Source organism: Agrobacterium sp. NPDC090273 (assembly GCF_044772305.1).
In the GTDB taxonomy this organism is placed as follows: domain Bacteria; phylum Pseudomonadota; class Alphaproteobacteria; order Rhizobiales; family Rhizobiaceae; genus Agrobacterium.
Genome location: NZ_JBIVYN010000006.1, coordinates 230,687 through 288,357, shown reverse-complemented (window position 1 = coordinate 288,357; position 57,671 = coordinate 230,687). Strand labels below are relative to the sequence as shown.

Genomic DNA, 57,671 nt, shown 5'->3' with positions numbered 1-57,671 from the left:
TTTCGGTGTCACGTACGACCATGTGGACACGAAGCCCGTAGTCCAAAGTACGCCCGTGCGCGGCAGCGTGCGCATTGGCAGCGCGCATGCGATCGGCTAGCTGGTCCATCGTTTCCGGCCACATCAGATACACATCACATTGCGCGCCGCAAAGCTCCAGAGCATCAGGCGAATAACCGCCGAAATAGAGAAGCGGACCACCATTCTGCTGATAGGGTCGCGCCGGATCAGTCGATATCCCCTTGAACTGGTAGATCTCGCCATCGTGATCAATCGTATCGCGCGTCCAGGCCTGTCGCAGGATTTGTACAACCTCGTGGCTGCGTTTGTAGCGATAGGCGCTATCGGCCACTTCACCAGGGAAATCTGAGCTGATTACGTTGAGCGTCAGCCGGCCCTTCAGCATGTGATCGAGTGTCGCGACAGTACGCGCCAGCATGATAGGCTGCATCTCACCGCAACGGATCGCGGCAAGAAAATTGATACGATCACTGATCGGGGCACAGCCCGCGACAAAACTCAAAGTGTCCTGCCCAACCTGATAGGATGAAGGGCAAAGGATATTGCGAAATCCGAGTTCCTCCGCCTTTTTGACGATGTCCGAGCAATGCTCCCAGCTCGACCGCAGGCTGCCATCCGGTACGCCGAGATAGGCATAGTCATCGGAGCACAGCGCCGAGAACCAGGAGACCTCGGCAGCGTCGATGTCAGCGGATGTTACGGGTACGACGGTCATTCATTTCCTCCTCAATGCCGCTCTCGTTTTTCTTGCATAACATCAAGAAATATGTAAATCAATGATGTATCAATTTTTGTTTGGCGGGAGGCTTAGCGAACATGAAGAACACGGGTGGAAGTCTGCCGATGTATCTGCAGATTGCAGAAATGCTGGTGAGAGAGGTCGCGGCGGGCCGGTTGATTGATGGCGAAAAGCTTGCTCCGGAACGGGACATGGCGGCCGATTTGGGTATTGCGGTTGGCACGTTGCGTAAATCACTCGCCGAACTCCAGGAACGCGGTTTGCTGGAGCGCATTCAAGGTTCCGGCAATTACATCCGCGCTGTCAGCGATCCCCAGAGCGTCTATGCGTTTTTCCGACTGGAACTGATCAATGGCGGCGGCTTGCCTACGGCTGAAGTTCTGGACGTGCAGAGACTTGCAAAACCCGCTGATCTTCCGGATTTCGGCACCTCAAGCGAAGGTCATCGGATCAGGCGCCTGCGCCGCATTTCTGGAAAACCGGCAGCAATCGAGGAAATCTGGCTGGACGGCTCATATGTTGACCAGATCACTCTCGATAACCTTTCGGAGTCACTCTACCTCTATTACCGCACACGGCTGAACCTCTGGATCTCGAAGGCCGAGGATCGGATCGATCTCGGCAAGACGCCGGACTGGACACCGGGAATTTTCGGCCAAAACGCCGGCTCTCTCGTGCCACGTGTCCTGCGCCTCAGCCAGGCACAGAACGGAACAGTCGCCGAAGTTTCATGGACATGGTTTGACCATAGCGTTGCGCGTTACGTGTCCCGTATGCGCTGAATTCAGCAGCACAGAGCAATATAGAAATTTGACTGGCGGCAAGGGAAGGAGCGCCCCCAATGCGACATAATTTCGGGATATATTTCTATAATTCAACTACTTGTAGGCTTTTGATTTCTGTCAGAAATAAAATTGATACACTATTGATTTCCTATTAACGAACGGTAATATCACTAGCCAAGGGAGATTGGCGTTTCGCCGCCCCACGGCATCATCCCGGCGACGGGTCAGATTCCGACCGGGAACGATGCGCCGTTATTGGAGGCTTGAATTGACCGCAGCGTCGTCGTGACGTCGGACATTCAGGTCATGAGGAGGAAAGCATGGCTTCGGTCAGCCTGCGAAAGCTGGACAAGAGTTACGGCGCGCTGCGCATCGTAAAAGGTATCGACCTCGAAATTGCCGACGGCGAATTTGTGGTATTCGTCGGCCCGTCCGGCTGTGGGAAATCAACGACATTGCGCATGGTCGCTGGCCTCGAGGGCATCACCGGCGGTGACGTTCTGATCGGCGACCGGGTCGTGAACAAACTGCCGCCACGTGAGCGAGACATCGCCATGGTATTTCAGGACTATGCGCTCTACCCGCACAAAACAGTCCGCGAGAACATGGGTTTCAGCCTCAAAGTACGTGGCGTAAACGCATCGCAGGCCAATGCCAGCATTGACGAGGCTGCAAAGATGCTCGGGATCGAGCACCTTCTCGATCGTCGACCAGGGCAACTTTCCGGCGGCCAGCGTCAACGTGTGGCCATGGGTCGCGCGATCGTAAGGCGCCCACAGGTGTTCCTGTTTGACGAGCCGCTATCCAACCTTGATGCCAAGCTTCGCGGACAGGTCCGAACCGAAATCAAGCGACTGCACCAGCAACTCGGCACGACGATCATCTATGTCACCCACGACCAGGTTGAGGCGATGACATTGGCCGATCGCATCGTCATTTTGCGGGGCGGCGATATCGAGCAGGTTGGCACGCCGGACGAAGTTTACAACAATCCGCAAAGTGTGTTTGTCGGCGGTTTCGTCGGCGCCCCTGCAATGAACTTTGCAAGAGCCAAGGTTACCGGTGACACCCTGTCCTTCAGTGACGGAAATCGGCTACCCTTGGCAGCTGTCCGCAAGACGCGTGAAACAGCACTTGAGGGTCGCGATGTCATCGTGGGCATCCGTCCTGAGCACTTTGGGCCGGCGGAGGCATTTCCCAGCCAGCTTTCAGTCATCGTACAGGTGGTTGAACCGCTCGGTTCAGACACACTGGTCCATTTCACCCTCGGCGATGCCGCACTGACGGCAAGAATGCCGCCACAGGAGCGGCCCGTACCCGGGCAAATCATGAATATAGGTGTAGACCCCTCCAAGGTGCATCTCTTCGACGCGCAGACGGAACGGTCGATCCATTAATACTGATACGGCTGTGTCCGTAGTCGCAAGAATATCAAAACGGGAGGAAAACATGAAATTCAAAGCTTTGACGGGAGCAGCACTTTGCGCTGGCCTATTTGCCTTCACAGGGCAGGCCCTGGCGGATACGCAGCTCAAGATTTTCGTCTCCAGCCAGCACCAGCCCGACGTGTGGCGCAAGGCGCTTGACCAATACGAGGCAAAAACGCCAGGCGTTAAGGTAACCATCGAGACGGGTGGCAACACCTCTGAAGCGCAGGCACAGTACCTGAACACCATCATGTCGGCGAAGGACACAAGCCTTGACGTCTTGATGTTGGACGTCATCCGTCCGGCGCAATTTGCAGCTGCGGGCTGGACCAGCGATTTTTCCGGCAAGGATATGTCATCCTATCTGCCGACCTACGCGGAAGCCAATACGGTTGACGGCAAGATCGTCGCCCTTCCTGCTTTTGCAGACGCGATGTTCCTTTATTACCGCAAGGATCTTCTCGACAAATACGGCATTCAGCCGCCCACCACATGGGACGAACTGAAAGATGCTGCCAAGAAGGTGATGGAGGGCGAAAAGAACCCCGACCTGCAGGGTCTGTCCTTCCAGGGAAAAGCGATCGAAGGCGCAGTCTGCACTTTCCTCCTTCCCTACTGGAGCGAAGGAAAGTCTCTTGTTGAAAACGGCAAGCTGAACTTCGACAGCAATGCGGCAACCGCTTCGCTCAAGCTCTGGAAGAGCTTCGTGGATGAAGGAGTTGCCAAGAAAAACATTTCCGAAGTTGCAACCGATGATACCCGCAAGGAATTCCAGGCCGGAAAAGCGCTCTTCGCAGTAAACTGGTCTTACGCCTGGAACCATTTCCAGGGCAAGGAATCAGCTGTTACCGGCAATGTTGGTGTTGCGCGCCTTCCCGCCGTCAAGGGCGGCGAGCAGGCGACATGCCTCGGCGGCTGGGAATTCGGCGTTTCGGCGTATTCCGAACATCAGGACGAAGCCAAGAAACTGGTCGAATACCTGTCAGGCGAGGACGTCTCCAAATTCATGGCAATCAATGCAGCACTTTTGCCGACCTATGCCTCGCTCTACAAGGATGGTGAAGTAACCAAGACCATTCCTTGGTTCGCCGATGCGCTGCCGGTTGTCGAAACAGCGAAGGCCCGTCCCGTAACACCGCGTTACAATGAAGTCAGTGAAACGATCCGCACCACTGTCAACGGCGTGCTCGCGGGCGTCATGACGCCGGAAGATGGCGCCAAACAGATGGAAAGCCGTCTCAGACGCGTTCTTCGCTGATAAAAACCCGGCCGGAAAGCGCGCGATGACAAACCGCATCTTTCCGGCCCACTTTCTCAATCAGACAACCGCCCGACAGACGCGGTAAAACGGACCAGACGTCATGTCGGTCCGATCGGGAGACGACTGACGTGAATCCAGTTGCAGGAGTGGCAGACGTGACGATGCCGGAAAGAACCATGGTCAGGATCGACGAGAAAAAGCCACCCCGCTGGGTCCGATTGCTCGATCTCGGCGATGGTCCTCTCGCGGTGATGCTTCTGGCTCCAGCAGCAATCCTTTTGACGCTCATCATTGTCTATCCTGTAGGGCGACTGGTCTACACGAGCTTCTTCAGCCTTTCTCTGACCTCAGGTTTGCCTGCGGAATTCATCGGCTTTGAAAACTATGTGGCGATGTTCGATGATCCGGTATTTTGGGAAACCACCTGGAACACGGTCTTGATCACGCTGATTACCGTGCCGGGGGCGCTTTTCGTTGGTCTCGGGTTGGCGCTGCTTGCCAACCTGCCCTTCACGATGCAGTGGCCCATGCGGCTGTCGCTGCTCATTCCATGGGCGCTGCCACTATCATTCGCCGGTCTGATTTTTGCGTGGTTCTTCCATTATGAATATGGCGTCGTCAACGATGTCCTGAACCGGCTGGGTTTTGAAGGCGTTATCTGGTTCAATTCGCCTAACTGGGCGTTTGCTGCAATTTGCCTGACGATCATCTGGAAAACATCATCCTTCATGGCACTGATGATCCTGGCCGGCCTGCAAACCATCCCCAAGTCGCTCTATGAGGCAGCAGATGTTGATGGCGCGGGTAAAGTCAGACAATTCTTCGAAATCACCCTGCCCCTTCTGAAGCCTTCCATCGTCGTGGCTCTTATCTTCCGTACCATCACGGCGCTTCAGACATTCGATATTCCGTTCATGATGACGGGTGGCGGTCCAGGGACCTCAACCACGACATTGGCCATGTACATCCACCAGAACACGGTATCGTTCCTTGATCTCGGTTACGGTTCGGCGCTTGCGGTGATGATGTTCGCGCTGTCGATGTGTGTGACGGCCGTCTATCTGCGCATTATCCGGGCCAAGGAGTAATTATCATGAGCACAGTCGCCGCCTCCAGCCTCACCTCGTTCTTTTCCGGCAAGCCGCTACGTTTTATTGCCGCCTCCATCCTTCTGGTAAACGGCCTGTTTCCTGCGATATGGATTCTGTTCACATCGCTCAAGACAGAGGCAGAACTCACGGCAAAACCGATCACCTGGCTCCCCCATGTGCCGACGCTTGCCAACTACATGCAGGCATTCTCCGACCAACCGCTGCACCTGTTTCTCTTCAACAGTTTCATGGTAGCGTTGCTTTCAACTGCATTGACTATCCTGATTTCGGTATTGGCGGCCTATGCCTTGGCGCGCCTCAACCTGAAATACCGGGCATTGATCCTTTCGCTTATCATCGCAGTATCGACATTCCCTCTGGTCACACTGCTTGTGCCACTGTTTGAAATCATGCGCACGCTCAACCTGCTTAACAGCTGGACGGCACTCATATTGCCTTACACGGTGCTTTCGCTTCCAGTGTGTACACTGATGCTGGTTTCATTCTTCGAGAGTATTCCGCGCGACCTCGAAAATGCCGCCATGATCGACGGGTGCACCCGCATCGGCGCATTGTTCAAGGTGGTCGTACCGCTCTGTGCACCTGGCGTTTTCACGGCCGGCATTCTTGCCTTCGTCAACGCCTGGGATGAATTTCTCCTGGCACTTTCATTCAACTCGAACCCGGCTCTTCGCACCCTTCCGGTGGGCATTCAGCTCTACCAGGGCGAGTTCGCTTTCCCCTGGCCTGTCATTTCGGCAGCACTGGTGGTCGGCATTGTGCCTGTCGCAATTCTGATCGTCATTTTCCAGGAGCGGGTTGTTTCCGGGCTCACTGCAGGCGGTCTAAAAGGTTAAGTCATGTTACTTGAAAAGACTGATGAAGGCTTCACGCTGTCGATCGACGGACGCGTGGTCCTGACCCATACCCCAAAAGAACCAGCCTTCTTTGCCGGTTTCGGTCAGGAGCGGATGGATATGTATCGCGGCAACTTCGATATCGAAGACTATGTCGTCGAACGTTCGCCGCTTCATCACGCTAATGTCGATCGCAATACGATCTCGCTGGCGTCGGCGGAGGGACAGCCGCCGCGATTGCAATTGACGCTGGATGGCAACACCCTTCGCTTTACGGCACTTGACGAAAGCATCAATCGCCTCTGGCTGCGGACCGTTGCAGAGACTGACGAGCATGTGTGGGGTGGTGGCGAGCAAATGTCCTACTTCGACATGCGTGGCCGGCGTTTTCCGCTCTGGACCTCCGAACCGGGCGTCGGTCGCGACAAGACGACAGAGATCACATTCAAGTCTGACGTCAGTGGCAAGGCAGGGGGTGACTATTACAACACCAATTACCCCCAACCGACCTACCTCTCGTCTCGCAGATACGCCCTCCACATAGAGACCAGCGCATATTCCGCCTTCGATTTCCGGAGCGATGATTTTCACGAGCTGGAGATCTGGGCAATTCCGGAAAAGATCGAGTTTTTCTCAGCCGATAGCTTTGCCGATATCGTCTCGATGCTCTCTTCGCGTTTCGGTCGCCAGCCCGAACTGCCGGAATGGGTTTATAACGGCGCGATCATTGGCTTGAAGGACGGCGTGAATTCCCTTGCGCGGCTGGAAAAAATCATGGCTGCCGGCACCAAGGTTTCCGGCCTATGGTGCGAGGATTGGGTTGGCCTTCGTCAGACGTCGTTCGGTGCGCGCCTGTTCTGGGACTGGCAGGCCAATGAGACACGCTATCCGCATCTGCGCCAGAAGATCGCCGAACTTGCCGATCAAGGCATTCGTTTCCTCGGCTACGTCAACCCCTACCTTTGCGTTGATGGCCCACTGTTTCCGATTGCTGAAAAAGCCGGTTACTTCGCAACCGACAAGGACGGAAAGACTGCACTGGTCGATTTTGGTGAGTTCGACTGCGGCGTTGTCGATTTCACCAATGCGGATGCAGCAATCTGGTTTGCCGAAGAAATCATCGGCAAGAATATGCTCGACTTCGGTCTGTCCGGCTGGATGGCGGATTTCGGCGAATACCTGCCGATCGACATTCACCTGGCCAACGGCGTGGATGCAAAACTGATGCATAATGCCTGGCCAACTCTCTGGGCCGAGGTTAATGCCAGAGCTGTTGAAAGTCGCGGCAAGACCGGTGAGACACTGTTTTTTATGCGAGCAGGCTTCACCGGGGTTCAGGCACACTGCCCGCTTCTGTGGGGCGGAGATCAATCGGTCGATTTTTCTCGACACGATGGCCTTGTCACGGTCATGTCAGGGGCGCTTTCCTCCGGCCTGCTTGGCAACGCCTATCACCATTCCGACATTGGTGGCTACACCAGTCTGTTCGGCAATGTGAGGACACCGGAGCTGATCATGCGCTGGGCGGAAATGGCTGCTTTTACGTCCGTCATGAGAACCCATGAAGGCAACAGACCCCGTGACAACATTCAAATTGACCAGGACGATGAGGTCCTGGAGCACTTTGCAAGGATGACGGCGATCTACGTTGCACTTGCACCGTATTTGAAATCCCTTTCGTCGGAGGCAGCACAGACCGGCCTGCCAGTTCAGCGTCCGCTTTTCCTGCACTTTGAGAGCGATCGACAAACCTATGCCATCCAGGACAGCTATCTCTATGGTGCAGACCTGCTCGTCGCTCCGGTATGGAAAGCAGGTGAAAATGTCCGATCTCTATACCTGCCAGGCAATATTGACTGGGTGCACCTTTGGAGCGGTGAGCGTTATGCGGGCGGCCAGAATGTCACAGTAGATGCCCCACTCGGCACGCCAGCAGTTTTCTATCGCGCCGGAAGTGCATTCAGCTCGATTTTCAAAGCCGTACAAACGATCTGAGCCGTTGACAGAAAGCTAAAAAAGCGACAGTTTCCGACCCATTCCGAGGGGAGCACCGAACGGTGCTGAGATGGCGATGAGCCGGACCCTTGAACCTGATCCGGGTCATACCGGCGTAGGAACGGAAACTGTCGCCTTACAATGGGACACTCTTTCTCTTCTCCGCTCTGCCTGGGTCTCCGTGATTGTCATGTCTGGAGATCGATTGATGATGTTGCATTACCGTTTGCTTGTCACGCGACACCTTAGATCCGTTTGCCGCTAGTCACATGCGAGCCGCTCATGCGTTGCACGGCGTGCTGATCCTGCTGATTGTATGGCAGGCAGGCACATGGCTGTTTTCGCCTCCCCGCTACATATTGCCGACGCCATTCGACGTCTTGAGCGTTTTCATTCGCCAGTCCGGCTTCCTATTCAGTCAGGCCGGGGTGACCTTGGCGGAGATGGCTATTGGCCTTGCATTGGGCATTGCCAGCGGGATTGCCGTGGCATTCTTCATCGCCGCCATGCCACGTTTGGGACGCCTTGTGTGGCCAATGGTGATTGTCCTTCAAGCGTTTCCGGTATTCGTCCTTGCTCCGATCCTTGTCCTCTGGTTCGGCTTCGGCATGGCCTCGAAGGTTGCCATGACCGCAATGATCATCTTCTTTCCTGTCGCATCCGCATTCAGCGATGGTCTCAGCAGAACCGATCGCGACATCCTGGATGCTGCCTCCCTGACCCAGGCAAGCGATTGGCAGATCCTCACCATGTTGAGGGTACCCTTGGCTTTTCCATCGCTCGTTTCCGGGTTGGGCGTTGCTGCGCCACTTGCTCCGCTTGGCGCGATCATCGGCGAGTGGGTCGGAGCGTCGTCTGGCCTTGGCTTCGTTATGATCCAGTCAAACGCCCGGATGCAAACAGACGTCATGTTTGCCGCGATGGCAATTCTGGCAGTGATTGCGGTGCTGCTTCGTCTGATTGTCGACCAAGCCACCAAGGGCTTCGCTCCCTGGGCGCACGAAGTCAAAAAACCTATTTATTCTAGAAACTTGCGGAGGAAATCCGAACCATGAAAAGAATTTTTTTGCCCCTCCTTTTTGCCGCAGCAAGTTTGCTTGTGCCGGCCCAGTCGCAAGCGGCTGACAAGCTGACGGTTCTCCTTGAGTGGTTCGTAAATCCCGATCACGCTCCAATGGTAATCGCGACGGAACGCGGACTATTTGCAGATGCAGGGCTTGAGGTTGAGCTGATCCCGCCTGCCGACCCGTCTGCCGTACCGCGTCTCGTTTCGGCAAAACAAGCCGATATCGGTGTTCATTACCAACCGAACCTTTATCTCGATCATGACGCAGGGCTGCCCATTGTCCGCTTTGGAACGCTCGTCGAAACACCGCTGAACACGATCACGGTGCTGGCCGATGGGCCGATCAAGAGCCTGAAGGATCTGAAGGGCAAAAAGGTCGGCTTCTCGGTCTCTGGCTTCGAAGATGCTATGCTGAAGCGCATGCTAGAGAAAGACGGACTGAAAAAAGACGACGTTGAACTCATTAATGTGAATTTCTCGCTCTCCCCGTCCCTGATTGCTGGCAAGGTCGACGCCACGCTCGGCGGTTTCCGCAACTTCGAGCTGACCCAGATGAAGCTTGAGGGCCATGAGGGCCGTTCGTTTTTCCCGGAGGAACACGGTGTTCCAGCTTACGACGAACTGATCTTCGTCGCACACCGTGACACCGCCTCAGATGGCCGCCTGCCACGTTTCCTCGACGCAGTTGAGCAGGCTTCCATCTTCATCACCAACCACCCGCAAGAATCGTGGCAACTTTTCATCAAGGCCTATCCGAACCTTGATGACGAACTGAACAAGTCCGCATTTTTCGATACATTGCCGCGTTTTGCCAAACGCCCGGCCGCGCTCGACACCAAACGTTACGCCAAATTTGGCGCATTCATGCAGGAGATGCAGCTGATCAAAAAGGCACCTGCAGTCAGTGACATCGCAGTGGAACTGGAATGATGACGACATCCGTGGCAGAAACAATACCGACAGCCGCGAAAGCGGCCGAGGTTCTCGAAACCGTCAGGCGGATGCGCCCCCGTGTGCATTGCCTGATGAATACGGTGGTTCAGAAATTCACGGCGGATGGCATCACAGTCGTCGGCGGAATTCCATCGATGACCACGTCGCTCGAGGAGATCGAGAGCTTCGTTATCAAGGCGGATGCCTTAACGATCAATCTCGGTACTCTCGATGCGGAGCGCCGTAAAGTTATCAGACTGGCCGTCGATATAGCCAATGCTGAAGGAAAGCCGTGGATCATCGATCCCGTTCATTGCGACTACTCCCCCTCCAGATTGGCCTTCGCCCACGAACTGATTGCACTCGGGCCGACCATCGTGCGTGGCAATCACGCCGAAATGAGCCTTATCGGCGATCTACCTGGCGTAGTCAGCATCGAAACTGGGCCAGTCGACCGCCTGAGAACCAAAGATCGGGCCGTAAAGATCGTAAACGGCCACCCATGGATGGCAAAGGTGACCGGAACCGGCTGCCTTTCCGGTGGCGTCATCGCTGCATTCATGGCGGTTGAAAAAGATCCGCTCGCCGCAGCCACCGCAGCCCTTAGCGTGACGGGCGTTTCCGCTGAGCTTGCAGCACAATATTCCAATGGGCCGGGCAGTTTTGAGCCGGCATTTCTGGACGCGCTTTCAGCTCTTTCCGGCAACGACATTCTAACGCACGCGAGGATCGAACATGACCCAAGTTGATTACCGCCTTAACGCGCTGGTCGACGCCAGTCTTTCTGACATTGCCCCGCTATCGGAACTTGCCCTTTGTGCAGCGCTCAACGGCGCAACCATCCTGCAATATCGCGATAAAACCAGTTCCACCCGTGCCATGATCGAAAATGCACAGGCGATCCGCCAAGCGATTATTGGCACGGGTGTTCCCCTGGTTATCAACGATCGCGTGGATGTAGCGCTCGCCTCGGGAGCAGACGGTGTACACCTTGGTGTTGACGACATGGGCGCAAAGACTGCACGACAAATTCTAGGTCGTAGCGCCATCATCGGTCTCACGGTCAAGAACATGGCGGATGCGGTTCGGGCTGCTGCTATGCCGGCCGACTACGCTTGCATTGGAGGCGTTTTTGAAACCGTCTCGAAGGTCAATCCCGATGTGCCCGTCGGCATTGAGGGGCTCTCGACACTCCGAGCCTATTTGCGCGAGCAAAGGCCGGACATGCCTGTAGGCGCAATTGCGGGCATTGATCTTGGACGCGTTCCAGCCGTAATTGCCGCAGGCGCCGACGGCGTCGCGGTCATATCGGCGATATTCCGCGCCACCGACATCTCCAAGGCTGCCGGTGACTTCCGTGCCCTGATCGACAAGTCGCTGAAAGAGAGGGCGTCATGACAGCCATTGCCTTGACAATTGCAGGCTCAGACAGCGGTGGCGGCGCTGGTATTCAGGCTGATATCAAAACCTTCTCGGCGCTCGGTGTCTATGCCGCCAGTGTCATCACTGCAATCACAGCCCAGAATACGAAGGGCGTAACGGCCGTCGAGGATATATCCGTCAGCACCATCAGCGCGCAAATGGATGCGGTCTTTTCGGATCTGAAGGTCAATGCGGTCAAGATCGGCATGGTATCGCGCACTGAAACCATCGAAGCGATCGCCGCACGGCTTCGCGTCCAGCACCAGCCCGTGGTGCTCGATCCTGTGATGGTGGCAACCTCAGGTGACAGGCTGCTGCACCAGGATGCAATTCAAAAGCTTCGCCAGCAACTGTTGCCAATCGCCACCATTGTCACACCGAACCTGCCAGAAGCCGCCCTTTTGACAGGAAGGCCGCTCGCCGCGTCAAAACATGAGATCATCGAGCAGGCTGAAGCCATATTGAAGGTTGGTGCAAAAGCCGTCCTCATCAAGGGAGGACACAGCACCGGCGAGGAAAGCACGGACTATCTTTTCACCGATGGAGCGATGCACGCCCTCTCAGCAGCACGTCTTGAAACGAAAAACGACCACGGCACCGGTTGCACACTCGCTGCTGCAATCACCGCGTATCTGGCGCTAGGTCATCAGTTGCACGACGCAGTCGGCCTGGCGAAAGACTATCTGCACGGCGCGCTTGAAGCCGGACGAGATCTTGCTGTTGGGCAAGGACGAGGTCCGGTGCATCACTTCTATCGCATGTGGAGGTGAAACGGGATCGTCGAGCCGCTCCGGCCTCCGATGATCGTCATCTTGGCTTCGGTGTTGCGAGCACGTTGCGAATGGCAAAGCTTGAATGAATGCGCGAAACGCCCGGCAACTTCGAGAGGATTTCCTTGTGAATCCGTTCGAAGTCACCGGCGCTTTCCGCCTCGCAGCGCAAAAAATAGTCAGATCCGCCGGTCATCAGATAACATTCACGTATTTCCGGATAGCGGCGCACGGCATGTTCAAAACGGTTGAGATAGTCCTCGGTCTGACGATCGAGGGTAATCTGAACGATAACCGAGATGACCTCGCCTCCCGCAAGCCCGCTCGTCAGTGCGGTATAGCCACGAATGATACCTTCGCGTTCGAGAATATCGACGCGACGCAGGCAGGCTGAAGCGGAGAGCCCAACCTCTGATGCGAGCTTGGCGTTGCTGATACGGGCATTCAGCCGAAGCAGACGAATGATGTGGCGATCGGTAGCATCGAGTACGGACATAGATCGTTCCAATTTTTCGACTAAAATTGCGCGTATCCATCATCATTCGCATTTTATTCCGTTAATTACCAAGAAATTCGACAATCGTTGCAATACCCTCTTCCTATAATAATGAGGGTGAACAACCATGGACATGCAGATCAGCCGCCAACAGGCCGCCGGTGGAGCGAGTGGGTATCTGACGATCGACCTCGGCGCCCTACAGGATAACTATCTGGCACTTTGCGCGATGGCGCCTGAGGCACTTACTGCAGCCGTTGTGAAGGCCGATGCTTATGGGCTCGGGGCCGAAACCGTTTCAAGCGTGCTCTACGATGCCGGATGCCGGAACTTCTTCACCGCCCACATTGATGAGGCACTTTCCCTTCGATTGCGCATTGCTTCGGACGCTCGAATATTCGTCCTGAATGGCCTTCAGCCCGGAAACGAGGTGTCCTGTGTCGAAATGGATGTCATCCCTGTGCTCAATTCGCTTGAGCAAGTCACGCAATGGTCGACGCTTGCAGAAAGGCAGGGCGTCCCCCTTCCCGCAGCATTGCAGATCGATACGGGCATGAGCCGGCTTGGCCTGTCGGCCAATGAACTCGCACTCCTCCTGTCAAATCCAAAGCTGCTGGAGAACATCGAAATCCAGTTTGTGATGAGCCATCTCGCCTGTGCCGACGAGCCGGAACATCAGGCAAACGTCGCACAGCTTGCCGTGATGCACGAAGCCTCAGCCTCGTTCCCGCACGCACCCATCTGCTTTTCTAACTCGGGTGGCATCTTTCTGGGCGCCGGTTACCACCATCAACTTATGCGGCCTGGTATCGCCCTATATGGCGGAGCCCCATCCTCGGCCCGACCCAACCCGATGAAACCAGTCGTAAAACTGGACATCGCAGTCATCCAAACCCGAACAGTTTCCACAGGCTCGCTGGTGGGCTATGGCGGCTCATACCGCGTCGAGACGCAAAAGCGCCTCGCGACGATTGCGGCCGGCTATGCCGATGGTCTTCCCCGTTCGCTCAGCAACAGCGGCGCGGTATGGTTCAACGGCGTCCGCCTGCCCATTATCGGCCGTGTATCGATGGACAGCATCATTGTCGACATTTCTGCTCTGCCAGAAGGGACATTGACGCAAGGCAGTCTGGTGCAGATGATTGGCCCTGACCAGACGCTTGAAGACATTGCCGCGGCTGCGGGCACCATCGCCTACGAAATCCTGACCGGCCTCGGACGCCGCTACCGCCGACATTATATTCAGCCGCGCTCGAGCGCAGCCTCTGCTTCAACGACAACAAAAGACAAGTGAGACGATCATGAACGTCACAATTCTGGGAGCCGGCGTTGTCGGCGTGACCTCCGCCTGGTACCTGGCAAAGGCGGGCCACAAGGTAACGGTAATCGATCGCCAGCCGGCGGCAGCACTGGAGACAAGCTTCGCAAATGCAGGCGAGGTTTCCCCGGGCTATTCTTCTCCCTGGGCAGCACCTGGCATTCCGGTCAAGGCGATGAAGTGGCTGTTCATGAAACATGCCCCCCTTATCATTCGCCCGACAACAGACCCTGCCGCATGGCGCTGGATGACCCAGATGCTGCGGAACTGCACATCAGCACGATATGCAATCAACAAGAGCCGGATGGTCCGCATTGCGGAATATAGCCGCGATTGCCTGATGGCATTGCGTGACGAGACGGGCATCCAGTACGACCAGCGCATGCAGGGAACACTGGAGGTTTTCCGCACCCAGAAGCAATTCGATGCTATCGGAAAGGATGTCGATGTTCTGACAGCTGGCGGCGTGCCTTTCGAAATTCTCGACCGGGATGGCTGCGCTGCGATCGAGCCCGGACTTTCGCCTGCGAAGGACAAGATTGTCGGTGGATTGCGCTTGCCCGGCGATGAAACCGGCGACTGCTTCATGTTCACGACAGAACTTGCCCGGATGGCCGAAGAGGCGGGCGTCACCTTCATCTACGATACGGGTGTCATGCGCCCCATCGTTGAAGCAAACCGTATAAAGGCAGTGGAGACCACAAAAGGGCTGATCGAGGCCGATGTCTTCGTCGCAGCACTTGGCAGCTATTCACCTCAGTTCGTTCGCCAGCTTGGGCTCGACCTGCCAGTCTATCCGGTGAAAGGCTATTCCATCACCGTGCCGGTCGTGAAAGAGGAACGGGCCCCGGTTTCGACCGTCATGGATGAAACATTCAAGGTTGCCATTACACGCCTCGGCTCACGCATCCGTGTCGGCGGGATGGCGGAGATTGCCGGGTTCAGCAAGGATCTGCCGGCCGTCCGGAAAGAAACGCTAACTCATTCGGTTGAGGACCTTTTTGGTGGCGCAGGCGATCAGGCACAAGCAAAATTCTGGTGTGGACTTCGCCCGATGACACCTGATGGTACGCCCGTTATCGGAGCGACGCGCTACGACAACCTCTATCTCAACACCGGTCACGGCACGCTCGGCTGGACAATGTCGTGCGGTTCCGCCCGGGTATTGTCCGACCTCATCAGCGGCGAGAAGCCGGAAATCGACACGCACGATCTTGCGATCAGTCGCTATGCGGCATGATTGAGCGTTAAGCCAGAGCTTGTGGCATCCTCGGGTTCATTCCGAGGATGACATCAGTCTAGAGCGCCAGCGCATCCTTGAGTGCGAGACCCTCCTTCATGCGGAGGTCAAGATCTGCCTCGATGTGGTCGATATGATGCAGCATCAATGAGCGGGCTTTTTCCACATCGCCTGTTTCAAGTGCGTCAAGTAGATCAGCATGGTCATTGTGTCCGCAGCTCGAAACGCCTGATCGGCCGTAAAGCGCAATGACAAGAGACGAGCGTGCAACCAGCTCGTCCATGAATTTCGCAAGGATCGCGTTGCCGGAAATTTCAGCCAGCATCAGATGAAAATCGCCGGACGCCTTGATTTCCGCTCGTCTGGCGCTTGGCCCGCGCTCGTGCTGATGCCGCGTTTCTTCCATCAGGTGATCTTTGAGCCGCTTGACCGCGACAGGCGTCAACCGCTCGATGGCAGCATCGACAATTCCCGGCTCGATTAGTCTGCGCGCCGCAAAAACCTGCCTTGCCTCGTCGGGTGTTGGATTGGATACGAATGCACCACGGTTGCGCTCAGCGCGAACCAGGCCCTCGAAGGCGAGCATTTGGAGGGCTGCACGCACCACTGTTCGACTGACGTCGAACAGCGTTCCAACTTCTGACTCAGACAATTTTGTTCCAGGCGCGAGCCGCCGATCAACGATGGCATCACGCAAAGTGTCGCGGATGGCCTGTGCACGGTCTTCCTGTGTCGGATCTGATGGTGGGGCAATCTGGGCGAGGCTCATTGGTTCGTCCTGTTTCCCCTCTGTTCTAACGCGAAGCGTGCGCGGCGCAAACAGGAATCGTCCAGTCATCGTGGAATTTATTGTATACAATTTTGTGCACTCGTGAAAACGAAAGCGCGTTTTTTGTGCATGCAACCCTCCATGAGAATGCGCCCTCTGTTTCCGCAAAAAATTAAGTCTTGGAATTCCATGGCCTTAGCGCGCGGAAAGCGAACTGGCACGACTTATGCAACGCATGAGCCGATCAAAAGAGGGAAATGCATGAGCAAGGCCGCTGAAATCGACATCGCTTCCGTTTCCAAGATCTATGGCACAACGACTGCGGTCCATGCCATCAGCCTTAAGATACCGGCGGGTAGTTATTGCTGCCTGCTTGGTCCGTCGGGGTGTGGCAAGACCTCCACGTTACGGATGATTGCCGGCCATGAAAGCATATCCAGTGGCGATGTCAGGCTCGGCAATACGGTGGTTACGGACCTGCCTCCTGCCAAACGCGGCACCGCGATGATGTTCCAGTCCTATGCGCTCTTCCCGCACCTTGATCTCGTCGACAACGTCGCCTTCAGCCTCAAGATGAAGGGGATGGATAAGGAAACGCGTCGCAGCAAGGCACTCGACATGCTCAAACTGATGCAGTTGGAGCCCTATGCAAGCCGCCGCCCCGCCCAACTGTCAGGCGGGCAGCAGCAGCGTGTGGCATTGGCACGTGCTTTGATCACTGATCCGGAAGCGCTGTTGCTGGACGAGCCACTCTCGGCACTCGATCCGTTTCTGAAAATCCGCATGCGGGCCGAACTCAAGAAGCTGCAAACGTCTCTCGGCATCACCTTCGTTCACGTCACCCACAGCCAGGAAGAAGCCATGGCGTTGGCCGATATCATCGTTGTCATGAACGACGGTCGTATTGAACAGGCTGCTACACCACGCGAGGTTTTCGAGCGACCGGCGACAGCGTTTGTTGCCCGTTTCATGGGCGACCACAACGTCATTTCCGGCCGTCTTAAGGACAACGACGGCGAGCTCGTGACGATGGAGGTTGCGGGCGGAGGAACCTTCGTCGGTAATGGCCTTGTCCCGAATGGTGACCGCATGGATATCGCCGTCAGGACTGACCGTGTGCGTGTCGGCGAACCTGAAAAACCCGGTCTTGGCTTCACCGGCATCGTGTCCAACGTCGAGTATCGCGGCGGTAGCGTCAAGATTGCGGTGACCGGCGCAGGTATTGAAGACTTCAACGTCATTTTGAGCGATGTCGCTTTTTTCGAGGCGCCGGTGAAGGTCGGCGACGCGATCCCGCTCTCATGGAATACGACCGATGCCATTGTGCTCGGTCGCGTAGAGAAGTGACCCGAAAAATAACCAGAGGAGAACTTTGAAATGACCGACACTTCCAAAACCAAGGGCGGACTTTCCCGCCGCGGATTGCTTAAAGCGGGTGCTGCCGCAACCGGTGCAGCGATCGGTTCCGGCCTGATCACCGGCTTCCCGACCATCTGGGCGCAAAACCCGATCACGCTTCGCCAGTTCGGTACCGGCGTATCGAACCTCAATGCCATTGCCGAAAAGTGCAAGGCCGACCTTGGCATTACGCTTGAAATGACCGCGACAGATTCGGACGCAGCCGCTCAGCGCGCTGTCACTCAGCCAAATTCCTATGACATCGCCGATATCGAATACTGGATTTTGAAGAAGGTCTATCCGGCAGGCGTTATCCAGCCGATGGAAATCAAGAAGCTGAAATACTACGACAAGATCGTGCCGCTGTTTAAAACCGGCAAGCTGAAGCCCGACAGCGTCGTCGCGCAGGGCACAGCGCCGCACACGGTCGGGTTTGTCGAAAAGCCTGGCGACAAGTCTTTCGCGAAGGGCGAGACAGACTACTTCACCATGGTCCCAACTATCTATAATGCCGACACTCTCGGCATCCGCCCGGATCTTGTCGGCCGCGACATCACGAGCTGGGCCGATATCATGGACCCGAAGTTCAAGGGCAAGACGTCCATTCTGAACATCCCATCGATCGGCATCATGGACGCGGCGATGATCATGGAAGCCATGGGCAACATCAAATATGCCGACAAGGGCAACATGACGAAGGAAGAGATCGACAAGACGATCGATTTCCTCATCAAGGCCAAGAAGGACGGACAGTTCCGCGCCTTCTGGAAGAGCTTCGACGAAAGCGTCAATCTCATGTCGTCGGGCGAAGTCATCATCCAGTCCATGTGGTCGCCGGCTGTTGCAGCCGTTCGCTCCAAGGGCATCGCCTGCAAATACCAGCCACTGAAGGAGGGATATCGGTCCTGGGGTGGTGGCCTCGGTCTTGCCAAGCACCTCTCAGGCGCAAAGCTCGATGCAGCCTATGAATACATCAACTGGTATACATCCGGTTGGGTCGGTGCCTACCTCAACCGCCAAGGCTATTATTCCGCAGCCATGGAGACCGCTAAGGAGCACATGTCTGCTGACGAATGGGGCTACTGGGTCGAAGGAAAGCCCGCTCAGGGCGACATCGTTGCGCCCGACGGCAAGGTCATGGAAAAGGCCGGTGCGGTTCGCGATGGCGGCTCCTTCGAGGAGCGCATGGGCAAGGTGGCATGCTGGAACTCAGTCATGGACGAAGACCGCTACATGGTCCGCCGCTGGAATGAGTTCATCGCAGCCTGATCATAAAGGTTAGCAAGAAAACGGATGCGCGGCGAACTTACGCCGCGTATCTGGCCCAACCGGCCCTATTGCGGGAGATAAACCTTGGTGACAGTCAGATTCATCGGTGTGAGTGAAAAGAAGGATAGACCGGAGCGCGCTTTCGTGCTGCCGCAAAAACTGGTCTCCTATATTCAGGCGACACCGCTCTTCCTGATCCTCGGCTTTTTCCTGCTTCTGCCGATCATCATGATCGCTGTCGTCAGCTTCTGGGATTATGACTTCGCCCAGATGTATCCTGATTTCGTAACGTTCAATTACACGGAAACCATAGGGTCGTGGGTCACCTGGCAGACCTACATCAACACGCTCAAATTCGCGGCCATCGTTTGGGCAATCACGCTTTTTTGCGGTTTCTGGGTTGCCTATTTCCTTGCCTTCCATATTCGAACCACCACCATGCAGATGGTCCTGTTCCTGATCTGCACCGTCCCCTTTTTGACATCCAACATCATCCGGATGATCTCATGGATACCCGTGCTTGGCCGAAACGGGCTCGTAAACAGCGCGCTCGTCGGCACCGGCATCCTGCCAGCACCAATCGAATGGTTGCTCTATTCGGATTTCGCCGTCGTACTTGCGATGGTGCACCTTTATACGTTGTTCATGGTGACCCCGATTTTCAATACGCTGATGCGTATCGACAAATCGTTGATAGAGGCCGCACGGGACGCAGGCGCAAGCAGTTGGCAGATTCTGTCCAACGTCATCATTCCACTTGCCAAACCCGGAATGGCGATTGGGACCATTTTCGTGGTGACGCTCGTCATGGCGGATTTCTCAACCGTTCAGGTGATGTCCGGGGGACAAAGTGCGTCTGTAGCACTGATGATGAAGAACCAGATGTCTCTCCTTCAGTATCCTGCTGCCGCAGCTAACGCTGTCATTTTGCTCATCCTTGTCCTCCTGATGGTCGCGGGCATCCTGCGTATCGTCGACATCCGCAAGGAGCTCTGATCGATGCATTCCGAAAAACGTGGCCGCGAATTCTATATCCTGTCCTTCTTCTTCATTCTCTTTGTGCTGTTTCTCTACGGTCCACTCTCCGCGATCTTGATCCTCGCGTTTCAGGGACCGAACGGGGGCCTCACTTTCCCGCTCAACGGTGTTTCACTGCATTGGTTCGGCAACCTGTTTGAGCAGCAGGCCGTCGGTGATTTCGGCGGCTCCTTCCGTCGCTCGTTCGGGCTGGGCTTGATGGTTATGGTCGTAACTGTGCTTGTCTCGCTTCTCGCGGGCCTTGCCTTTCGTCGCAAGTTCATAGGCGCAACACCGCTCTTTTACCTCTCGGTCGCCAGCCTTGTCGTCCCGTCAATCATCATCTCTCTCGGCATTGGCGTGCTTTTCCAGCAACTTGGACTGGAACCGTCCTGGTATACATCAGCATTCGGCGCTCATCTCACCTGGACGTTGCCTTTCGGGGTCCTGATCATGCTTGCCGTATTCAACCGCTTTTCGCCCTCTTATGAAGAAGCTGCGCGCGACCTTGGAGCATCCTCCTGGCAGACATTCGCGCATGTTGTCTTGCCAATGATTGCGCCCAGCTTGATCGGTGTGGGACTATTCGGCTTTACCCTCTCCTACGACGAGTTTGCCCGAACATTGATGACATCTGGCACTTACAACACCCTTCCGCTCGAGATCTATGGCATGACGACAAACGTCACCACGCCAGTGCTTTATGCCCTTGGCGCGGTCACCACACTGTTTTCCTTCATCGTGATTGCCGCTACGCTCGGCCTTATCGTCTACATGAACCGCCGCCATTCACGCGGCTAAAGAAACGAAACATGCGCATTCTCGTCATCAATCCCAATACCACGCAATCCATGACGGCAACGATTGCCGATGCTGCGACGCGCGCGGCAAGCAACGACACCGAAATCCTGGCAGTAACCTCCACCATGGGGCCGGTCTCCATTGAGGGTTATTACGACGAGGTTTTCGCCATACCAGGCATGCTCATCGAAGTTGCAAAAGCCGAAAAGCTCGGGGCGAAAGCAGCTGTCATCGCGTGTTTCGACGACACAGGGCTCGATGCCGCACGCGCGCTAGCCACCATCCCGGTGATCGGGATCTGTGAAGCGGCCGTTGCAACAGCAGCGTTCATTGCCCAACGTTTTACCGTCGTTACAACCATGGAACGCTCAAGGCTTCCCGTTGAGCATCTCGTTCATCGCTACGGCATGGGAACGCGCGCCAAGGTCCGTGCAGCCGATATCCCGGTCCTTTCGCTCGAAGACCCCTCCTCCGACGCGATGCCTCGCCTGCGGGCCGAGATCGCAGCAGCGCTGTTGGAAGACAAGGCCGAAGCGATCGTGCTGGGTTGTGCTGGCATGGCCGATCTTGCTGCGAACCTTTCCAGAGAGTTTGGCGTGCCTGTGATCGATGGCGTTTCTGCAGCCGTCAGGCATGCAGAAACGCTTGTTTCGCTCGGCCTCTCCACCGCCAAACGCGGTGCATACGCCACCCCGATAGACAAGCCCTATAGAGGTTCGATGGAAGACTTCTCTCCATCACGGCTTTTGACCTCATGACTACAGAAATCCGTCGATTGACAGAGGAAGAAGCAAAGACGCTGATCGGCTGGGCAAAAAATGAAGGCTGGAACCCCGGTCTTTTCGACGCGGAACGCTTTTTCGCCTTCGACCCTGAGGGATTTATCGGCTGCATTGTCGATGGCGAACTTGCAGCCGCCATCTCTGCAATTTCCTATACCGATACTTTCGGCTTTATCGGCCTCTACATCTGCAGGCCCGACATGCGCGGCAAGGGCCTTGGGAAGCGGGTATGGGATGCCGGAATGGCGCGTCTCGCCGGCCATGTGATTGGCCTGGACGGCGTACCCGAACAGCAGGCGAACTATGCCACGATGGGGTTTATGCCAACCTACCGCACCTGGCGCTGGAGCGGCAGACTAAAGTCGGCACCGCAAATGAACACCATGGATCTCAGTGCCGATATGATCCCTGAGTTGATCGCTTTCGACCGCCATTTCTTTCCTGCTGATCGCAAGGGCTTCCTCCTCGAATGGATAAAGGCGCAGCACGTCACGGCTGTTGTTCGGAGCGAAGGTCAGATAAGCGCATACGGTGTTTTGCGAAGGTGCGTTGAAGGTTTCAAGATCGGGCCACTTTTTGCCGATCGGCTGGAGGATGCCATAACAATCCTCCATAGACTGGCGACGGAGGCTGGTGATGCGGTCATTCATATCGACGTGCCGGAGCCAGCCACCGACTTTACAGCCTTTCTGGAAAGTTGCGGCATGAGCCGTGGTTTTGTGACCGCCCGCATGTACAAAGGGACGCCACCAACTATTTCTACAGAGGGTCTATACGGCGTAACGTCCCTCGAACTGGGCTGAAACCCGTCAAAAACAACGCCTCAGCAGCGCCACAATTCGTTCAGCGAACATTCAGCCGGCAGACATTATTTCTTAACCATCGAATTGAAACAGGCAGCGATCTGCCATCTGGATGGAAAACAAAATGTCGTCCTTCGCAGCAAAAACCGTTCTCGCCATTGCGGTCGCCGCAGCAACCATCGTCCCTTTCAGCAGCGCCTCTGCCAATGACTGGGATCGCCGTGATCGTCGCGATGCAGCCGTTCTGGGCGGCGTTCTCGGGCTTGCCGCAGGCGTTGCGGTCGGTTCTGCCCTTTCTAACCGTGGTCCGGTCTACGACGAACCGGTTTATGTCGATCCTCCGGTTCGCCGCTACGCAGCACCTCAGCCGGTCTATGACAGCTACGAGGAACCCGACTATCGTTATTACCGCCCCCAGCCCCAGCCGGCCTATCGCGCCCAACCTGTTTACGACAACCGTCCCGTCTATGACCAGCGTCCGGTCTACCGCACGATCGAACCCTGGACGAACGCCTGGTATGACTACTGCTCGCAGCGTTATAGGAGCTTCAACTCCCGCACCGGCACCTATGTCGGTTATGACGGCCAGAGCCACTTCTGTGTCGCGGGCTGATTAGCGACCACGACCACACCGAATTCAAAAGAGCTGTCAGCAGCAATGTTGACGGCTCTTTTCATGCGGTGGTATTTTTCACGTAGTCTGTCCGACTGATGCCGTGCCGTTGGAGCTTGTCGTAAAACGTCTTGCGGGCGATACCAAGCGCAGCGATCGTCTCGGCAACATCGCCATTCGCCTGTTCCAGAGTTTCGCGGATCAGACGAGCCTCGAGCTCATCCATCCGCTCCGGCAACGTTGCTGAGGACTTTTCCGTAAGCGGCACATCAACCTGGCTTGTCGTGCCCGTCTCCAGGCCGAGCACCACCCTTTCCGCAAAATGGCCGAGTTCGCGCACGTTTCCGGGCCAGTCATGTTCGTTGAGATAACGCGATACAGCCGATCCGATCTGTGGAACGGCGACGTTGAAACGATTGGCGGCCTTTGCGACGAAATGGGAAAAAAGTAGCGGGATATCCGGTCTTCGTTCGCGCAAAGGCGGGATCGAGAGTGTGACGACATTCAGACGATAATAGAGGTCCTCGCGAAAGGTACCACGCTGTTCCGGATCGCCAAGATCAATCTTCGCTGCAGCCACAACGCGGATATCAATCGGCCTTTCGTCATTGGATCCAAGTGGCGAAACCTCCCGCATTTCCAGCACGCGCAGCATTTTCACCTGCACGGCGGGGGGCATGCTCTCGATCTCGTCGAGGAAGAGAGTACCTCCGCTGGAATGTTCGATACGCCCTACACGCTTTTTCTGGGCACCGGTGAAAGCACCCGCCTCATGGCCGAAAAGCTCGCTTTCAATAACAGTTTCGGGGAGCGCGCCGCAGTTGAGCGCGACGAAATTGCCCTTGGAGCGCCTTTTACTCCAGCGATGAAGCGCTGTTGCCACCACTTCCTTGCCACTGCCAGTTTCGCCCGCAACCAGCACATCGACATCGGTGTCGGCAATGTGTCGAAGTGTCAGACGCAACCGCTCCATGGCGGGTGTCTGCCCGATGAGCGGCAAATCGTCCTCCGCCTGAGCGGCTGCACGACGCAATGAGCGGTTTTCCAGGACAAGCCGTCGTTTTTCCAGCGCGCGACGGGCACTCTCAACCATACGCTCTGCCGGAAATGGCTTTGCAATGAAATCATAGGCACCGTTATGGAGCGCATCGACAGCCATGGGCACGTCGCCATGTCCTGTTATCAGAATGACCGGGAGATCGGCATCAATCCTGCGAACCTTTTCGAAAAATTCGAGCCCTGTCATGCCAGGCATGCGGACATCGGTAATGATGATCCCGTCGAAATCCTCCCGCAAAGCGTCAAGTGCCTGTTCGGCTCGCGGAAATGCGTTGACCGCAAGGCCGTCAAGCTCCAACGTCTGCACCATCGCTTTGCGCAATTGGGAATCGTCGTCCACGAGAAAGATGGTTCCACTGGCCATGATGTCACGCTCGCTTCAGAAAAACGGAAAAACAGGTGCCGCTAAGGCTGCTTTCAACACTGATATGTCCTCCATAGTCGGAGGCTATATCGTTGGAAATAACCAGTCCAAGACCAAGGCCACTTTCCTTCGACGTGTTGAAGGGTGAAAAAAGTTGCTTGCGGATGTCCTCGGGGATGCCGGTGCCATTGTCAGCAATGCTCAGGACAACCATGTCCCCTTGCTCGGCGACACGTACGTCAACTCGAGCATTATCAATGCTTTCAGTCGCTTCCAGAGCATTCTGCAGAAGATTGATGAGGATCTGCTCCAGGCGGATACGACTGCCAAGGACCGTCAGGGCCCGATCGGGCAGGACGATATCAAGGGCGTCCATCCGGCCGGAAAAGCGACTGCGCAGCAACATCACTGCGCCTTCGATCACGAGCCTCAAGATGACCGGTTCGGCGGCTGTCCGGCCCTTGCGCGCAAGGATTTTGAGGTCTCCGGTTATGGTCCCGATACGCTCCGTCAATGACGCAATGTTTTCGAGATTTTCGGTGGCTTCAGCCATGCGATCCCGTTTCAGGAGAGTGCGGGCATTGTCTGCGAAGGCACGGATTGTCGCGACCGGCTGGTTGATTTCATGTGCCACCCCCGCAGCCACCTGCCCAAGAATAGACAGCCGGTTTGCCTGCACCAATTCGTGCTGTACACTTCGCAATTCACCGGTTGTCTTCTCGTGCAGGGCGATTTCAGCTTGCAGGTGGTCGCGTGTCTTCGTCAGATCGCGCGTGCGCTCCTGAACCTTCAGCTCGAGATCAGCGCGAGCGTGCTGCTCCTCTTCTTTTTCCCTCAACGATTTCTGCCGGCGCCACAACCACAATGCGGAGAGCGCCATAAGCGGCATCAGTGTTGCGACGGCAATGACCCTCCCTTCACGAACCGCTGCTGCAATTGCGGGGGCTACCGGTTGGAGATAGTGAAGCGTCCATGCCGTCGTAGGCACCGGCATTTCCAGCCTCAGATAGGCACCCCGTTCCTTGACGGGATCGTCAACATGAAACAGTGGCAAGTTGTCGAATGCGGTTCTGATTTTACGCAGTGGCATCAGCGACAGCGTTTCGCTACCGAACTGCAAGCTTTCAGAAATCTCCCTTCGACGGCTCTCGCTTATCGACGCGATGGTTTTGAAACGCCAGTTCGGTACACTTGTCATCAGCACCACACCGTCCCTGTCGACGACGTAAACCGGTTTACCGCCGATGTTCCAGTCCGTTTCAAGCCGATTGAATTCAACCTTGGCAATGACAACGCCCAGAGCCCGCCCGTCCGCCGCGTCGATGCGTCGGGAAATGTAAAGGCCCGGCCTGCGGCTGACATTGCCAAGCGCGTAGTGTTCGGACATGCCATTTTTCATGGCACCCTGGAAATATTCGCGGAACGCGTAAACGGAGCCAACGAAACTTTCCGGCAAACGCCAGTTGCTGGATGCGATGGTAAGGCCATCCGGGCCGGTCACATAGATCACGGACGATTGCGTTCCCTCAATCAGCCCTTCAAGCTTGCGGTTCAGGCGATCGACCGCTGCAGCTCCGCCGCCGTCCAGGGCGCTGGCAAGATCCGGATCACCCGACAAAACCAACGGAATGGCACGCGGTCGCTCCAGCGCCACATTCAGGAGAGCTATTTTGAGCTCCGCATCCGTCGATGCTTCGGATGCGGCCGTCTTCATGGCCCGCGATCGCGCCAATTCATCGGCTGCCAACAATATCCCGAGACTAGCAAGCAACCACAAACCCGCCAGCGCCAACCATTGTGCGCGCCGCCTTGATTGCGATCCCTGTGTTTGCGTCTTGTTCATCCCAACATTGTGTGGATTTCCGCACAAAATACAAGTCGCCATGTCCGGAATTCTATACTGAATAGTACCTACCTAAATACGCGTCCAAAAAAATAATATTTTAAATCAGGCCGTTATGGCGATTTCGCAGATCTGGCATGCATATTGCTCATGACTCCTCAATCGGCTTCGAGCCGTCAACGTCGCGGCAAACCCGGGAGGCCAATCAGGGCAGGGTTAGGCCGAGGAGGAACAGACATGATCGATACGACAGCCGTGGCCGCAGGCCACGCCAAGCAGCCTTTTTACAAGCACCTGTATTTCCAGGTTCTGGTTGCCATCATAGCCGGCATTGCACTTGGCCATTTCTACCCAGCTTTCGGCGAAGAGCTGAAGCCACTCGGGGATGGCTTCATCCGCCTGGTCAAGATGATTATTGCGCCGGTCATCTTCCTGACCGTGGCGACCGGCATCGCCGGCATGAATGACATGAAGAAAGTTGGTCGCGTCGCCGGCAAGGCGATGATCTACTTCCTTGTCTTCTCCACGCTCGCGCTGATCGTCGGCCTCATCGTGGCCAATACGGTCCAACCTGGCGCCGGCATGAACATTGATCCGGCAACGCTGGATGCCAAGGCCGTTGCAACCTATGCCGACAAGGCACATGAACAGACGATCACGGGCTTCCTCATGAACATCATCCCGACCACCATCGTTGGTGCGTTCGCAAGTGGTGACATTCTTCAGGTTCTGTTCTTCTCGGTTCTGTTCGGCATCGCACTCGGTATCGTCGGCGAGAAAGGTCAGCCGGTCGTCGACTTCATGCACGCCCTGATGTATCCGATCTTCAAGCTTGTCGCGATCCTGATGAAGGCTGCCCCGATCGGTGCATTCGGCGCCATGGCGTTCACCATCGGCAAATACGGCATTTCGTCCGTTACCAATCTGGCGATGCTGATCGGAACATTCTACGTCACCTCCTTCCTGTTCGTGTTCGTGGTCCTCGGTGCCGTTTGCCGCTACAATGGTTTCTCGATCCTGGCGCTTATCCGCTACATCAAGGAAGAATTGCTTCTCGTTCTCGGCACATCGTCGTCCGAGGCCGCCCTTCCGGGCCTTATGAGCAAAATGGAAAAGGCAGGCTGCAAACGTTCTGTCGTCGGCCTTGTCATCCCGACCGGTTACTCCTTCAACCTTGATGGCACCAATATCTACATGACCCTCGCAGCACTCTTTATCGCGCAAGCGACGGGCATCGACCTGTCCTTTGGCGAACAGATCCTGCTGCTTCTCGTAGCGATGCTCAGCTCCAAGGGTGCCGCGGGCATTACCGGCGCGGGCTTCATCACCCTCGCCGCTACGCTGTCCGTGGTTCCTTCCGTTCCGGTTGCCGGCATGGCACTCATTCTCGGCATCGACCGCTTCATGTCTGAATGCCGCGCGCTCACCAACTTTGTTGGCAACGCAGTCGCCACCATCGTCGTTGCCCGCTGGGAAGGCGAACTCGATCAGGCGCAGCTCGCCCGCGTTCTGAGCGGCGAGGAAAACGTATCCGGGATCGCGGATGTGGATGCCGTTCCGGCATCGGCACAGCCCGCGGAATAAAAAGAACAAGACCTCCCAGGGTCCCGCCTGTTTCGGATTTCCGTGCAGGCAAACTAGAAAGCCGGAGCATCGATTTGATGCTCCGGCTTTTTTATTTCAGACGTCTATGGATCACGCCAATACCATGTGTCCGGGCGAAACTTCACGGTACTGTCGCGCCGGAGGCACGTAACCGACAGGGCGCACAGGACTTTTAAGTTCGTCAATCGCGGTATTGCGACGAATGCCACGGCGGGCAGGATCGGGCACAGGCACCGCCGCCATCAGCTTTTTCGTGTAGGAATGCTGCGGATTGGCGAAGATTGCTGCGCGCGGACCGATCTCGACGATTTCGCCGAGGTACATGACCGCAACGCGATGACTTACCCGTTCGACGACGGCCATGTCATGGCTGATGAACAGGAAGGCGATCTTGAACTGTTCCTGGAGATCCATCAGCAGATTACAGACCTGCGCCTTGATCGAGACGTCGAGCGCCGAAACGCTCTCATCGGCAACAATCACCTTCGGGTTCAACGCCAGAGCACGCGCGATGGCAACGCGCTGACGTTGGCCACCCGAGAATTCATGTGGGTATCGGTCCATCATCGTGCACGAAAGACCCACCCGCTCAAGAAGATCCTCGGTCTTCTTGCGTGCCTCAGAAGACGACGCGATGCGGTGTTTCACCATCGGTTCGGCAACGGCGGCACCGATCGTCATGCGTGGATTGAGGCTCGAAAACGGGTCTTGAAAGATCATTTGCACGCTACGGCGCATTGCCCTCAAACTTGCCTGATCGAGCTTGAGCACGTCGTAGCCGTCCAGGGAAATATCACCGGAACGCGGTTCGACGAGCCGCGTGATCGACCTGCCTGTGGTAGATTTACCGCAACCGGATTCACCCACCAGAGACAGCGTTTCGCCCTGAAAGAGATCAAAGCTGACATTTTCCACTGCATGCACTGCGCCCGTTATACGACCGAACAGACCAGAGCGGATCGAAAAACGGGTAACCAGATTACGGACCTGAAGAACCGGCGTTTTGCCACCCTCCACCGTATCGGGAAGTGCTGCGCTCTGACTGACGACACCGCTTGCCATGTCCACCTTGGGGAACCTCAATGGCAATACCTGACCATCCATAGAGCCAAGCTTTGGTACAGCCGCAAGCAGGGCGCGGGTATATGGGTGCTTTCCGCAATGAAAAATATCGGCCGTATCGCCTGTCTCCACCTGGTCGCCCCTAAACATCACGATCGTCCGGTCGGCAATTTCCGCGACAACGCCCATATCATGGGTAATGAAGAGGACAGCCATACCTTCCTCTTCCTGCAGTTGCTTGATGAGATCGAGAATCTGACCTTGGATCGTTACATCCAGTGCTGTCGTCGGCTCGTCGGCAATCAGGAGCTTCGGCCGCGACGCGAGCGCCATGGCGATCATGACACGTTGGCGCATACCACCGGAAAACTGGTGAGGATACTCCTCGAACCTTCCTGCAGCGTTTGGAATGCGCACCTTCTCCAAGAGCCTGATCGTTTCTGCTTTTGCCTGCGCCTTGTCCATGCCCTTGTGTCGAACCAGAACCTCAGAAATCTGCCGGCCTATCGTGAAGACAGGATTGAGCGACGTCATTGGCTCCTGAAAGATCATCGCGACGTCGTTGCCGCGCACATCGCGCATCTCGGCCTCTGAAAGAGATAGGATTTCCCTGCCATTCAGCTCTACCGCGCCTTCAATGCGACTGTTTCGTGGATCGAGGAGCCGCATGACTGATAGCGACGTAACACTTTTTCCCGAGCCGCTTTCACCGACAATCGCAACAGTTTCCCCAGCCCTCACGTCGAAGGACAGATTGCGCACTACGCTTTTCCATTCGCCGTCGACGCGGAAGGACGTCGTCAGATTGCGGACAGAAAGAACGTTTGCAGCCGATCGCGTTTGGCTTTCCTTCATATCTTACCTCCCGACTGCATAGGCTTGCATGAGGCGTGGCGTCGCGGCGGCCCTCAAGAGACCGTCGGCATCCCGCCGCGCCGCTGTCAGACGGCCAACGGTCCAAGAATCGGCAACGGAAATGTCGTGGCCACGCTCGCGTAACTCCTGCAATGCATCTTCCCCGATGCTCTTTTCGATCATCACATTTCCGGGCTGCCGGGTGCGCGGATAAAACGAGCCGGGGAAGTGACTGGTATGGAACAGCGGCAGGTCAATGGCTTCCTGAAGGTTGAGGCCGAAATGCGCGTAACGCAGGAAGAACGAAAGTTGCCACTGGTCCTGCTGGTCACCGCCCGGCGTGCCGAATGCGAGTGTCGGGCGCCCCTCAAAAAGGGCAAGCGAAGGCGTCAACGTCGTGCGCGGACGCTTTCCCGGTGCAAGCGATGTCGGAAGTCCCGGTTTCAGCCAGAACATCTGTGCACGAGAATTGAGGCAGAAGCCAAGACCTGGCACGATCGGCGAGGACTGCAACCAGCCACCCGATGGCGTGACCGAAACCATGTTGCCCTCCCGATCGATCACATCGATATGCACGGTATCTCCACGCTTTTCCGTCAAATGCGACATCGTGGGCTCATAGACCGCACCGGTGCCTGCCATCGCGTTCAGCATTTCCATAGTGAGATCGCGCTGCTGCTCCATCCCCGGAAGCACGCCTGGCCTCAGCTCCATAGACGCCTTGTCAGTGATAAGCTTGCGGCGCTCGTCGTTGTAGGCGTCCGAGAGGAGCGTTTCGACAGGAACCTGCGCAAACTCAGGATCACCGTAATAGACCTCGCGATCCGCGTATGAGAGCTTCATCGCCTCGACCACAGCGTGGACAAAGTCAGGACCGGCCGGGTCCATTTTGGCAATATCGATCCCCTTCAAAAGTGCCAGAGATTGAAGCAGAACCGGCCCCTGCCCCCATGGGCCCGTCTTTGCGATCGTCCAGCCATGATAATCGTACGTCGTCGGCTCTTCCACTGTCGCTTGCCAGCTCGCCATGTCGTCGGCGCTAAGTACCCCCTTGTGCCGCGTGCCGCTGGCATCCATCACTTCAGCCGTCGCAAGATAAGCGGCAATTTTTTCGGCCACAAAACCACGGTAAAAAGCATCGCGTGCGGCCTCGATTCCTGCCTCACGGCCCGACTTTGCTTCGGCCTCCTTGACGATGCGCTTCCAGGTCTCGGCAAGAACTGGATTTTTGAAGTTGGAGAGCGGTTGCGAGACGACGCCTCCCGGCACCCAGGTTTCGTAGGACGTCGGCCATTCCTTTTCAAAGAACTCTGCTAGCCCACCAATGGAGGCCGATACCCGCGCAAGCATTGGATGGCCGTTCTCGAGATAGTGGATCGCAGGCTCAAGTACCTCGCGAACGGTCATGCTGCCGTAGTCTCGCAGCATCAGCATCCAGCCATCGAACGCGCCGGGGATCACTGTCGAGAGCAGGCCATCACCCGGGATGATATCGATACCTTCGCTTTTGTAGTGCTCGATCGTCGCGCCTGCAGGCGCCGGCCCCTGCGCGCAGATGACCTCTACCTTATCCTTTTTCTTGGAATAGATGATCGCGGGCATGTCGCCGCCTGGACCATTGAGGTGCGGTTCAAGGACCTGCAGCACGAAACCGGTTGCCACCGCCGCATCGAATGCGTTGCCGCCTTTTTCAAGGATGCTCATACCGACCGCAGAAGCGATCCAGTGGGTGGAGGTTACGACACCAAACGTACCGAGGATCTCGGGGCGGGTTGTGAATGTGGTCATCTTTCTGTCCTTCGGTATATCAATGTTCACGTGGATCGAGGGCATCACGCAGACCGTCGCCCAGCAGATTAAAACCGATCACCACGAGGAAAATGGCAGCCCCTGGCCACATGGCCATCCAGGGTGCTTGTGAGAGAAAATTCTTGGCAACATTAAGCATGGAGCCCCAACTCGCGGCAGGCGCTTGTTGGCCTAGGCCAAGGAAAGAAAGGCTGGCTTCAGCAATGATCGCGGTAGCAACTGTCAATGTTGCCTGCACGATGATCGGAGGAACGATGTTGGGAAGGATGTATCGAAGCATGATGTCGCCATGGCCAAGCCCGATTGAACGTGCTCCCTCGATGTAGTCTTCTGTCTTGACGGCTAGAACCTGGGCGCGCGTCAGCCTGATGAAGATCGGCATGGCAGAGAGCCCGATGGCGATCATGGCGTTGGTCAGGCTCGGCCCAAGGAAGGCAGCCAGAGCAATCGCCATGATAAGGAACGGCATGGCGAGGAAAGCTTCGGTAATTCGAGAGATAATCTGATCGACCCAGCCGCCAAAATAGCCGGAGATCAGGCCAAATGGTACACCGGTCACAACCGCGATGGCGACCGAGATGACGCCTGCCATCAAAGACGCCTGTGCGCCCCAGATCATGCGCGAGAGGATGTCGCGGCCGATATCGTCGGTTCCCATCCAGTGAGCCGCAGACGGTGCTTTGCGGATTGCGCTCCAGCTTGTCGCGTAAGGGTCAGCCAGAGGCAGCAACGGGGCGGATACGGCAAGGAGGGCAAAAAATGCAATGATGATCAGCCCTGCGACAGCGCTTTTATTGCGCTTCATCTTCTTCCAGGCACGGCTTTCAGAGCGCTTTTTGTCGGGATTGGCAATCGCCTGCGCGGAAGCGTTCATAGTGCGGTCCTCATGCGCGGATTAAGTAGAACAGTGACGACGTCTGCCAGAAGGTTCATCAAGATGAAGCCGATCGCCGTACACAGCACCACACCCTGAACGACCGCATAATCGCGTGTGAAAACAGCATCGACGATGAGCTTTCCAAACCCGGGGATCGTGAATATCTGCTCCGTAAGAACCGCGCCTGCGAGCAATTCGCCGAAAAGAAGAGCAGAGAGCGTAATGATAGGTAGGAGAGCATTACGGAAAGAGTGGCTGAGAATGACCTGCCAGTTCGATAGTCCCTTTGCGCGCGCTGTACGGATATAATCGGATTTCATGACCGAAAGCATGGCGGAACGTGTGTGGCGCATCAGCGTTGCGGCCAAAGCGTTGCCCAGCACGAAAGAGGGCATGATCATCGTCTGGATCGACCGCACCGGGTCGACAAATATCGACTCGTAGCCGGATGCAGGCAACCAGCCGAGCTGCACTGACACCAGAAGGATCAGCATGATGCCGAGCCAGAAGTTTGGGATCGAAAGTCCCGATAGAGCGACGATGTTGGATACGTAGTCGATCCAGGTGTTCTGCTTCACGGCCGCCAGGATGCCGATCGGCACGCCGATCACCAGCGCGAAAAACATCGACATCACAGCAAGCTGGATTGTTACGGGCAATTTCTGCCCAATCAGTTCAAGCACCGGCTGGTTTGTTCTGAGAGAAATCCCGAAATCGCCCTGTACGACCGAGCCGAGCCAATAGAAATACTGATAGACGACGGGATCGTTCATTCGGTACTTTTCACGCAGCAGTTCGATGACCGCCGGATCGCGCTCTTCGCCCGCCATGGCCAGAATAGGGTCACCGGGCAGAAGTTTCTGGAGTGAAAAAACAAAAATCGAGATGATGAGCAGTGTAGGTATCGCTACCAGAAGCCGCTTGCCGATGTAGATATGCATGGAACTGATCCTTGTGGCCCAACCTTGGCCGCAGCCGGTCGTCCGACGCAGTCAAAACTGCGCCGGATCGTCATGTCAGCGAATTAGGAGCCTTTTTTCACGCCGGTCAGACGGATCATCCCGTCAGCGGAAGGCGTAAAGCCAGTGACGGATTTCGATGTCGCGTAGAGATAGGCCTGATGACCGAGATAGATCAGGGGCAGATCTTCATCGAGGATCTTGGTCGCGGCATCATATTTTGCCTTGCGCACGCCATTGTCTGTCGATGCACGTGCTTCGTTCAAAAGCTTGTCGACCTCGGGATTGCAATATTTCGTATCGTTGATGCCGCCCTTGCACGTCACGAACTGATGGATGTTCCCATCAGGGTCGGAACGACCGGACCAATCCGAACGCGACAGAACGTAGTTCCCTGCAGTCTGCTCCGAAAGAAGGGTCGCAAACTCCGTTGCTTTCAGCTTCACATCAAAACCCGCTTCCGCCGCCATCGCCTGGATGACCTGCATCATCTGCGTCTGCGTCGTGTTGTTGGCGTGCTGCAATTCAATCTCGAAGCGATCATAACCGGCCTCCTTCAAGAGCGACTTGGCCTTTTCGACATCGCGTGCCGGAACTGGAACATCCTTGTTGTACCAGGGGCTTGACGGCGGCCATGCCTGATTGCCTGCCATGGCTGTGCCTTCAAACACCACCTGATTAATCGCTTCGCGATCGATGGAAAGAGAAAAAGCCTGTCTTAGACGCTTGTCCTTCCCGAAGGGATTATCGGCCTTCGGCCCATTACCGATGTTCGCATACATTGCCATGTAGCCCGGACCGACGATTTCACCATAGGTGAGCTTGCCATCTTCCTTGACGGAAGCAGCATCGGATGCGGAGATGCGTTCAGCCATATCGAGGTCGCCGGCGCGCAAGTTCGCGAGGCGAACGGTCGTGTCTGGAATGGGCAGGAACGTCACCTTGTCGAGGAAGATATTGTCCTTGTTCCAGTAGTCGGCAAATTTCTCCAGAACGATGCGATCCTGCTGAATACGCTCGACGAATTTGAATGGGCCCGAGCAGACTGGTTTTGAACCAAAGTTGGCACCAAGTTCCTTGCCTGCGGTGGGCGAAATCATCATTCCGGCACGGTCGGAGAGCTGCGCCAGAAGGCTTGCATCAGGGCTCTTCAGCGTGAACTTGATCTGGTATTCGCCGGTCGCCTCTACCTTGGCGACCGAAGCAAGCTCGCTCTTGCGCCGAGATTCCGGCAAGGTCATGTAACGATCAATGTTGTAGACTGCCGCTTCAGCGTTGAAGGGTGTGCCGTCGTGGAAAACAGCCCCCTTTCGCAAATCCATTGTTAAGGTGCCACCATTGTCGCCCCATGCCCATGCCGTTGCCAGCTGCGGAATGACCGAGAGATTGTTGTCGAGATCAACCAGCTTGTCGCAAAGGCTGGTATAGACAATGCGCCCGACAAAGGTGCGGGACTGGGCGGGATCGAGTACATCCGCATCATCCTGCAGACCGATGCGCAGTTCGGCTGACAATGCCGAAGATGCCATTAGTCCGGCGGCCAGCACATAGGCAGAAAATTTTGCAAGTCTTTTCATATCGTTCTTCCTCTGGTGATTTTTCTTCAAAGCCGCCGGCTTTCCGGTTCTTGCTTTTGCGGACTGAACGTCCGTTGCCATGCGCTCACACGTCTCCTTCGGGTGAAAATGGCTGATCGAGATGATCCATCGACGTTTGCCGGATCAGACGCTCCTGCAATGTCAGCAAATGATTGCGCATCGCCTCGCCGGCCTTTGCAGGATCACGTGCCTCGATGGCATCGATAATCTCCGCGTGCTGATCACGCGATTCCTTCAGCGTCCTGTCTGCGCGGCGTGCCCTTTCGCGGACCGCCTGCCAGACAGGGTCCTGGCGAACACGATTGACGACATCAAACAGTGACAGGAAAAGCTGGTTACCAGCGCTTTGGGCGATCAGTCTATGCAGAGAGCCATCCCAGAGCTCCCGCCAGTCGGCATCTGTCCGCTCATAAATTTTGGCGCAGGTTTCACGCATCCTGCCGATGTCGCCAGGTTTGGCCCGCATGGCTGCAAGTTGTGCCAGTTGCGGCTCCAGCCGCAGGCGCACCTCCATGATTTCCATGAAATTGGTTCCGGCCACCAGACTGGCTGCGTGATCACTCCAGCTATCCGGTCGCTGACCGAGAAATGTCCCCGCCCCTTGCTTGCGCCAGATGAGCCCTTCGGCCTCCAGAACCTCGAAGGCGCGGCGAATTTCCCGTCTACCGACACCAAGGCGCTCAGAAAGCGATCGTTCCGTCGGTAATTTTCCATCCCGGCCAAAGGCACTGACAGCAATCAGCTCGCGTAATCTTTCCAACGCGTAGTTCGAGTTTTCTGAGTGACTATTTGCAGGATTTTCTGACAATGGTTCGAACCAATTTGATATTGGTTCAGTCAAATCTGAATCCGCGCAATCGTCAAGCACATAAATTCACCATGTGTGAATTTTGAGCATTTTTCGGTGAGCGGGCTTCGAGTGGTACCGAAGTCCATGCGCACCACTTGCAAACAGGTCCACGAGATGCCAATCCGGTGAAATAGATTTAAATGAGCGGAGAACCCACGTGAAAAACCTCGTCATCTCGTGGCAATTCTGGGCACTGCTATCTGCTGCCTTTGCAGCCCTTACCGCTGTTTTCGCAAAAATCGGCGTGGAAAACGTCAATTCTGATTTCGCAACCTTTGTCCGGACAGTGGTCATTCTTCTCGCGGCAGGACTGATGGTCTATCTTACCGGAAACTGGCAACAGCCGAGCGAAATCTCGCCGAAAACATGGCTTTTCCTGATACTGTCAGGCCTCGCGACGGGTGTGTCATGGATATGTTATTTCCGTGCGATGAAACTCGGGGATGCGGCAAGGGTAGCCCCGATCGACAAACTCAGCGTCGTGTTTGTCGCTGTCTTCGCCGTGTTGTTCCTCGGAGAAAAGCTGTCCCTGCCGAACTGGCTGGGTGTGATCCTGATTGCTTGTGGGGCCGTTCTTGTCGCCTACAGAGGCTGACCAGCTAGTGACTATAGTCTTCTTCGAAAGTCAGAAGTTCAGCGCACTCAAGCTCTGATTGAATGAACTTACACTCGCCGGTTCTGGAGCGGATGCCGGGCTAACCCGGCATCACAGAATGTAACGCCACGCGGGCGTCCTATTGTGGGCAGCCGTCACCCACGTTCTGCAGCGACCTTGTCAAGACCGCGCTTGACCCCGGCAAACAACTCATCAAGCTGTTCCGCAGTAATAATGATTGGCGGGCAGAAGCAGATGGCTTCACCGATTGGCCGGGTAATCACTCCTTCCGATTCGATGGCAGCGGCGATGGCGAGCGTCGTATCTCCCGCCTTAAACCCCTCCCAAGGCTTGATCTCAAGCGCACCAAGCAGCCCAACGCCACGTGAAGAATGGACGAGCGGATGGTCGGCGAGCGCCTTGAGGTGGCCCAGGAACAGTCCCTCCTGTCGAGCAACGTTACCGACCAGGTCACGCTCCTCAATGATCTTCAGGTTTTCCAGACCGACTGCCGTCGCGACCGGATGGCCGGACGCCGTAAAACCGTGACCGAAGGAACCGATGCGGTCAGACTCGTCTGCAATCGGCTGATAGAAATTGTCGTTCATGATGACCGCCGAAAGCGGCATGTAAGACGACGATATCTGCTTGGAAACCACAAGCACATCCGGGTTTATACCGTAAGTTTCGCAGGCAAACATTTTTCCGGTGCGTCCAAACCCGCAAATGACTTCGTCAACGACAAGGAGGATGTCGTATTTCTTGATAATTGCCTGCACACCCGCCCAGTAGCCCTCAGGCGGCAAAAGAACACCGCCTGCGCCCATGACCGGCTCGCCCCAGAATGCGGCAATTGTTTCCGGACCTTCACTGATGATCAGGTCCTCCAGCTCTTTCAGGATGCGCGCGGTGAACTCCGCCTCACTCTCACCGTCCTTGCCAAAATGCACATAGGAGGGGCAGGCGGTATGCAACATCCGGTCCAGTGGCAGATCGAAGCTATCGTGGTTGCGCGGCAGCCCGGTGATTGATGCCGAGGCGATGGTGACACCGTGATAACCCTTGATGCGACCGATGATCTTTTTCTTGTCCTTGTTGCCGAGCGCATTTGACCGGTACCATACCATCTTTGCAACGAGATCGTTTGCCTCAGACCCCGACGAGGTGAAATGCACCTTCGACATCGGGACAGGCGCTAGCTTGATCAGCATCTCCGCCAGATCGACGGAAGGACCATGCGTCTTATAGGAAAAGGTGTGATAATAGGGGAGCTTCTGCATCTGCTTGGTTGCGGCTTCCACAAGACGCTTTTCACCAAAGCCGAGCGCAACAGACCAAAGGCCCGCCATCGCCTCGATGTAGCGCTTGCCATTGTTGTCGGTGACATAGATGCCCTCACCACTCTCAATGACAAGGCCGCCCGTCTTCTCGAACTTCCGCAGATTGACGTTCGGATGCATCTGGTAGGCGATATCGCGTCCCTCGACGGAATTCGGCAGGATTGTCATCGGTAAAAGCTCCATTGCAGCTTGATTGATACGTGAATTGAGGCGTCAGACGTGCTGGCCGCCATTGATGTGGATCTCGGCACCATTGATGTAGGTCGATTGGTCCGAACAAAGGAAATAGATCGTCTGGGCGACCTCGGTGGTTGTTCCAAGCCGCCCCATCGGCACTTGTGCCTCAACCAGTTCCGCAGTCCCGGGTGACAGGATAGCGGTATTGATCTCACCCGGTGCGATGGCGTTCGCACGCACGCCGCGCGGACCGAATTCGTGTGCCAGTTCGCGCGTCAGGGCCGCCAGCGCTGCCTTCGACGTCGCATAAGCAACGCCGGCAAAGGGATGTACTTTTGAGCCGACGATGGACGTAACATTGACGATCGAGCCCCTTGCTGCCTCAAGTTCCGGCAAAAGCGCGCGCGCCAGAAGTGCTGTCGAAACAAGATTGACGTTGAGAACCCTTGTCCAGACTTCTGCGGTGGTAGACATAACGCCGAGGCGGCTACCGCCTTCGCCCTTCGGCGAGATGCCGGCATTGTTCACAAGGGCCGCCAGCTTTCCATCGGGCAATCGCGAGCGCACGGCATCTGCAAGATCATCGATCGCGGACAGGTCCTCCAGATCAGCCTGAATATGGCTCTCGCGCGCAGCCGGCCATCGGCACTCCTCAGAAAAGGGCTGCCGTGAGACTGTCAGAATTCGCCATCCTTTTTCCTGGAAGAGCTTGACGGTGGCGTGCCCTATTCCCCGGCTGGCGCCGGTAAGCAGCATGTAGGGGACGGCCATATAGAAACTCCTGTGCCACGCGGCTCCTTCGGACCCGCATTCATCCGCCATGTTAGAGCGTCAAAAATGGCTGACAAGCGGTTTTTCCATCGTCGCAGCAGACGTCATCAGTCTGGGCTAATCCCATTTGATACCTCTCTTTCATCCGAAGGGAATATTTGAGACGCGCCATTTGCCCATAGAATGAACTCGCCCGATTTTGTCACTTGTATTGGGAGGGGACAGTGCGCATCGACATCATCGATACCGTAAGCGGTTTCAATGCCATTAGGGAAAACTGGGATCAGGTGTTCATGGCGGACCCGCACGCCCAGCACTTTCTCTCCTGGTACTGGCTGGAAGATTACATGTTGCGTCGCAAGCGCTGGTTTATTCTGGCACTTCGCGAAAGGCCGGAAGGCTCTCCATACGTGGCATTTCTTCCACTGCGCGTGCTGACCGAGCCGGATAAAAAGACGGGGCGATATTACGACACGATCGTGATGGCCGGTAACGCGGCGGCCGATTATGCCGGCTTCATCACCCTGCCCGAATACGAGCATCATGCCGTTGCCGGTTTCTGTTCCTACCTCAGGCAGCAGAACTGGACCGACCTCAAACTTGACTACATCGCCGGTCCGCCGGAGCGACGGCAGGCAATGATCCACGCGCTTCAGGGACCGCTTGTCATGTTCCGCGACAGCACCCCGAAAAACGCCTACAATATCGACAATAGTATTTGCCCTGTCGTGACGCTGCCCGACGACTTCGACGCCTATCTCGACACAAGCATGAGCAGCCAGACACGCCAGAAACTCCGGCGTTTCCTTCGAAAGATCGAGAGTGACGACGAGTACAGGATTACCTTTGCAACAGCGGATACCATCAAGCGGGACATGGATATTCTGTTCCACTTCTGGCGCATTCGCTGGGCACCGCACAAAGGCAAGGAACGAACTGAACTTCTGATCGGCGCGACACGGCAGATGCTGATGGACTGTTTTCACCGCGGTAATCTTGAAGTACCCGTGCTTTGGGTAGGCGAGCGGCCGCTCGGCGCGCTTGCAAATATCATCGATCGACAGAAGCTATCGGTCCTTTTCTACATCACCGGCCGTGACGAGGAGTGGAAGACCCCCTCCCCGGGCCTTGTGTTGCATGGCCACTGCATTCGCCGCGCGATACAGGCGGGTTTCAAGACCTATGATTTCCTGCGCGGCAATGAGCCGTACAAATATTTCTTCGGCCCGGAGGAGCGCCAACTATCCTGTACGCATTTCCGCACGCGCTCGGGTGAAAACCTTGGTGATCGACTGCATCCGCGCAGCATCCGGTTTGTCTATGAGGAAGCCCTCAAGCTTTACAAATCGGGCGCCAAGGCGAAGGCAAGTGTCGCCTTTTCCCAGGTACTTCACGCGGCACCAGACCATGGCGGGGCGCAATTTGGCTTGGCAAAGCTGATGTTCGACAGAGGCGATTTCCGCGAAGCGGAAATCGCTTTCACATCGCTCCTTGCAAGCAGCGATGATCCAGTCATGTTGTGGCTCCGTATCGGCGAGACGCGTCTTGCCCAAAGCCATCATAACGAGGCAGCAGAAGCGTTCCGCCAGGTCATCAATCGCGCACCGTTCCACCGCGAGGCCCTTTACAAGTGCGCCATCGCCTTGATCGCTGCAGGACGATCGATGGAGGGAGCCGAAATTCTCGACCGCCTGCAACACTATCATTCTGACGATGCCGCAAATCTCGAATATGCGGAGAAGGCGCGCGCGGCACTTGCCCGTCTGGACCTCAGCAAAAAAGCTGTACCGGTTCCAGCCGAGTTGATTGCCATGGCGGAAAAACCGAAGAGATCCGGCAAGCGCTGGCAGGCACCAAAGATTTTGCATTGAGAATAATGCCCTGTAAGGTCCATCGCAGCACGACACGTCTTAGGGTCGTCGTGACGCCATGGAAACCAGCAGGGCATTATTATGTTTTTGACGAACAAGGACTTGATCGATCTCGTGGACTTTCGTCGCGAGCTGCACCGTTTCCCGGAAATTTCAGGAGAAGAAAAAGAAACGGCGATCCGCATCCGCCGCTTTCTGGAAAGAGCGGCGCCTGATCGAGTTCTTGCTGACCTTGGAGGTCACGGGGTGGCGGCCGTCTACGATAGCGGGCGATCCGGCCCGTCCATTCTGATCCGCTCCGAACTCGATGCCCTGCCCATCGAGGAAAAGACTGGCGTCGCCTATAGCTCCACCATAAACGGCCGCGGGCATCTTTGCGGCCATGACGGCCATTCGACAATTCTGACGGCCCTTGCTCTTGGCCTTTCACGGAACCCTCCTGAAACCGGCCGGGTAATCCTGCTTTTCCAACCGGCAGAGGAAACAGGTGCCGGCGCTGCAGCGGTTCTCGCCGATCCCCGATTTTCCGAGATCAAACCCGACTTCTCTTTCTCGCTCCACAATTTGCCAGGGCTGCCCCTCGGCCATGTCAGCCTCATCGATGGTCCGGTGAACTGCGCATCGAGAGGGCTAAAAATCAAACTGTCGGGAAAGACCGCGCACGCCTCCATGCCAGAGTACGGCATCTCGCCGATGCAGGCTATATCGCAGTTGATGCCGGCCCTGACCGAACTTGGTTCAGGCCATCCCTCGCAGTCGGATTTTTCGATGGTGACTGTCACGCATGCCTCAATGGGCGAGGCAGCTTTTGGCATATCACCCGCTGACGCAGAAATCTGGGTGACCTTGCGGACTTTGACCGATGACAGAATGGCAGCGCTTTGTGCAGATGCGGAAGCGTTGGCACACAAGGTTGCGGCGAGCGAAAAACTAGCGATTGAAATGACTTACGACGACATATTCCTGTATTGCGACAACGCTTCGGACGCCACCTCTCACCTCATCCAGGCTCTGGACGATGAGAAAATCACTCGGGGTACAGAAGGATTGCCAATGCGTGGCTCGGAGGATTTCGGGCGGTTCCGATCAGTATCTTCATCCGCCATGTTTTTCCTCGGCGCGGGCATGAATTCAGCCAGCCTGCACAATCCCGACTACGATTTTCCCGACGAATTGATCGAGATTGGTGCACGCATTTTCATGCGTACGATCCGCAACCTCACCGATAGACAGTGAGTCACCTGGCAGGCTTTGCCAGTACAAAAGCCGCCATTCTTTCCGCAACCACGATCAACCGCCGCCCTGCGGACCGCCCTTGGGATTTGCGGCACGCACCGCAGCCAGTCCCTTGATTGCATCCTGGTTGCCGGTAGAGGCGACACTTTCGAAAATCTGGGTCGCATCAGCGTAACGCCGCATGGCGAGGTAGGAATAACCACGTATCACCATCAAGTCGCTCCGCTCATCGACAAGTCTCGCCCGCTGGTCAAGCAAGAGGAGCGTTTCTGCATAACGGCGTGACTGAAACGCAGCGAGCGCCCTTTCTGCCAGAATTGCCACCTGCAATTCGGCCGCCTTTGAGTGATCCAGCGTCGACCTCGTTGCAGAGACCGCTGCGTTGTCGGTCAACCCCATGCGCAGATATGCGAGGCTCTGGCCGTATGCTGCATCGCTGCGCACCGTGGATTGTCCGCCGGCAATCGCGGAATCGAACGCTTTCAAAGCCTCGGCCGGTCGATTTGATTCCATCAGGCACCAACCGAGATCAAGTGCCTGCTGGGCTGAAAGTCTTTGCGGATCCGGATAAACTGAGCAGGAGCGAGCACGCGGAACCTGCGCAGAAACACGCGCCTGCCTGCGCGGTGCGTCCTGTGTCACCCGACCGGCGGTGGGTGGGTTGTAGGCAATGGGTACGTCCCCCTGAGTGACCGTCTGCGCCGGTACCTGCGTCTGAGGTACCATCGGCTGTAACGGGGCGACAGAGACCGGAACGGAAGGCTCGACTGTCCGCGCTGTTCCGACGTCGGCGATGCGTTGTGACTGGCTTGCCCACTGCTGTTGCAGGCTTCTGAGCGCGGCAAGATTGCGCAGATCGTGATAACTGAGAGCAAGTCCATATGCCGAAGGCTCGTCATCCGGTTTCCAGCCAAGCGCCGTGGAGAACCACTGCAGCGCGAGCGGCGTCTGCCGGAAGGCACGCGAATACCACCCAAATTGCTGTGCAGTCGCTGCGTCTTTTTCTTCCATTGTTTCAGCAGCGATACGTTGCAGGACGTCGGCAGGAAGAACGAGTGGAGGCTCCAGCGCCAGGAGATTGGCTGTTGCCGCAAGGTAAGTCGCGTGTGCATCATCCGAAGAACTACGCCATTTATACATGACGTCTTCAGCTTCGCGAGGTTCATTGCGATCGATCAAGGTGAGCGCGAGCCCCTGTGAGGCAGAGGCCGTATCTTCTTCTTCGCGCGCACGGCGGAACCATTTCTCTGCCTCCGGCAAATTCTTGTGGCGGATTTGGTACCAGCCAAGCAGCAGGGCGTCACTCGCCAGCTTGTCAGTTTCAGCAAGGCGCTCAAGCCGCATGAGATAGGCGGACGGAACGGTGACCGGTGCACTCGCCATCCTCGTCTCGGTTTCCTCCTTCGTCACGGGCTCGCCTGCCTTCGCGACGAACTGTCGTGCAAGGTCGTTCTTGACCGGCTCGAACTCGAGCTGCCCGTCGGCACCGGCCTTCTCAGTGGAGAGAAGGTCTTCCATCATCTCCATGGGCAGCAAGGTCGATGCCTTCTGGATTGTCGCAAGACGATCACTGCCGGTCGTGCAATTGTTCAAGACGTAGAGATAGGCGTCACGTGCTCTGGCTGTCCTCTCGGTACTGGCAAAGGCTTCGGCGACACGCCAGAGGACATCGACCTCTCCGCATGTCAGCAGGCTTGGATTGGAAGCAGCCGTATCCACCACAACGGCGTATTGCTTGAGATCGGATGCATTGACAAGACGTTGGCGCGCTTCGGCAAGAGCCAGCATGTCGCTCAGATTGCTCGGAGGCTGCCAGCCTGGTTCTGCCTGCTGCCTATCCGCTATGGCCTTGCGCACCTCTGCATATCGGCCGTTGGCATAGAGCTGCCACATTGCGTCAAGCTGCGCGTCGCCGTTTTCGGGGATGGCAAGAGGATCGGACGGTGGTGTCCAGTTGGGATAGAGGATGCGCAGACGCGCAATTTCAGCCTGCAATCGTTGAGTATCGCCTTTCGCCGCAAAGTAGCGCAATGCGCTCAGATCGACATCAGGGTTTTGCCCTGAAGGTGCGGCCTGACCATTCTGAGCCGTCACAGCTTCGGCTGGGTTCTGTTGCGATCGCTCACCCTGCCGGGGTTGTTGGGGCGCCGTTGCAGGAACGGTAACCGGCGGCGTTGCCTGCGCCAGTTCACGGCTCCTCAGGAATGAATTGATATCGGCCGGATTGGCCGTCGTGGAAGACGCACGCTGCGTCGGATTGCCGTCGTTGACCGCTCCCGTGTGCACATCAGAAACCCGGCCCAATATCTCGTCACGCCAATGGAAGGCGGAAAGCGCCACCAAAGCGAGAATAAGAGCCGAAGTCGAAAGGGGTTTGTTCATCGGCACGCCCCGTTTTTCGTCGACAGATACGACAAAGCCAGAAGATGCAATGTCGAAGGATAATAAAGGGTTGGCTTAAAGCTCTTCATGTCTTCAGCCACGGGATTTCCACTGGCCGCACACTCGGCGAGCGCCACGATGATGCGATAGCCGGGGTCGGCCAACACATCTTTTAGATCACCGCTTTTCAAATCAAATGTACCCGCAACTCCGCCGTCAGACGCCATTCCCTTGCCTAACCTTGCCAGAAGCGCGGAAGAACCTTGCTGCGCGCGCACGAGATAAAGCGGGATACGGACGGCATTATAACCGAACTCGGCCGGGAAGCCCTTAGCGGGCTGCGGTTTTGTCTTCACGGAGACCCAGTCCGCGGGGAGGTTGCGCGGGCCGAATGCGAACGCGTCGATCTGGGCCAACCCTTCGTCAGTCAGCCCTTGCCACAGTGGTGAGGGCGAGACGACGTTCAGGACGGGGAAAGCCTCAAAGATTAGATAGGACGGATTGACGACAGGTCCATCGCTACGATCGTCAGCCCCAAAACCACTGGCTGCGGGAAGGAGCAAGGTTTTTCCGCCATGTTGTACCACCGCATTTTTCAGGATTGCTGACGCAATAGCCGCCGAAGCCTGAGCGTAATCAAGCCGATCCCACTGGCCCGCGGCAAGCGCCAGAGCATAAGCGATCAGGATATCCCCATCCGTTGCGTTATTGATGTCACTCACGTGAGGTTTGGCATTTGGGTCCCACTTCCAGGCGGCAAGACCATCGTTGCGGACGAGAAGCTCTGTGCGTGTGAAACTCCAGATCAGTTCGAAATCGGCCATGTCATCTGCGAGAACGGCGAGCCACATGCCGTAGCCCTGGCCTTCGCTATGGCTGATGCTGCCATTTCCCGTGTCCAGAATGCGGCCACCCGGATCGAGGAAGGCCCCCTTATAGGCCGCCCATGCCTGCGGATCTATCGAAGCGGCTCTGGCCACTCCAGCGAGTGGCATAAAAAGCGAAAAGGACAACGGCAACACAATCAGCAGCCTGAAGAGCAAAACCTTTATCATCGCTTTCGCCCCATCAGACGCAACATCGAGAATGTTGCGATTCCAAGGATCGTTACAAAGCCAATGAAGGCCAACGAATAGGAGAAGACGTTTGAAGAAAGCCAGTTGGCAGCAATAAGCCTCCAGTTCCAGATCGAAAACGGCTGCCTGATATCCATATGCGGACGCTCGACCTCGACCGTCTCGATCTTGTCGGCATTTCCATCGTAAGCGGCAACACGGCCCGAAACCTGCCGCCAACGATCCTCATGGGTCATGGCCGAGACACCTTCACGAAGCTCGGTGGCAGTCGGGGCTGTCGCCAGCGTCCAGACCCCCTCACCCGAAGGGCTTAGCCCCTGTGCCAGCATAAACGAAACATTGTCCGGCGGCGAATACGACTGTTCAGCCGACGGCAGGAAACGCAACGTATCCGAACTGAGATCGAAATTCCGTTTCAGCCATTCTTCGAGGGACGACACCTGCCCTTGCCAAATTCCTCCATCTACGCGTTCACGCCATTGGTCGAAAAGGACATTCTGGTTTTGGGCCGGGGCCTGGACCGTAGTCCCGGTTTTCCACGCCACCTGACTTGTCGGTGCGAGGTTGAACTGACTTATCAGGGCCTGCGGTAGTTGGGAGATCATGCCGACGAATAACGCGTCACGGTCACCGATCACCAGCGGAGACGCCACGGTTTCAATTTCCATCGGTCGTCCGGAGGCAACTGCAATTCGACTGACCAGCGTTGCCGCGGCCGACATGGTATCGGCCTCGAAGCGATCGAGGGAAACAGCAACCGGGTCCTCGCCCCTCGGATAAGGCCTGCCGGTACCGGCCATCGCCGCCAGATCTGGCTTGCGTCCAACGCGCGCATAATCTGGGATATGCATTTCGGATGTATCGAACAACGCAAAACGCGGGGTTGCGCTGGTCGTCGCACCAGGCGCACAAGCCTGATCCTCAGCCGTCATAAGGACAGCCTCAAGGGTGACCCGGTTCGGTCCGGGCTGAAAATGCCGCATCGTCACCTTGATCGGCAAATGCCTGAAAATCCCGCCGCCATTGTTGGAAATCGGCACGGTCGAGGCGATATTGCCGTTGACGTAAATGTCGATATGGCTGCCCGGAAGCACCTTCGAGGAATAGGCAGCATCCAGCAGCAACGATGCTTCTCCGTAGGCGGAAGCATAAAAGTCAGCCGGCATCCCGATGTAGAAGTCTGTCCGGAAGCGACGACCGGCGAACTCGCTGCTTTGCAGCCCCAGTTCAGAAAGCGGGATGCGCCGATCCGACAGGACAAGAGGAACATCCGGAGCGTGCCAGGCTTTTGTCGCAAGTGTCGCGCGTTGTGTTCCTGGAGCACGCACCATCGGCGTGAAAAGGGTCTCGATGGCTGAATCGACCGCCTGAAGTGTCGGACCCGAAACGAGCAAAGGAGAGAGATTATCGACGACGCCGTTCTCGAAGTCCGCGAAGGCTGCTGTGAACGCCTCTGGAGGCAGATTTTTGCTAATAGCCGCAAGTTCGCGCGCAGTGCCAACCAGAACCACAAGTGTTCCGGCCTTTCGCTCCAATGGCAACGTCGAAACAATCCGAATATTCTGGTTTGGCATCTGCGTTCTCAACGCCAGCGCCTGCGAAAGCCTCAAAAGCGAACTCGCAAAGGCCGGATTTGCCAGGCCCGGAGCAACGATCTCGATCGATGTCGCCGCATTCTCGTCCAGGCCGGTCGCCTGAATATCGTCAAGGTTTGTAAATCGCCCTGAGACGTTGGAATTAAAGTCGATGTAGGTTTCTGCAGGATCGATCTCGGTCCAGAGATCGTAAGTTGACTGGATGGTACAATCGGTTCGATGGCGTTGTTCGGCTCCGAGCGTCAGGATATTCGCACCCGTCTGCAAAACGCCTTGAGGGATTTTTAGAGAAACAGTTCCCTCGACATCTGGGGCCTCTATCTTAACGGCTTCAAGCGGCACGTTGTTCAAGCTGACCTGAAGCGTAGAGCTTTCCGGCGCAACCACGACGGCGTTCTGGTAACCGATGTTCAGTGAGACCGCAGCGTTCACCTGCTCCGGTGTGAGATAAAAACTCCACTGCCGCTGATCCATCTCGCCCGACAGCGTAAGCTTTTCGTAGGGCAAGACATAGCGGCGAGTGTCTCCGCCTTGCTCAACCTTTACCGTGGCGGGGGTCGATACCGCCGGTGGAATGGGTGCGGGCAATGGAGATTGCGACCGAACCTGCGGTGGCTGGACCGGCTGGGGGGCCACGGGTTGGACGACTGGCGGCACTGCTACCGGGGGCTGAACCGGAGAAGGTGGACGCGAAGGAACGGGCGCGGGCGAAGAACCTGCAGGCCTTTCAGGTGACATGTCAAACGGGGACGACTGCGCAAAAGCACAGCTTGCAATGAGGCTCCAGAACAATCCCGCGGAGAGGTACCGTCTCATCATTTCGACGCTCCGGCTGATTTTGCTGGAGTTGGCGCTGGCGTTTCCGGTTTCATGGCCCGTACGAGGTAATACAGGCCGCGCTGCGTCTGGAAGAGTGCAATTGCCAGGAAGATCGCGGTGCCACGAATTAGACCGGGATTTTTACGGCGAACCCGCTGAAACTCGCTCCACTGTTCCGAGTTGGCGAAAATGAGATCTGCGATAAGACGGTGATCGATGGCCCGTTGTGGCGAGAACGTGCAGCCAATGGAAACGAAACCATCGCCCTTTGTGCTACGAACGATGTTGATTGGCATCGTTTCGGGAACACCCTCGCTGTGCGGCTTCACGCGGATAACACCTGCCGTCCCCTTCTCGATCGGTTTGAGGCCACTTTCGAAAAGATTGACCAGCATGCCGTGAACGGAAACGTTTTCGACAGAGGCGGGTATCCAGCGCTCGTCGTCAACAAGCTGGATCTCGCAACGGCGCTTGACGGTGATACGCCGGGAGGCCGACTTTTCGCCACGCTCGGATACGACGCCAAGCGCGCATCCGGCAAAGATGAGATTGAGGAGGTTCCAGCCACCGACGACCAGCGTAACGTCAGCCTTGTAGGGCTCGCTGTAGATACGCCAGATCGCAAAGAGCATGGCAATCACCAGGACGCCAAAGATCACAAAGAAGGGACGGCTGATTTCCGACAACCTTGCAGTCGCAATGGACTCGTCCTTGGCGGTGACCTTAAAGGTTGGCTTGCCGGGGTTGAAAATCACGGAGACAACAGCGGGCAGCAAATGCACCGTCTGAACATACTCGTACAGCTCAGAAATCCATGGCCAGCGGAAACTGCCGTAGAGGTAGTTCTGCATCATCAGGTTTACGAGCATATAGGCCGCAGTATAGGCCAGAAATTCGCCGCCCGACGCCACGAAAATCTGGAGGTCGAAGAAAAGGTAGAAAAGTGGTGCGAACAGAAAGATCGTCCGCGGAAAAGGGAAAAGCCAAAAGAGCGTCGAGGACATGTAGCACAAGCGCTGCGTCAGCGAGAGGCCACGCCGAAATAGCGGCTGGCGGAAGATCAGGATCTGCATCATACCCTGTGCCCACCGGCTGCGCTGACCAATGAAGCTTGCGAAGGTCGCCGGTTGCAAGCCGGCAATCAGCGGCTTGTCGACATAAACGCTGTTCCACTTACGGGAGTGGAGTGCGAGCGCCGTCTCGCAATCTTCGGTGATGCTGACGCCACTGAATCCGTCAGTGTCCTGAAGCGCTTCACGGCGCAACACGGCGGCAGAGCCGCAGAAGAATGCGCCGTTCCATTTGTCGAGCCCGCGCTGGATGATGCCGTAGAACATCTCGTTTTCGCTCGGCATCGTCTCGAAGGTGCGAAGATTCCGCTCGATCGGATCGGGATTGACGAAGAAATGCGGCGTCTGCACGAGAAACAGACGCGGGTCTTCCTCGAAATAGCCAACCGTCTCCAGCAGAAAGTCCCTAGCGGGCGCATGGTCGGCATCGAACACGGTGATCAACTCACCCGACGAGTGCTCGAGCCCGTTGTTCAGATTACCGGCTTTGGCATGGACGTTACGTTCGCGGGTAAGATAACGAACGTCGAGATCCTCGCAAAGCTTCTTCAATTCGTCGTGGCGGCGCTGTGCTGCCTGCGCATCGGGAATGCTGGTTGCATTGCGCTTCTGAACCGTACCGCCGTCGTCCAGGAGCCAGACCGTAAACTTGTCAGCCGGATAGTCCATGTTCTTGGCGGCAGCCAGCGTATTCGCCAGAAGTTCGGCATCCTCGTTGTAGCTTGGCACGAACACATCGACAGTTGGGCGGTAATCGACCGAACCGGGACGCGTCTTGCGTGACGGCAACGGCATCGACACGATGACAAGACTGAGACCCAGCATGACCACGCTATACATTTCAGCGAGGTAAAGCAGGAAGCCGGGGATGAAGTTCTCAAGCTGATTGACGGGCGGCAAGGTGCTGGTGGTGCGCCAGTAAACATAACGCAAAACGACCGCGGTGCCGAACCCCAGCGCGATCAGCCGCCAGGCGCCCTGACCGTTGAACGATTTTATCGTCGCAAGGAGCGCCAGCGAAATAGCCGTCGCCACGAGATGGGTTTGCAGGCTGACCGGCATCGTAATGATGGCCAGAACGCAAACCGAAACAAGCAACCAGACAACGATCGTAATGGCCTTGTTCATCCAGAGACTTTCCGTCGGTTTCCATAACCGGCATCTTTGCCCGGTTTTGTTTTGATGTTTGCCTGCGCGTTCTCAATCAAAATAGTCAAGGCTGTCCACATCCCGAACCTCCCGAACCGGCTGGGCAGGACGGGGAAGGAATGAACATCTGCTGTGAAGGCTGTTGGCTTGCGCTTGGCCTGGTCCGTTCGGGCACCATGCCTGACGGCTGTCCCTGCGGACCCGCTATTATTGGAGCCGGTATACTGACCTGAGACACCGGCGGCAGTGGTTGTTGCACTTCGGCTCTCGGTGGTGCGCTAACGGCAACCGTACGACGCACGGGTGGCACCGTCGCGGTTACTTCCCCGCCCGGGCGCATCGGGACATCATTGGTTTTCAATGGGTAGACTGGATTTCCCGGACGTCCCAGCCCTTCATTGACACGCTGAGGCGTTCCATACGGGTTCCAGCCTGGCGATGCATAAGCGCCCGTGATCGTGTAATTATACATCACGCTCAACAGATGCTCGACGCTTGCATTCGGCTCACAAAGACGCAACCTGACCTTTATGCGACCGAGATTTCGGAAATCCTGCCGCATGTTTTCCGGCGAACGTATGTCTTGCCAGCCATAGAGGCAGACATCGGTGCCACGACCGCTTCCTGCCGCATAGGAAAAGGCACCATAGCTGTTTTGCAGATAAGAGGCAGTCATGGCAATGTTCAGCCCGGGGAATTCCGAGCGGATCTCGCGCGACAATGACGACGTCCTAAAGCCGGTGAACCGGAGCGCGTCGCCACCCGTATCCTCGGATTTCTGCGGCCCGAAAAATTCCGCCTTGATGTAGTTCTGGCCCGGGGTCGTGGCGCTCGACCGAAGGATGATCTTCTGCTCGGCCGCATTGGAATAAGTGCGACCGATCACGGTTACGATCTCAGGCCCTCCAGGCGGCGGGAAAACAAGAGCCTCGGATGGCGAAAACATCTGCGCGCCTCCGAACGACCGAACGCCCGCAGGGGTATTGCAGCCCGAAAGAGCAGCAATGGAGAACAATACTAGAGCCGAGGCAGAAAATCTCACTGCCTTATTCCCCTTCATTCCCCCCAAGTCGCCCAGGTTAAAAGGAGACCGAATCAAACTTGACCAGACCATTTCTACGAAATACGTGAGGGGAAAGAATTAGCAATATCAAATTTATAGTTGCAATTTCGGACATCCCATGCGCCAAACTCGAATCGTCTAGATTGATCCTCATTGAGGAGAATGGAACCAAACCGCAGGACTGACGGTTGGCTCCATTAACGATCGGTAAATTTTCAGGTTGCGGCGCAATATTCCCCATGGTCTACTTGTCGACAGTTAAACCATTTTTAATTGACCGATTTATTTATTTAACTTTTAAAACAGAGAGTTGAACCCATGACAGTCCAGTTTCCCAGTCTTGCGCAAGAGCTGGCCACAGAGGTCAAGGCGTTGCGGAAATGGCTTGATGACGATGCACTGCCTTTATGGTGGGAGGTCGGCGCAGCCAAACCGGATGGCGGTTTTTACGAGCGTATCGGTCAGGATGCGAAACCGATATTTGCAGACAACAGGCGTGCACGCGTTCAGCCGCGTCAGGCCTATTGTTTCGCGGCTGCCGGACAAAAAGGCTGGAGTGGCCCATGGCAACAGGCGCTCAGCCATGGTCTTTCCTGGTTTCACGCGGTCTATCGCCTCGATAATGGCCTCTATGGCAACCTTGCCGACCAGACCGGTAAACTCATCGATCCAAGCTTCGATCTCTATAATCAGGCGTTTGCGCTGTTTGCCGCCGCACAGGCATCGGCGGCAATTCCCGATCGACGCGATGAGATGCGCGCTCGTGCGCTTGAAATTCTGACGATCCTGAAGCGCGACTACAAACATCCCGTCGCCGGTTTTGAGGAAGCCAATCCGCCACGCTCGCCGTTGTGCTCCAATCCCCACATGCATCTCTTCGAGGCCATGCTTGCCTGGGAAGCCGAAGACCCGGCTGGCCCTTGGTCGCAACTGGCCGACGAGATCGGCAATCTTGCCATGCAGCGTTTCATCGATGCGGACAATGGCGGGCTTCGTGAATTCTTCGATCACGACTGGAAACCATACCCAGGTGACAAGGGCCGCATCATGGAACCGGGCCACCAGTTCGAGTGGGCATGGCTTCTGGTGCGCTGGGGTAGCCTGCGCGACAATGGCGAGGCGATCGCCAAGGCCAAGCGGATGTTCGACATCGGCGAAGACCATGGCATCTGTGCACGTCGCAAGGTGGCGATCATGAGCCTCTACGACGACTTTTCCGTCCATGACGGGTTGGCAAGACTTTGGCCGCAAACCGAGTGGCTAAAGGCTGCCGTACGGCTTGCAAGCATCACCACGGGCGAAGAACGCCAGCGTTACCTTGCCTCCGGCATTCGGGCCATCGGCGCGTTGCAGCCCTTCCTTGACACTCCGGTCAAGGGGCTTTGGTTCGACAAGTGGCCGGCCGACAAGCCGATGATCGACGAGCCGGCACCGGCAAGCACCTTCTATCATATCGCATGCGCCATCTACGAGGCCGAAGACGTCCTCGCAGCCAGCGTTTAATAAAAAGCGGCGCCCCCGGGGCCAATCAATATTGGGGACTTGACCCTAAATCACTACCGATCAGCCGGGAAACCGGACGAGATTGTTGGAAATCACGATGGGTAGCGTTAAAGACATAGAGCACCGTGCATGCCTGAGGATGCACGGTTTTTTGCTCTAAGGGGCGCCGAAACTGCCATGATCAGTTGACGCGAGGTGGACGAACGACACGCCATTCCGGCCTGCCGAGATTGTGCGGCCACGGATGCACGTCCTTGTCATTGAAGTAGACGACCTGCTCAAGTTTCGGAAAATCGGCCTGCTTCAACGTCACATCATTCATCCACGGGCGAACGTAGGGATCGCTGCCTTCATAGCCCAACTCGGCGACCCAGATCGGCTTATTGAAGGTTTCTACGAGCCCGTAGCCCTTGCGAAGAAGATCGGCAAACGTCTGTGGTCCGCCATACTCGATCTTGTCGTAACCCTCGAGACCAAACACAGACAGGCCAACCAGATCGGTGTAGTTGTCTCCGGGGTAATAGGCTCGCAAGCCATCCATTCCTTTCGGGGACCACATGGCCCTGACGCCCGGCACCGCCTTGCGGGTGATGTCGACCATACGTCGGTAGGCGGTGATGTAGTCCTGCGGATTCCAGCCTGACCAGGAGAACCGTCCGGACGTATCCTCCATTTCCTGCCCCCAGCGAAGAACAAGCGGGCTCTTCATTTCGGCCATGCGCGCCGCGATCGCCTGCATGTTCTGATCGTAGTCGCCCCTGAGCACCTTGCGCCGCAACTCGTCGGAACTCAGTCGCCAGTTAACGTCCCAGGACCATGGTTCAACCGTGATAAGCACGTTGCGCTTTCGCTCCATAGCATAGGCATCCGCCAGTTTCAGGCTGTCGAGGTCTACGTCTTCCCATGGCAGGAACAGTGCCTCGGTCACGACACCGGTCTGGTTGGTGAAGTCACCGTGCGGATCATAGGCCCCGAAGCGTATCTGGTCGGGGCGTAGAACCGGCCGTTTGTCGGCAATCGTGTTCATGCCTGTTGCCGCCATTGGCGCAACGCCCTGAGCATCCAGCTTGAGTACGGGATACATGCCGGCTGTAAATGCTGCAGCAGCGCCACCTGCGAACAGAAGTTTTCTTCTTGTTATTTGCATGACACTTCTCCCTACTTCGTCGCGGTCATCGCCTGACCATAGGCGGCAACCTGCGCGGTAACGTCGTCCCTTCGAACGAGTTTCGAATATTCGTCAGTGGGGCGCGGAGGGTCGTGACGGAACACATACCACGGGCCCCCCTGTTTGCGTTGATAGATCACCTTGCCGATGCGACCATGGTCGAAACATGTATCGGCCTTGCCCTTGCCAGCACCGCTTTTCCAGGTGGCGCGCATGCAGAGCGTACCTTTTGAATCAACGGTCCATCTGCCCTGGCCGATAGATTTCTGGCCTTTTTCTTGCGTTGCGGCGATGAACTTTCGGCCATCGGCAATGAAGCGGCCACCACCGCTGTCCCATTTCCAGGTCTTGTCGAAGTACATGCCAACGACTTCGCTGGTCCGCAGCGGTTTCGGCGTCTTCGTGCCGCCTGCGGCGTGGACAGCGTTTGGCGCGATCACCGCAAGACACAGTACGAAAGCGGAGAATCCGCACTTGCTTATTGTTGTTTTCATTACAGCCTCCTCCTTCTATTGCCCGACACTATTGTCGGCCAGCATAATTTCCTGAATTGCGATTGTTGGTGATGGCGGGGTCGGTTCGGCCTGAGTTTCAAGCCGTTGCGCCCTCCCCGGCAGATTGATCTGCAATCTCAGTCGAACAGATCTCGCCCCCTCGACACCCGCACCAGCCACAGTGAAGCGGGTTTCAGTGAAGGAAACGAAAGATTGGCCGTGAGACAAAGCTTCCAGTCCGCCGATCGCGTGTGGCCGCAGTTCCGCAACACCGGCAGCCACCAGCAGCATTGAACAGGCAGCGGCGACAAACTCGCCCTTCAAGGCGCTTTGCCTCGGCAGACCATTTTCCATGGCGTGCCGGACCAGCAAAAACACGGATAGCCCGGCGTAGATCGCCACATTGATAGCGGCAAAGACGAAGAAGCCCTGCGCCTGACCTTCACGAGGTGCCGCGACCATCGCAGCAAGGGTGATCGCCGCCAGGACCAGGTAGGGCGCGATCACCCGAATGGGCAGCGGTGGCTTTTCGCCCGTACCTTTCGGTGTGATCCGGAAATCCACGAAACTGCCGCGGATTGTATCGCGGATCGCCGCCAGTATGCCCAGCAGCGACCAGGGCCAGCGCAAAAACAGGAATACCATTGCCTCCCAGCTAAACAGCTTTGCATCATGCGGACGGAATGCACCCGTAGAGCGCCAGAAAAATGCAAAGAGGATCATGAACATCGACATGGGCAGAAAATGCGCCAGGAAAGCCGGATATGTTACATTGACCAACACCCGCCCGCTGATGAGAGCAACAACCGGCAAGGCGAACATCAGGGCCATGAACCCGGAAAACAACGGGTACCAAAGTTGCGAAAAGAGGAATTGAAATTTCAGTTTCCACGGCAGCTTCGATACGTATTGTTTTGAATACTGCAAGAGGATGGTCATCAAACTGCGCGACCACTGAAATTCCTGCACAATAAGGTCCGCGAAAGTCGCAGGTCCATCTCCATGGGCAATGGCATTGACAGCATGGACGCCACGCCAACCACCGGCATTCATCAAAAGCGTGGTGGAGTGATCTTCGGCAAGCTCCGGCCCCAATCCTCCAACTTCTTTCAATGCTCTGGTGCGAACGGCATAATGAGAGCCGATGCACAATGGCGCCCAGCCATTGTTGTAACCGACCTGAAGAGCGCCATGCAGGCTTGCTTCGGCAAAAAGCCTGCCGCGTGCTGCCCAGCTTTCAGTCGCATTGGCATCACAAATACTGGGGGCCGACACATACCCGACCGCCGCATCGGCGAAGGGGCGCATGATCTCAAGCAGATAGGTCGGTTCCGGCACATGATCTGCATCGAACTGCGCGACAAAGTCGTAACGTTCGTAACCGTAGTGATCATAAAAATAAGCGAGATTGCCTTCCTTGCAGCGTGTGCGGCGCGGCCAGGACCTGCGATGGTATTCTGAAACGCCTTTTCGGCTCGATACGAAAACCCCATGCGCACCACACCATTTCACGGTTTCGGTGCTTGGGTCTTCATCCGCCAGCCAGACATCAAAGTCGACGCCCTTCTGCTCGAGCATCGCCAAAAGCGTTTTCCGCACCACTTGAAACGGCTCGGAAGGCGCCTTGGTAACGACCATGGCAATCCGCCCCTTCGGTACAGACAATTCAGGATCGACAACACGGGCGTTGAGGAAGATGAATATGAAATAGGATGGAAGCAGTGTGATCCATGCCAGCGTCACGGTGACGACAGTATAATAAGGCCACTCCGTCACCATGTCCCTATCGAGCCACCAACTCCAGAAATAGGCAAGCGTTACCATCCATCCACCAATGCCCAGCCAGTAAGCAGTCCGGTTCCATCCGGTGAAAACCGGAACGGTCAGGGCCCTGGCGACCGCGCAACGCGGGCGGATGTCAGCAGGATCTATGCGCCTTATCATGACAGCACCTCCAGACCGAAGCCCGGACCGGCAGTCCGGATGATGGTGTCGATGTCAGAACGTTTGGGTTCGAAACCCAGCGCTTCCTTTGCCCTCTCGATGTCAGCGAACAAGGCGGGCGGATCACCTGCGCGTCTCGCCCCATAATGGATCGGCACCTCCTGTCCCGTGACGCGATGGATCGCCGTGACGATGTCGTTGATCGATGTTCCGTGCCCAGAACCAAGATTGACGCGCAAAGTCTCTCCGCCATCAATCAGGTACTGGACGGCTGCGACATGAGCATCGGCGAGATCGCTGACATGAATATAGTCACGAATGCAGGTGCCGTCGCTCGTGTCATAGTCGGTCCCGAAAACATCGAGCTGCGGGAGCAGGCTCGCCGCCGCCATCAGTGCGCGGGGAATAAGGTGTGTTTCCGGTTCATGGCGTTCGCAAAGTTCACCGTCCGGATCGGCACCCGCTGCGTTGAAGTAACGAAGGGCAACGAACCGCAATCCATATGCAGCGGCATAGTCGTCCAAAGCCATCTCGAAGATCAGCTTGGTGCGCCCGTAGGGGTTGACCGGCATTTGCGCCATCTCCTCGCGGATCGGAAGCTGCGGCGGCACACCGTAAGTGGCACAGCTCGACGAAAACACCAGTCCGCGAATATCCTGCTCGAGGCAGGCATCCAAAAGTGACAGACTGCCCACGACATTGTTGCAATAATACTTGCGCGGGTTCTCGACAGACTCGCCGACGTAGGCATTGGCTGCGCAGTGGATAACGAAAGCCGGGTCAAACTTCTGCAACACGGCTTTCAACATGTTTCGGTCGAGGATATCTGCCTCGATCAGTGGTCCCCAGAGAACAGAGTCCGCGTGGCCGGTCGAAAGATTATCATAAGCGATCGGCTTGAAGCCGGATTGCGCCAACGCCTTGCAGATGTGGCTGCCTATAAATCCGGCCCCGCCCGTGACGAGGATGGTGCGGGCCATATCATACGGCCTCCGCCATCTTCTTGCCGGTCAGCAAGGCATCGAAATAGACAATAGTCCTTTCGAGGCCGACTTCGAGCGGGATGCGTGGCTGCCATCTCAGTTGCTCATTGGCACGCGAGATGTCTGGACGACGCTGTTGCGGATCGTCGATTGCTGCGGCCAGGTGGACGATCTTCGACGGTGAATTCGTCATGCGGATGACGATATCCGCCAGCTCCCGCACAGGAATTTCCGTGGGATTACCAAGATTGATCGGACCCGTGCAGTCCTTCGACTTCGTGGAAAAACGCAGGAAGCCATCGACGAGATCATCGACGTAGCAGAATGAGCGTGTCTGACTTCCATCACCGTAAATGGTGATGTCTTCGCCTCTCAGAGCCTGAACGATGAAGTTCGAAACGACGCGTCCGTCATCTGGACGCATACGCGGACCATAGGTGTTGAAGATACGTCCGACCTTGATATCGACCCCATAGTGTCGATGATAATCGAAAAACAGTGTTTCTGCGCTGCGTTTGCCTTCATCATAGCAGGCGCGTGGTCCGATGGTATTTACATTGCCGAAGTAGGTCTCCGGCTGTGGATTGACCAAGGGATCGCCATAGACCTCAGACGTCGAGGACTGTACGACCGTCGCGCTGCAACGGCGGGCAACTTCCAGGACATTTACAGCACCCAGCA

At 56.4% G+C, this 57,671-nt stretch carries 48 protein-coding genes and 1 riboswitch (2 of these 49 running past the window's edge); of the genes, 25 read left to right on the top strand and 23 right to left on the bottom strand.

Annotated elements, in window-relative coordinates:
- Positions 1-736 carry the 5' portion of an LLM class flavin-dependent oxidoreductase gene (locus ACIQT8_RS17785; protein ID WP_400967777.1) on the bottom strand. The gene continues 422 nt to the left of window position 1, outside the view, so 736 of the gene's 1,158 nt are visible here — the first part of the coding sequence; it begins with the start codon at positions 734-736; the stop codon falls past the left edge of the window.
- A 101-nt stretch (positions 737-837) separates the two neighbouring features.
- On the opposite strand from ACIQT8_RS17785, the gene ACIQT8_RS17780 reads away from it, so the two are divergent.
- The 11 genes from ACIQT8_RS17780 to thiD all read left to right on the top strand — a co-directional run bounded on the left by ACIQT8_RS17780 (position 838) and on the right by thiD (position 12,367).
- Positions 838-1,542 carry a GntR family transcriptional regulator gene (locus ACIQT8_RS17780; RefSeq protein WP_400967774.1) on the top strand — a complete coding sequence of 235 codons (705 nt, stop codon included), beginning with the start codon at positions 838-840 and terminating at the stop codon, positions 1,540-1,542.
- 323 nt (positions 1,543-1,865) lie between these two features.
- Entirely contained in the window at positions 1,866-2,942 is a 1,077-nt protein-coding gene (locus ACIQT8_RS17775) for an ABC transporter ATP-binding protein (RefSeq protein ID WP_400967771.1), read from the top strand.
- A 52-nt stretch (positions 2,943-2,994) separates the two neighbouring features.
- Positions 2,995-4,230 (top strand): extracellular solute-binding protein, encoded by a 1,236-nt coding sequence (locus ACIQT8_RS17770; RefSeq protein WP_400967768.1) that lies wholly within the window; start codon positions 2,995-2,997, stop codon positions 4,228-4,230.
- A gap of 179 nt (positions 4,231-4,409) precedes the next feature.
- Positions 4,410-5,321 carry a carbohydrate ABC transporter permease gene (locus ACIQT8_RS17765; RefSeq protein ID WP_178340675.1) on the top strand — a complete coding sequence of 304 codons (912 nt, stop codon included), beginning with the start codon at positions 4,410-4,412 and terminating at the stop codon, positions 5,319-5,321.
- A 5-nt stretch (positions 5,322-5,326) separates the two neighbouring features.
- Positions 5,327-6,181 carry a carbohydrate ABC transporter permease gene (locus ACIQT8_RS17760; protein WP_400967766.1) on the top strand — a complete coding sequence of 285 codons (855 nt, stop codon included), beginning with the start codon at positions 5,327-5,329 and terminating at the stop codon, positions 6,179-6,181.
- A 3-nt stretch (positions 6,182-6,184) separates the two neighbouring features.
- Positions 6,185-8,176 (top strand): alpha-glucosidase, encoded by a 1,992-nt coding sequence (locus tag ACIQT8_RS17755; protein WP_400967763.1) that lies wholly within the window; start codon positions 6,185-6,187, stop codon positions 8,174-8,176.
- Positions 8,177-8,212: 36 nt separating this feature from the next.
- Positions 8,213-8,315, top strand: a riboswitch (TPP riboswitch).
- Between the two features lie 130 nt (positions 8,316-8,445).
- Entirely contained in the window at positions 8,446-9,231 is a 786-nt protein-coding gene (locus ACIQT8_RS17750; protein WP_400967760.1) for an ABC transporter permease, read from the top strand.
- Positions 9,228-10,172 carry an ABC transporter substrate-binding protein gene (locus tag ACIQT8_RS17745; RefSeq protein WP_400967757.1) on the top strand — a complete coding sequence of 315 codons (945 nt, stop codon included), beginning with the start codon at positions 9,228-9,230 and terminating at the stop codon, positions 10,170-10,172. Before ACIQT8_RS17750 ends, ACIQT8_RS17745 begins: the two co-directional genes overlap by 4 nt.
- 11 nt (positions 10,173-10,183) lie before the next feature.
- Positions 10,184-10,924: a hydroxyethylthiazole kinase gene (locus ACIQT8_RS17740; RefSeq protein WP_400968066.1), complete on the top strand. Its 741-nt coding sequence runs from the start codon at positions 10,184-10,186 to the stop codon at positions 10,922-10,924.
- Positions 10,911-11,573, top strand: a complete 663-nt coding sequence (thiE, locus tag ACIQT8_RS17735) for a thiamine phosphate synthase (protein WP_400967754.1) — start codon at positions 10,911-10,913, stop codon at positions 11,571-11,573. The genes ACIQT8_RS17740 and thiE overlap by 14 nt, the downstream gene beginning before the upstream one ends.
- Positions 11,570-12,367 carry a bifunctional hydroxymethylpyrimidine kinase/phosphomethylpyrimidine kinase gene (gene thiD, locus ACIQT8_RS17730; protein WP_400967751.1) on the top strand — a complete coding sequence of 266 codons (798 nt, stop codon included), beginning with the start codon at positions 11,570-11,572 and terminating at the stop codon, positions 12,365-12,367. The genes thiE and thiD overlap by 4 nt, the downstream gene beginning before the upstream one ends.
- A gap of 37 nt (positions 12,368-12,404) precedes the next feature.
- Here thiD and ACIQT8_RS17725 read toward each other — a convergent pair whose 3' ends face one another.
- The gene (locus ACIQT8_RS17725) at positions 12,405-12,863 is read right to left on the bottom strand and encodes an Lrp/AsnC family transcriptional regulator (RefSeq protein ID WP_400967748.1); all 459 of its coding nucleotides are present in this window, start codon (positions 12,861-12,863) and stop codon (positions 12,405-12,407) included.
- Between the two features lie 127 nt (positions 12,864-12,990).
- On the opposite strand from ACIQT8_RS17725, the gene alr reads away from it, so the two are divergent.
- Together alr and ACIQT8_RS17715 are read left to right on the top strand one after the other, a co-directional pair.
- The gene (alr, locus tag ACIQT8_RS17720) at positions 12,991-14,157 is read left to right on the top strand and encodes an alanine racemase (RefSeq protein WP_400967745.1); all 1,167 of its coding nucleotides are present in this window, start codon (positions 12,991-12,993) and stop codon (positions 14,155-14,157) included.
- A gap of 7 nt (positions 14,158-14,164) precedes the next feature.
- Entirely contained in the window at positions 14,165-15,421 is a 1,257-nt protein-coding gene (locus ACIQT8_RS17715; RefSeq protein WP_400967742.1) for a D-amino acid dehydrogenase, read from the top strand.
- Between the two features lie 58 nt (positions 15,422-15,479).
- On the opposite strand, the gene ACIQT8_RS17710 is transcribed toward ACIQT8_RS17715, so the two are convergent.
- Positions 15,480-16,190, bottom strand: coding sequence for a GntR family transcriptional regulator (locus ACIQT8_RS17710; protein ID WP_400967739.1), 711 nt, complete (start codon positions 16,188-16,190; stop codon positions 15,480-15,482).
- A gap of 261 nt (positions 16,191-16,451) precedes the next feature.
- Here ACIQT8_RS17710 and ACIQT8_RS17705 point away from each other — a divergent pair, with 261 nt between their 5' ends.
- The 7 genes from ACIQT8_RS17705 to ACIQT8_RS17675 all read left to right on the top strand — a co-directional run bounded on the left by ACIQT8_RS17705 (position 16,452) and on the right by ACIQT8_RS17675 (position 22,873).
- Positions 16,452-17,537, top strand: coding sequence for an ABC transporter ATP-binding protein (locus ACIQT8_RS17705; protein WP_400967736.1), 1,086 nt, complete (start codon positions 16,452-16,454; stop codon positions 17,535-17,537).
- 30 nt (positions 17,538-17,567) lie between these two features.
- Positions 17,568-18,857, top strand: a complete 1,290-nt coding sequence (locus ACIQT8_RS17700; RefSeq protein WP_138793355.1) for a PotD/PotF family extracellular solute-binding protein — start codon at positions 17,568-17,570, stop codon at positions 18,855-18,857.
- 84 nt (positions 18,858-18,941) lie between these two features.
- Complete coding sequence (locus ACIQT8_RS17695; RefSeq protein ID WP_400967732.1) at positions 18,942-19,853, top strand: ABC transporter permease; 912 nt, start codon at positions 18,942-18,944, stop codon at positions 19,851-19,853.
- Between the two features lie 3 nt (positions 19,854-19,856).
- Positions 19,857-20,675: an ABC transporter permease gene (locus ACIQT8_RS17690; RefSeq protein WP_138793357.1), complete on the top strand. Its 819-nt coding sequence runs from the start codon at positions 19,857-19,859 to the stop codon at positions 20,673-20,675.
- An 11-nt stretch (positions 20,676-20,686) separates the two neighbouring features.
- Entirely contained in the window at positions 20,687-21,433 is a 747-nt protein-coding gene (locus ACIQT8_RS17685) for an aspartate/glutamate racemase family protein (RefSeq protein WP_400967728.1), read from the top strand.
- Positions 21,430-22,260, top strand: coding sequence for a GNAT family N-acetyltransferase (locus ACIQT8_RS17680; protein ID WP_400967725.1), 831 nt, complete (start codon positions 21,430-21,432; stop codon positions 22,258-22,260). Before ACIQT8_RS17685 ends, ACIQT8_RS17680 begins: the two co-directional genes overlap by 4 nt.
- A 124-nt stretch (positions 22,261-22,384) precedes the next feature.
- The gene (locus tag ACIQT8_RS17675) at positions 22,385-22,873 is read left to right on the top strand and encodes a BA14K family protein (protein ID WP_400967722.1); all 489 of its coding nucleotides are present in this window, start codon (positions 22,385-22,387) and stop codon (positions 22,871-22,873) included.
- 61 nt (positions 22,874-22,934) lie between these two features.
- Here ACIQT8_RS17675 and ACIQT8_RS17670 read toward each other — a convergent pair whose 3' ends face one another.
- On the bottom strand, positions 22,935-24,299 hold the full coding sequence (locus ACIQT8_RS17670) for a sigma-54-dependent transcriptional regulator (protein ID WP_400968063.1): 1,365 nt from the start codon (positions 24,297-24,299) through the stop codon (positions 22,935-22,937).
- A 1-nt stretch (position 24,300) separates the two neighbouring features.
- Positions 24,301-26,139, bottom strand: coding sequence for an ATP-binding protein (locus ACIQT8_RS17665; RefSeq protein WP_400967719.1), 1,839 nt, complete (start codon positions 26,137-26,139; stop codon positions 24,301-24,303).
- Between the two features lie 237 nt (positions 26,140-26,376).
- Here ACIQT8_RS17665 and ACIQT8_RS17660 point away from each other — a divergent pair, with 237 nt between their 5' ends.
- Positions 26,377-27,723 carry a dicarboxylate/amino acid:cation symporter gene (locus tag ACIQT8_RS17660; RefSeq protein WP_262528356.1) on the top strand — a complete coding sequence of 449 codons (1,347 nt, stop codon included), beginning with the start codon at positions 26,377-26,379 and terminating at the stop codon, positions 27,721-27,723.
- 111 nt (positions 27,724-27,834) lie between these two features.
- Here ACIQT8_RS17660 and ACIQT8_RS17655 read toward each other — a convergent pair whose 3' ends face one another.
- The 6 genes from ACIQT8_RS17655 to ACIQT8_RS17630 form a co-directional block, all read right to left on the bottom strand.
- Entirely contained in the window at positions 27,835-29,661 is a 1,827-nt protein-coding gene (locus ACIQT8_RS17655) for an ABC transporter ATP-binding protein (protein ID WP_400967716.1), read from the bottom strand.
- Between the two features lie 3 nt (positions 29,662-29,664).
- Entirely contained in the window at positions 29,665-31,449 is a 1,785-nt protein-coding gene (locus ACIQT8_RS17650; protein ID WP_400967713.1) for a gamma-glutamyltransferase family protein, read from the bottom strand.
- A gap of 19 nt (positions 31,450-31,468) precedes the next feature.
- Entirely contained in the window at positions 31,469-32,344 is an 876-nt protein-coding gene (locus ACIQT8_RS17645) for an ABC transporter permease (RefSeq protein WP_400967710.1), read from the bottom strand.
- On the bottom strand, positions 32,341-33,288 hold the full coding sequence (locus tag ACIQT8_RS17640) for an ABC transporter permease (protein ID WP_400967707.1): 948 nt from the start codon (positions 33,286-33,288) through the stop codon (positions 32,341-32,343). The genes ACIQT8_RS17645 and ACIQT8_RS17640 overlap by 4 nt, the downstream gene beginning before the upstream one ends.
- Before the next feature lie 83 nt (positions 33,289-33,371).
- On the bottom strand, positions 33,372-34,835 hold the full coding sequence (locus ACIQT8_RS17635) for an ABC transporter substrate-binding protein (RefSeq protein ID WP_400968060.1): 1,464 nt from the start codon (positions 34,833-34,835) through the stop codon (positions 33,372-33,374).
- A 133-nt stretch (positions 34,836-34,968) separates the two neighbouring features.
- Positions 34,969-35,712: a FadR/GntR family transcriptional regulator gene (locus ACIQT8_RS17630; protein WP_400967704.1), complete on the bottom strand. Its 744-nt coding sequence runs from the start codon at positions 35,710-35,712 to the stop codon at positions 34,969-34,971.
- Positions 35,713-35,911: 199 nt separating this feature from the next.
- Between ACIQT8_RS17630 and ACIQT8_RS17625 the strand changes: the two genes are divergently transcribed.
- A complete protein-coding gene (locus ACIQT8_RS17625; RefSeq protein WP_400967701.1) occupies positions 35,912-36,349 on the top strand; it encodes an EamA family transporter in 438 nt (145 codons plus the stop codon).
- Positions 36,350-36,504: 155 nt separating this feature from the next.
- On the opposite strand, the gene ACIQT8_RS17620 is transcribed toward ACIQT8_RS17625, so the two are convergent.
- The gene (locus ACIQT8_RS17620) at positions 36,505-37,857 is read right to left on the bottom strand and encodes an aspartate aminotransferase family protein (RefSeq protein ID WP_400967698.1); all 1,353 of its coding nucleotides are present in this window, start codon (positions 37,855-37,857) and stop codon (positions 36,505-36,507) included.
- A 45-nt stretch (positions 37,858-37,902) separates the two neighbouring features.
- Complete coding sequence (locus tag ACIQT8_RS17615) at positions 37,903-38,637, bottom strand: SDR family NAD(P)-dependent oxidoreductase (protein WP_262528347.1); 735 nt, start codon at positions 38,635-38,637, stop codon at positions 37,903-37,905.
- 224 nt (positions 38,638-38,861) lie between these two features.
- On the opposite strand from ACIQT8_RS17615, the gene ACIQT8_RS17610 reads away from it, so the two are divergent.
- Together ACIQT8_RS17610 and ACIQT8_RS17605 are read left to right on the top strand one after the other, a co-directional pair.
- The gene (locus tag ACIQT8_RS17610) at positions 38,862-40,508 is read left to right on the top strand and encodes a GNAT family N-acetyltransferase (protein ID WP_400967694.1); all 1,647 of its coding nucleotides are present in this window, start codon (positions 38,862-38,864) and stop codon (positions 40,506-40,508) included.
- 81 nt (positions 40,509-40,589) lie between these two features.
- Positions 40,590-41,744: an amidohydrolase gene (locus ACIQT8_RS17605; RefSeq protein ID WP_400967691.1), complete on the top strand. Its 1,155-nt coding sequence runs from the start codon at positions 40,590-40,592 to the stop codon at positions 41,742-41,744.
- A gap of 54 nt (positions 41,745-41,798) precedes the next feature.
- Here the strand turns inward: ACIQT8_RS17605 and ACIQT8_RS17600 are convergent, their stop codons facing one another.
- The 5 genes from ACIQT8_RS17600 to bcsN form a co-directional block, all read right to left on the bottom strand.
- On the bottom strand, positions 41,799-44,126 hold the full coding sequence (locus tag ACIQT8_RS17600; RefSeq protein WP_400967688.1) for a cellulose synthase: 2,328 nt from the start codon (positions 44,124-44,126) through the stop codon (positions 41,799-41,801).
- On the bottom strand, positions 44,123-45,121 hold the full coding sequence (locus ACIQT8_RS17595) for a glycosyl hydrolase family 8 (protein ID WP_400968057.1): 999 nt from the start codon (positions 45,119-45,121) through the stop codon (positions 44,123-44,125). Before ACIQT8_RS17595 ends, ACIQT8_RS17600 begins: the two co-directional genes overlap by 4 nt.
- 56 nt (positions 45,122-45,177) lie before the next feature.
- The gene (locus ACIQT8_RS17590; protein WP_400968054.1) at positions 45,178-47,613 is read right to left on the bottom strand and encodes a cellulose biosynthesis cyclic di-GMP-binding regulatory protein BcsB; all 2,436 of its coding nucleotides are present in this window, start codon (positions 47,611-47,613) and stop codon (positions 45,178-45,180) included.
- Positions 47,613-49,814 carry a UDP-forming cellulose synthase catalytic subunit gene (bcsA, locus tag ACIQT8_RS17585; protein ID WP_400967685.1) on the bottom strand — a complete coding sequence of 734 codons (2,202 nt, stop codon included), beginning with the start codon at positions 49,812-49,814 and terminating at the stop codon, positions 47,613-47,615. The genes ACIQT8_RS17590 and bcsA overlap by 1 nt, the downstream gene beginning before the upstream one ends.
- 85 nt (positions 49,815-49,899) lie before the next feature.
- Positions 49,900-50,781 (bottom strand): cellulose biosynthesis protein BcsN, encoded by an 882-nt coding sequence (gene bcsN / locus ACIQT8_RS17580; RefSeq protein ID WP_400967682.1) that lies wholly within the window; start codon positions 50,779-50,781, stop codon positions 49,900-49,902.
- Between the two features lie 435 nt (positions 50,782-51,216).
- Here bcsN and ACIQT8_RS17575 point away from each other — a divergent pair, with 435 nt between their 5' ends.
- Positions 51,217-52,401 (top strand): AGE family epimerase/isomerase, encoded by a 1,185-nt coding sequence (locus ACIQT8_RS17575; RefSeq protein WP_400967678.1) that lies wholly within the window; start codon positions 51,217-51,219, stop codon positions 52,399-52,401.
- 181 nt (positions 52,402-52,582) lie between these two features.
- On the opposite strand, the gene ACIQT8_RS17570 is transcribed toward ACIQT8_RS17575, so the two are convergent.
- The 5 genes in view from ACIQT8_RS17570 to ACIQT8_RS17550 are tightly spaced (at most 15 nt apart) and all read right to left on the bottom strand, a layout consistent with a single transcriptional unit that may run on beyond the window.
- Complete coding sequence (locus tag ACIQT8_RS17570; protein WP_400967675.1) at positions 52,583-53,548, bottom strand: glycoside hydrolase family 26 protein; 966 nt, start codon at positions 53,546-53,548, stop codon at positions 52,583-52,585.
- 11 nt (positions 53,549-53,559) lie between these two features.
- Entirely contained in the window at positions 53,560-54,063 is a 504-nt protein-coding gene (locus tag ACIQT8_RS17565; protein ID WP_262528338.1) for a DUF995 domain-containing protein, read from the bottom strand.
- 15 nt (positions 54,064-54,078) lie between these two features.
- Positions 54,079-56,007: a glycosyltransferase family 2 protein gene (locus ACIQT8_RS17560; RefSeq protein ID WP_400967672.1), complete on the bottom strand. Its 1,929-nt coding sequence runs from the start codon at positions 56,005-56,007 to the stop codon at positions 54,079-54,081.
- Positions 56,004-56,987: a UDP-glucose 4-epimerase GalE gene (gene galE, locus ACIQT8_RS17555; RefSeq protein ID WP_400967669.1), complete on the bottom strand. Its 984-nt coding sequence runs from the start codon at positions 56,985-56,987 to the stop codon at positions 56,004-56,006. The genes ACIQT8_RS17560 and galE overlap by 4 nt, the downstream gene beginning before the upstream one ends.
- Before the next feature lies 1 nt (position 56,988).
- Positions 56,989-57,671, bottom strand: partial view of a UDP-glucuronic acid decarboxylase family protein gene (locus ACIQT8_RS17550; protein WP_400967666.1) — the 3' portion only. It continues 340 nt past the right edge of the window; only the last 683 of its 1,023 coding nucleotides appear in the window; its start codon lies off the right edge, out of view; its stop codon occupies positions 56,989-56,991.

Excerpts from the sequence above, each read along its gene's own strand:
- ACIQT8_RS17780 (WP_400967774.1), top strand. The coding sequence starts at position 838 with ATGAAGAACACGGGTGGAAGTCTGCCGATGTATCTGCAGATTGCAGAA.
- ACIQT8_RS17775 (WP_400967771.1), top strand. The coding sequence starts at position 1,866 with ATGGCTTCGGTCAGCCTGCGAAAGCTGGACAAGAGTTACGGCGCGCTG.
- ACIQT8_RS17770 (WP_400967768.1), top strand. The coding sequence starts at position 2,995 with ATGAAATTCAAAGCTTTGACGGGAGCAGCACTTTGCGCTGGCCTATTT.
- ACIQT8_RS17765 (WP_178340675.1), top strand. The coding sequence starts at position 4,410 with ATGGTCAGGATCGACGAGAAAAAGCCACCCCGCTGGGTCCGATTGCTC.
- ACIQT8_RS17760 (WP_400967766.1), top strand. The coding sequence starts at position 5,327 with ATGAGCACAGTCGCCGCCTCCAGCCTCACCTCGTTCTTTTCCGGCAAG.
- ACIQT8_RS17755 (WP_400967763.1), top strand. The coding sequence starts at position 6,185 with ATGTTACTTGAAAAGACTGATGAAGGCTTCACGCTGTCGATCGACGGA.
- ACIQT8_RS17750 (WP_400967760.1), top strand. The coding sequence starts at position 8,446 with ATGCGAGCCGCTCATGCGTTGCACGGCGTGCTGATCCTGCTGATTGTA.
- ACIQT8_RS17745 (WP_400967757.1), top strand. The coding sequence starts at position 9,228 with ATGAAAAGAATTTTTTTGCCCCTCCTTTTTGCCGCAGCAAGTTTGCTT.
- thiE (WP_400967754.1), top strand. The coding sequence starts at position 10,911 with ATGACCCAAGTTGATTACCGCCTTAACGCGCTGGTCGACGCCAGTCTT.
- thiD (WP_400967751.1), top strand. The coding sequence starts at position 11,570 with ATGACAGCCATTGCCTTGACAATTGCAGGCTCAGACAGCGGTGGCGGC.
- ACIQT8_RS17725 (WP_400967748.1), bottom strand. The coding sequence starts at position 12,863 with ATGTCCGTACTCGATGCTACCGATCGCCACATCATTCGTCTGCTTCGG.
- alr (WP_400967745.1), top strand. The coding sequence starts at position 12,991 with ATGGACATGCAGATCAGCCGCCAACAGGCCGCCGGTGGAGCGAGTGGG.
- ACIQT8_RS17715 (WP_400967742.1), top strand. The coding sequence starts at position 14,165 with ATGAACGTCACAATTCTGGGAGCCGGCGTTGTCGGCGTGACCTCCGCC.
- ACIQT8_RS17710 (WP_400967739.1), bottom strand. The coding sequence starts at position 16,190 with ATGAGCCTCGCCCAGATTGCCCCACCATCAGATCCGACACAGGAAGAC.
- ACIQT8_RS17705 (WP_400967736.1), top strand. The coding sequence starts at position 16,452 with ATGAGCAAGGCCGCTGAAATCGACATCGCTTCCGTTTCCAAGATCTAT.
- ACIQT8_RS17700 (WP_138793355.1), top strand. The coding sequence starts at position 17,568 with ATGACCGACACTTCCAAAACCAAGGGCGGACTTTCCCGCCGCGGATTG.
- ACIQT8_RS17690 (WP_138793357.1), top strand. The coding sequence starts at position 19,857 with ATGCATTCCGAAAAACGTGGCCGCGAATTCTATATCCTGTCCTTCTTC.
- ACIQT8_RS17685 (WP_400967728.1), top strand. The coding sequence starts at position 20,687 with ATGCGCATTCTCGTCATCAATCCCAATACCACGCAATCCATGACGGCA.
- ACIQT8_RS17680 (WP_400967725.1), top strand. The coding sequence starts at position 21,430 with ATGACTACAGAAATCCGTCGATTGACAGAGGAAGAAGCAAAGACGCTG.
- ACIQT8_RS17675 (WP_400967722.1), top strand. The coding sequence starts at position 22,385 with ATGTCGTCCTTCGCAGCAAAAACCGTTCTCGCCATTGCGGTCGCCGCA.
- ACIQT8_RS17665 (WP_400967719.1), bottom strand. The coding sequence starts at position 26,139 with ATGAACAAGACGCAAACACAGGGATCGCAATCAAGGCGGCGCGCACAA.
- ACIQT8_RS17660 (WP_262528356.1), top strand. The coding sequence starts at position 26,377 with ATGATCGATACGACAGCCGTGGCCGCAGGCCACGCCAAGCAGCCTTTT.
- ACIQT8_RS17655 (WP_400967716.1), bottom strand. The coding sequence starts at position 29,661 with ATGAAGGAAAGCCAAACGCGATCGGCTGCAAACGTTCTTTCTGTCCGC.
- ACIQT8_RS17650 (WP_400967713.1), bottom strand. The coding sequence starts at position 31,449 with ATGACCACATTCACAACCCGCCCCGAGATCCTCGGTACGTTTGGTGTC.
- ACIQT8_RS17645 (WP_400967710.1), bottom strand. The coding sequence starts at position 32,344 with ATGAACGCTTCCGCGCAGGCGATTGCCAATCCCGACAAAAAGCGCTCT.
- ACIQT8_RS17640 (WP_400967707.1), bottom strand. The coding sequence starts at position 33,288 with ATGCATATCTACATCGGCAAGCGGCTTCTGGTAGCGATACCTACACTG.
- ACIQT8_RS17635 (WP_400968060.1), bottom strand. The coding sequence starts at position 34,835 with ATGGCATCTTCGGCATTGTCAGCCGAACTGCGCATCGGTCTGCAGGAT.
- ACIQT8_RS17620 (WP_400967698.1), bottom strand. The coding sequence starts at position 37,857 with ATGACAATCCTGCCGAATTCCGTCGAGGGACGCGATATCGCCTACCAG.
- ACIQT8_RS17615 (WP_262528347.1), bottom strand. The coding sequence starts at position 38,637 with ATGGCCGTCCCCTACATGCTGCTTACCGGCGCCAGCCGGGGAATAGGG.
- ACIQT8_RS17605 (WP_400967691.1), top strand. The coding sequence starts at position 40,590 with ATGTTTTTGACGAACAAGGACTTGATCGATCTCGTGGACTTTCGTCGC.
- ACIQT8_RS17600 (WP_400967688.1), bottom strand. The coding sequence starts at position 44,126 with ATGAACAAACCCCTTTCGACTTCGGCTCTTATTCTCGCTTTGGTGGCG.
- ACIQT8_RS17595 (WP_400968057.1), bottom strand. The coding sequence starts at position 45,121 with ATGCCACTCGCTGGAGTGGCCAGAGCCGCTTCGATAGATCCGCAGGCA.
- ACIQT8_RS17590 (WP_400968054.1), bottom strand. The coding sequence starts at position 47,613 with ATGAGACGGTACCTCTCCGCGGGATTGTTCTGGAGCCTCATTGCAAGC.
- bcsA (WP_400967685.1), bottom strand. The coding sequence starts at position 49,814 with ATGAACAAGGCCATTACGATCGTTGTCTGGTTGCTTGTTTCGGTTTGC.
- bcsN (WP_400967682.1), bottom strand. The coding sequence starts at position 50,781 with ATGTTTTCGCCATCCGAGGCTCTTGTTTTCCCGCCGCCTGGAGGGCCT.
- ACIQT8_RS17575 (WP_400967678.1), top strand. The coding sequence starts at position 51,217 with ATGACAGTCCAGTTTCCCAGTCTTGCGCAAGAGCTGGCCACAGAGGTC.
- ACIQT8_RS17570 (WP_400967675.1), bottom strand. The coding sequence starts at position 53,548 with ATGCAAATAACAAGAAGAAAACTTCTGTTCGCAGGTGGCGCTGCTGCA.
- ACIQT8_RS17565 (WP_262528338.1), bottom strand. The coding sequence starts at position 54,063 with ATGAAAACAACAATAAGCAAGTGCGGATTCTCCGCTTTCGTACTGTGT.
- ACIQT8_RS17560 (WP_400967672.1), bottom strand. The coding sequence starts at position 56,007 with ATGATAAGGCGCATAGATCCTGCTGACATCCGCCCGCGTTGCGCGGTC.
- galE (WP_400967669.1), bottom strand. The coding sequence starts at position 56,987 with ATGGCCCGCACCATCCTCGTCACGGGCGGGGCCGGATTTATAGGCAGC.